The organism is Acidaminococcus massiliensis, from assembly GCF_900095825.1.
In the GTDB taxonomy this organism is placed as follows: Bacteria; Bacillota; Negativicutes; order Acidaminococcales; family Acidaminococcaceae; genus Acidaminococcus; species Acidaminococcus massiliensis.
Window position 1 is genome coordinate 1,898,114 of record NZ_LT608315.1, and the last position, 57,671, is coordinate 1,955,784.

53 protein-coding genes (2 of these 53 running past the window's edge) are annotated in these 57,671 nt (G+C 54.4%); 33 read left to right on the forward strand and 20 right to left on the reverse strand.

Translation table 11 applies throughout. The features are described 5' to 3' along the window. From BQ2657_RS09145 to BQ2657_RS09155, 3 genes are all read right to left on the reverse strand, one after another. Nucleotides 1-30 carry the 5' end (the start) of a type II toxin-antitoxin system Phd/YefM family antitoxin gene (locus BQ2657_RS09145; RefSeq protein WP_075580327.1) on the reverse strand. It extends 243 nt beyond the left edge of the window, so the window shows 30 of its 273 coding nt (coding positions 1-30); the start codon lies at nt 28-30; its stop codon lies beyond the left edge, outside the window. Between the two features lie 209 nt (nt 31-239). Then, entirely contained in the window at nt 240-515 is a 276-nt protein-coding gene (locus BQ2657_RS09150) for a type II toxin-antitoxin system YafQ family toxin (RefSeq protein WP_075580328.1), read from the reverse strand. Further along, a complete protein-coding gene (locus BQ2657_RS09155; protein ID WP_075580329.1) occupies nt 505-786 on the reverse strand; it encodes a type II toxin-antitoxin system RelB/DinJ family antitoxin in 282 nt (93 codons plus the stop codon). Before BQ2657_RS09155 ends, BQ2657_RS09150 begins: the two co-directional genes overlap by 11 nt. A gap of 582 nt (nt 787-1,368) precedes the next feature. Between BQ2657_RS09155 and BQ2657_RS09160 the strand changes: the two genes are divergently transcribed. From BQ2657_RS09160 to BQ2657_RS09180, 5 genes are all read left to right on the forward strand, one after another. Continuing rightward, nucleotides 1,369-2,538, forward strand: coding sequence for an IS110 family RNA-guided transposase (locus tag BQ2657_RS09160; RefSeq protein ID WP_075580209.1), 1,170 nt, complete (start codon nt 1,369-1,371; stop codon nt 2,536-2,538). Nucleotides 2,539-3,069: 531 nt separating this feature from the next. Next, the gene (locus BQ2657_RS12990; protein ID WP_154667108.1) at nt 3,070-3,246 is read left to right on the forward strand and encodes a hypothetical protein; all 177 of its coding nucleotides are present in this window, start codon (nt 3,070-3,072) and stop codon (nt 3,244-3,246) included. Nucleotides 3,247-3,525: 279 nt separating this feature from the next. Continuing rightward, nucleotides 3,526-4,059: a site-specific integrase gene (locus BQ2657_RS09170; protein WP_232709062.1), complete on the forward strand. Its 534-nt coding sequence runs from the start codon at nt 3,526-3,528 to the stop codon at nt 4,057-4,059. A 197-nt stretch (nt 4,060-4,256) separates the two neighbouring features. After that, complete coding sequence (locus BQ2657_RS09175) at nt 4,257-4,781, forward strand: hypothetical protein (RefSeq protein WP_075580330.1); 525 nt, start codon at nt 4,257-4,259, stop codon at nt 4,779-4,781. 319 nt (nt 4,782-5,100) lie between these two features. Beyond that, nucleotides 5,101-5,562: a low molecular weight protein-tyrosine-phosphatase gene (locus BQ2657_RS09180; RefSeq protein WP_075581059.1), complete on the forward strand. Its 462-nt coding sequence runs from the start codon at nt 5,101-5,103 to the stop codon at nt 5,560-5,562. 64 nt (nt 5,563-5,626) lie between these two features. Here BQ2657_RS09180 and BQ2657_RS09185 read toward each other — a convergent pair whose 3' ends face one another. The 3 genes from BQ2657_RS09185 to BQ2657_RS09195 all read right to left on the reverse strand — a co-directional run bounded on the left by BQ2657_RS09185 (nt 5,627) and on the right by BQ2657_RS09195 (nt 9,444). Beyond that, complete coding sequence (locus BQ2657_RS09185) at nt 5,627-6,967, reverse strand: PDZ domain-containing protein (protein WP_075580331.1); 1,341 nt, start codon at nt 6,965-6,967, stop codon at nt 5,627-5,629. A gap of 173 nt (nt 6,968-7,140) precedes the next feature. Next, nucleotides 7,141-7,821: a DUF2249 domain-containing protein gene (locus BQ2657_RS09190; RefSeq protein ID WP_075580332.1), complete on the reverse strand. Its 681-nt coding sequence runs from the start codon at nt 7,819-7,821 to the stop codon at nt 7,141-7,143. A gap of 375 nt (nt 7,822-8,196) precedes the next feature. Then, nucleotides 8,197-9,444, reverse strand: a complete 1,248-nt coding sequence (locus BQ2657_RS09195) for a chloride channel protein (RefSeq protein ID WP_075580333.1) — start codon at nt 9,442-9,444, stop codon at nt 8,197-8,199. Nucleotides 9,445-9,583: 139 nt separating this feature from the next. Between BQ2657_RS09195 and BQ2657_RS13720 the strand changes: the two genes are divergently transcribed. Then, nucleotides 9,584-10,162, forward strand: a complete 579-nt coding sequence (locus BQ2657_RS13720) for a helix-turn-helix domain-containing protein (protein WP_075579668.1) — start codon at nt 9,584-9,586, stop codon at nt 10,160-10,162. Continuing rightward, nucleotides 10,132-11,004 carry an IS3 family transposase gene (locus BQ2657_RS13725; protein ID WP_408607740.1) on the forward strand — a complete coding sequence of 291 codons (873 nt, stop codon included), beginning with the start codon at nt 10,132-10,134 and terminating at the stop codon, nt 11,002-11,004. Before BQ2657_RS13720 ends, BQ2657_RS13725 begins: the two co-directional genes overlap by 31 nt. Nucleotides 11,005-11,082: 78 nt before the next feature. Here BQ2657_RS13725 and BQ2657_RS09210 read toward each other — a convergent pair whose 3' ends face one another. Beyond that, complete coding sequence (locus BQ2657_RS09210; protein WP_075580334.1) at nt 11,083-12,276, reverse strand: anaerobic nitric oxide reductase flavorubredoxin; 1,194 nt, start codon at nt 12,274-12,276, stop codon at nt 11,083-11,085. A gap of 245 nt (nt 12,277-12,521) precedes the next feature. Here BQ2657_RS09210 and BQ2657_RS09215 point away from each other — a divergent pair, with 245 nt between their 5' ends. The 6 genes from BQ2657_RS09215 to BQ2657_RS09240 all read left to right on the forward strand — a co-directional run bounded on the left by BQ2657_RS09215 (nt 12,522) and on the right by BQ2657_RS09240 (nt 21,180). Then, on the forward strand, nt 12,522-13,385 hold the full coding sequence (locus BQ2657_RS09215; protein WP_075580335.1) for a pyridoxamine kinase: 864 nt from the start codon (nt 12,522-12,524) through the stop codon (nt 13,383-13,385). 145 nt (nt 13,386-13,530) lie between these two features. Then, entirely contained in the window at nt 13,531-15,126 is a 1,596-nt protein-coding gene (locus tag BQ2657_RS09220; protein WP_075580336.1) for a TerB N-terminal domain-containing protein, read from the forward strand. Beyond that, a complete protein-coding gene (locus BQ2657_RS09225; protein ID WP_075580337.1) occupies nt 15,123-16,442 on the forward strand; it encodes an ATP-binding protein in 1,320 nt (439 codons plus the stop codon). Before BQ2657_RS09220 ends, BQ2657_RS09225 begins: the two co-directional genes overlap by 4 nt. 12 nt (nt 16,443-16,454) lie before the next feature. Further along, on the forward strand, nt 16,455-18,692 hold the full coding sequence (locus tag BQ2657_RS09230; RefSeq protein WP_075580338.1) for a DEAD/DEAH box helicase: 2,238 nt from the start codon (nt 16,455-16,457) through the stop codon (nt 18,690-18,692). 58 nt (nt 18,693-18,750) lie between these two features. Beyond that, nucleotides 18,751-20,127, forward strand: coding sequence for an MATE family efflux transporter (locus tag BQ2657_RS09235; protein ID WP_075580339.1), 1,377 nt, complete (start codon nt 18,751-18,753; stop codon nt 20,125-20,127). Between the two features lie 126 nt (nt 20,128-20,253). Then, nucleotides 20,254-21,180: a DUF1848 domain-containing protein gene (locus BQ2657_RS09240; protein WP_075580340.1), complete on the forward strand. Its 927-nt coding sequence runs from the start codon at nt 20,254-20,256 to the stop codon at nt 21,178-21,180. Nucleotides 21,181-21,229: 49 nt separating this feature from the next. Here the strand turns inward: BQ2657_RS09240 and BQ2657_RS09245 are convergent, their stop codons facing one another. From BQ2657_RS09245 to BQ2657_RS09255, 3 genes are read right to left on the reverse strand one after another with little or no spacing between them, the layout of a single operon-like run. Beyond that, nucleotides 21,230-21,721, reverse strand: coding sequence for a hypothetical protein (locus BQ2657_RS09245; protein WP_083236242.1), 492 nt, complete (start codon nt 21,719-21,721; stop codon nt 21,230-21,232). Next, nucleotides 21,718-22,617, reverse strand: a complete 900-nt coding sequence (locus tag BQ2657_RS09250) for a DUF3100 domain-containing protein (RefSeq protein ID WP_075580341.1) — start codon at nt 22,615-22,617, stop codon at nt 21,718-21,720. The genes BQ2657_RS09245 and BQ2657_RS09250 overlap by 4 nt, the downstream gene beginning before the upstream one ends. Nucleotides 22,618-22,658: 41 nt before the next feature. Beyond that, nucleotides 22,659-23,975, reverse strand: a complete 1,317-nt coding sequence (locus BQ2657_RS09255) for an amidohydrolase (protein ID WP_075580342.1) — start codon at nt 23,973-23,975, stop codon at nt 22,659-22,661. Nucleotides 23,976-24,430: 455 nt separating this feature from the next. On the opposite strand from BQ2657_RS09255, the gene BQ2657_RS13430 reads away from it, so the two are divergent. The 17 genes from BQ2657_RS13430 (at nt 24,431) to BQ2657_RS09335 (ending at nt 46,541) form a co-directional block, all read left to right on the forward strand. Next, the gene (locus tag BQ2657_RS13430; protein WP_143224865.1) at nt 24,431-24,946 is read left to right on the forward strand and encodes a cation:proton antiporter domain-containing protein; all 516 of its coding nucleotides are present in this window, start codon (nt 24,431-24,433) and stop codon (nt 24,944-24,946) included. Then, the gene (locus BQ2657_RS13435) at nt 24,946-26,031 is read left to right on the forward strand and encodes a TrkA C-terminal domain-containing protein (RefSeq protein ID WP_143224866.1); all 1,086 of its coding nucleotides are present in this window, start codon (nt 24,946-24,948) and stop codon (nt 26,029-26,031) included. The genes BQ2657_RS13430 and BQ2657_RS13435 overlap by 1 nt, the downstream gene beginning before the upstream one ends. A gap of 109 nt (nt 26,032-26,140) precedes the next feature. Further along, nucleotides 26,141-27,070: a LysR family transcriptional regulator gene (locus tag BQ2657_RS09265; RefSeq protein ID WP_075580343.1), complete on the forward strand. Its 930-nt coding sequence runs from the start codon at nt 26,141-26,143 to the stop codon at nt 27,068-27,070. A 137-nt stretch (nt 27,071-27,207) separates the two neighbouring features. Then, entirely contained in the window at nt 27,208-28,419 is a 1,212-nt protein-coding gene (locus BQ2657_RS09270) for an MFS transporter (RefSeq protein WP_075581061.1), read from the forward strand. 100 nt (nt 28,420-28,519) lie between these two features. Continuing rightward, the gene (locus BQ2657_RS09275) at nt 28,520-29,353 is read left to right on the forward strand and encodes a PHP domain-containing protein (RefSeq protein ID WP_075580344.1); all 834 of its coding nucleotides are present in this window, start codon (nt 28,520-28,522) and stop codon (nt 29,351-29,353) included. 64 nt (nt 29,354-29,417) lie between these two features. Further along, nucleotides 29,418-30,326, forward strand: a complete 909-nt coding sequence (locus BQ2657_RS09280; RefSeq protein ID WP_075580345.1) for an Asp23/Gls24 family envelope stress response protein — start codon at nt 29,418-29,420, stop codon at nt 30,324-30,326. 196 nt (nt 30,327-30,522) lie between these two features. Beyond that, nucleotides 30,523-31,527: a lysylphosphatidylglycerol synthase transmembrane domain-containing protein gene (locus BQ2657_RS09285; protein ID WP_075580346.1), complete on the forward strand. Its 1,005-nt coding sequence runs from the start codon at nt 30,523-30,525 to the stop codon at nt 31,525-31,527. Continuing rightward, entirely contained in the window at nt 31,524-32,441 is a 918-nt protein-coding gene (locus BQ2657_RS09290) for an NAD-dependent epimerase/dehydratase family protein (RefSeq protein WP_075580347.1), read from the forward strand. The genes BQ2657_RS09285 and BQ2657_RS09290 overlap by 4 nt, the downstream gene beginning before the upstream one ends. Nucleotides 32,442-32,471: 30 nt before the next feature. Beyond that, nucleotides 32,472-33,449, forward strand: a complete 978-nt coding sequence (locus BQ2657_RS09295; protein ID WP_075580348.1) for a TAXI family TRAP transporter solute-binding subunit — start codon at nt 32,472-32,474, stop codon at nt 33,447-33,449. A 205-nt stretch (nt 33,450-33,654) separates the two neighbouring features. Continuing rightward, on the forward strand, nt 33,655-35,328 hold the full coding sequence (locus tag BQ2657_RS09300) for a ribonuclease J (RefSeq protein WP_232709064.1): 1,674 nt from the start codon (nt 33,655-33,657) through the stop codon (nt 35,326-35,328). A 34-nt stretch (nt 35,329-35,362) separates the two neighbouring features. Continuing rightward, nucleotides 35,363-37,684 (forward strand): FtsK/SpoIIIE family DNA translocase, encoded by a 2,322-nt coding sequence (locus BQ2657_RS09305; protein ID WP_075580350.1) that lies wholly within the window; start codon nt 35,363-35,365, stop codon nt 37,682-37,684. 65 nt (nt 37,685-37,749) lie between these two features. Then, complete coding sequence (locus BQ2657_RS09310) at nt 37,750-39,198, forward strand: helix-turn-helix domain-containing protein (RefSeq protein ID WP_075580351.1); 1,449 nt, start codon at nt 37,750-37,752, stop codon at nt 39,196-39,198. Between the two features lie 27 nt (nt 39,199-39,225). After that, nucleotides 39,226-40,554, forward strand: a complete 1,329-nt coding sequence (rimO, locus tag BQ2657_RS09315) for a 30S ribosomal protein S12 methylthiotransferase RimO (RefSeq protein ID WP_075580352.1) — start codon at nt 39,226-39,228, stop codon at nt 40,552-40,554. A gap of 12 nt (nt 40,555-40,566) precedes the next feature. Next, entirely contained in the window at nt 40,567-41,805 is a 1,239-nt protein-coding gene (locus tag BQ2657_RS09320) for a competence/damage-inducible protein A (RefSeq protein ID WP_232709103.1), read from the forward strand. 12 nt (nt 41,806-41,817) lie between these two features. Beyond that, on the forward strand, nt 41,818-43,440 hold the full coding sequence (locus BQ2657_RS09325) for a DEAD/DEAH box helicase (protein ID WP_075580354.1): 1,623 nt from the start codon (nt 41,818-41,820) through the stop codon (nt 43,438-43,440). Nucleotides 43,441-43,458: 18 nt separating this feature from the next. Beyond that, nucleotides 43,459-45,294 carry a GTPase HflX gene (gene hflX / locus BQ2657_RS09330; RefSeq protein ID WP_075580355.1) on the forward strand — a complete coding sequence of 612 codons (1,836 nt, stop codon included), beginning with the start codon at nt 43,459-43,461 and terminating at the stop codon, nt 45,292-45,294. Between the two features lie 5 nt (nt 45,295-45,299). After that, nucleotides 45,300-46,541 (forward strand): methionine gamma-lyase family protein, encoded by a 1,242-nt coding sequence (locus tag BQ2657_RS09335; protein WP_075580356.1) that lies wholly within the window; start codon nt 45,300-45,302, stop codon nt 46,539-46,541. Between the two features lie 146 nt (nt 46,542-46,687). On the opposite strand, the gene lexA is transcribed toward BQ2657_RS09335, so the two are convergent. Beyond that, the gene (gene lexA, locus BQ2657_RS09340; RefSeq protein ID WP_083236243.1) at nt 46,688-47,332 is read right to left on the reverse strand and encodes a transcriptional repressor LexA; all 645 of its coding nucleotides are present in this window, start codon (nt 47,330-47,332) and stop codon (nt 46,688-46,690) included. Between the two features lie 581 nt (nt 47,333-47,913). On the opposite strand from lexA, the gene BQ2657_RS09350 reads away from it, so the two are divergent. From BQ2657_RS09350 to BQ2657_RS09360, 3 genes are all read left to right on the forward strand, one after another. Beyond that, nucleotides 47,914-48,810 carry a bifunctional hydroxymethylpyrimidine kinase/phosphomethylpyrimidine kinase gene (locus BQ2657_RS09350; protein WP_075580358.1) on the forward strand — a complete coding sequence of 299 codons (897 nt, stop codon included), beginning with the start codon at nt 47,914-47,916 and terminating at the stop codon, nt 48,808-48,810. A gap of 82 nt (nt 48,811-48,892) precedes the next feature. Then, complete coding sequence (locus tag BQ2657_RS09355; RefSeq protein ID WP_075580359.1) at nt 48,893-49,459, forward strand: TIGR04002 family protein; 567 nt, start codon at nt 48,893-48,895, stop codon at nt 49,457-49,459. Beyond that, nucleotides 49,434-50,033, forward strand: coding sequence for a TIGR04100 family radical SAM protein (locus tag BQ2657_RS09360; RefSeq protein ID WP_075580360.1), 600 nt, complete (start codon nt 49,434-49,436; stop codon nt 50,031-50,033). Before BQ2657_RS09355 ends, BQ2657_RS09360 begins: the two co-directional genes overlap by 26 nt. Before the next feature lie 53 nt (nt 50,034-50,086). Here the strand turns inward: BQ2657_RS09360 and BQ2657_RS09365 are convergent, their stop codons facing one another. The 9 genes from BQ2657_RS09365 to larB all read right to left on the reverse strand — a co-directional run. Then, nucleotides 50,087-51,307 (reverse strand): dicarboxylate/amino acid:cation symporter, encoded by a 1,221-nt coding sequence (locus tag BQ2657_RS09365; protein ID WP_075580361.1) that lies wholly within the window; start codon nt 51,305-51,307, stop codon nt 50,087-50,089. Nucleotides 51,308-51,471: 164 nt separating this feature from the next. Further along, nucleotides 51,472-52,158, reverse strand: coding sequence for a cytochrome c biogenesis CcdA family protein (locus BQ2657_RS09370; protein ID WP_075580362.1), 687 nt, complete (start codon nt 52,156-52,158; stop codon nt 51,472-51,474). After that, the gene (locus BQ2657_RS09375) at nt 52,158-52,688 is read right to left on the reverse strand and encodes a TlpA family protein disulfide reductase (RefSeq protein ID WP_075580363.1); all 531 of its coding nucleotides are present in this window, start codon (nt 52,686-52,688) and stop codon (nt 52,158-52,160) included. The genes BQ2657_RS09370 and BQ2657_RS09375 overlap by 1 nt, the downstream gene beginning before the upstream one ends. Nucleotides 52,689-52,776: 88 nt before the next feature. After that, complete coding sequence (locus BQ2657_RS09380) at nt 52,777-53,148, reverse strand: NifB/NifX family molybdenum-iron cluster-binding protein (protein ID WP_075580364.1); 372 nt, start codon at nt 53,146-53,148, stop codon at nt 52,777-52,779. 48 nt (nt 53,149-53,196) lie between these two features. After that, nucleotides 53,197-53,949 (reverse strand): energy-coupling factor ABC transporter ATP-binding protein, encoded by a 753-nt coding sequence (locus BQ2657_RS09385; protein ID WP_198524549.1) that lies wholly within the window; start codon nt 53,947-53,949, stop codon nt 53,197-53,199. A gap of 29 nt (nt 53,950-53,978) precedes the next feature. Further along, the gene (locus BQ2657_RS09390; RefSeq protein WP_075580366.1) at nt 53,979-54,764 is read right to left on the reverse strand and encodes an energy-coupling factor transporter transmembrane component T family protein; all 786 of its coding nucleotides are present in this window, start codon (nt 54,762-54,764) and stop codon (nt 53,979-53,981) included. After that, complete coding sequence (locus BQ2657_RS09395) at nt 54,739-55,758, reverse strand: energy-coupling factor ABC transporter permease (RefSeq protein WP_075580367.1); 1,020 nt, start codon at nt 55,756-55,758, stop codon at nt 54,739-54,741. Before BQ2657_RS09395 ends, BQ2657_RS09390 begins: the two co-directional genes overlap by 26 nt. A gap of 3 nt (nt 55,759-55,761) precedes the next feature. Further along, complete coding sequence (gene larC, locus BQ2657_RS09400; RefSeq protein ID WP_075580368.1) at nt 55,762-57,159, reverse strand: nickel pincer cofactor biosynthesis protein LarC; 1,398 nt, start codon at nt 57,157-57,159, stop codon at nt 55,762-55,764. Continuing rightward, nucleotides 57,152-57,671, reverse strand: partial view of a nickel pincer cofactor biosynthesis protein LarB gene (gene larB / locus BQ2657_RS09405; RefSeq protein ID WP_075580369.1) — the 3' portion only. It continues 245 nt past the right edge of the window; the window shows 520 of its 765 coding nt (coding positions 246-765); its start codon lies off the right edge, out of view; it ends in the stop codon at nt 57,152-57,154. The genes larC and larB overlap by 8 nt, the downstream gene beginning before the upstream one ends.

Sequence of the window (57,671 nt, forward strand, 5' to 3'; positions counted from 1 at the left end):
TAAATCAGAAACCGGACGGATCGTAATCATAGTATCACCCTCCTTTTATCAATATAATATCATTATTTTATCGTAATTTCCATAGAAACGTGGAAAACTCTAAAGTCAGCAGTTCAATGAGTGCAGAGCCTGGCCTTCTGGTGTGCCCCTATAGGCGGCCCAGGGGGGCAAAAAAGCAGGGGGATGTTGCACGCATATTTTTCACGTGCAACATCCCCTATTTATCGATATGTAATATTTTAGAACAAATCAGAATGGGAGCCAGTACGAAAAAGAAATAATTCCAGTACATCCTCGTCCTGACGGTAGATAAGGAGCCAGTCCGGTTCAATGTGACATTCCCGGAAATCTCCGTAGTTTCCAGTAAGCGCGTGATCACGGTATCTGGTATCAAGAGGAAGCTGGTTTGCCAGTGTTTCAACCACGGCGTCCAGCTTTTCCAGTTTCAAACCCCGTTTCCTAGCCAGCTTTAAATCTTTACGGAATTTATTGGAAGCAATGATTTCAAGCCTCATTGTCCACATCCTTCACAAGGTCTGCAAAGCGGTGGTACCGTTTGTATTTTTCCGGATGAGCTTTCATTTCCTCATACTCGGCAAGGGCAGCACGGGTTTCAGCATTGAAGGCATTGCGGCGGACTTCAAAGGGAATCCCGTCACATCTGACAGCACTCTTTAAAAACATGGTGATAGCAGACGACATATTCAGCCCTAAATCATTGAATAATCCTTCCGCTTCCTTTTTCAACTCTGCATCCACACGGACATTGATATTGGCAGTAGTCATCCTGATTCACCTCTTTCTTTGTTTATCAATTCGATTATAGGTTAAAAAGATGAAAAATGCAATACAATAAATGATATTGCTTTATATTTGCAACATGATTACCGTATGGGCCGCAGGCCGGTTGGCCCGCCAGGGGCATGGAGGAAAGCAGCTCTGCCGCTTTTCCGTCTCACGCTCAGAGTCTCACGTCTTACGCAGAAGGAAATCATCTGCTGTAGGCAGATGATTCTGAACGAATTTTGCCAACGGTCAGCGGCCGAAGGATAAAATTTGCAGGCAAATTTTTGAATGGAACCCTCTGGGCGGCCGGGAAGGGCGGGCCTGCGGCCCGCCCCTCGTATAATAGAGTTGTACCAGATATTCCCTTTTATAGTGAATTACGGTACGATTAGAATGGAGCTGTGGATCGGTTGCGCGCCCCTACCGCTTGACGGTTTTTGTAGAGTCCGACCACAGAATTCATTCAATTTGTTAATGAGTTGGATACCGCTCGACGGTTCATATCTAGCGAGGATACATTATGATGAAGTCTCTGTGGCTTTGATGCACAGCTGCCAATTCAAAAAAAGGAGGTTGATTTTTATGCTTTGTGTCGGAATTGACGTTGCAAAGCGGAAACATGACTGCTGTATCATTGACTCGGATGCATTGAAAACAGTTGAATCTTTTACATTTCCCAATTCACGGGAAGGCTTTGACATGCTCCTTTCCAAGATTTCTGAACTGGGCATTCCAAAAGATAAAATAAGAGTAGGATTGGAAGCAACCGGTCACTATTCCTCGAATCTCGCCCATTTCATCTCAGAACATGACCTTCCACTGCTCACTTTCAATCCGCTTCTCACGAATAGATACAAGCAAGGATTCAGCCTGCGTAAGACCAAGACTGATAAAGTCGATGCCTGCGCTATTGCACAGATGATTGTGTCAGGGAAAGGTTCCCAAACCTACTCTTCTTCATTGTACCATAACGAGGAAATGAAATCACTCTCTCGTTACAGATCTCAAACCATGCAGAAGTGTTCCAAGCTAAAGATATCAGTTTCCCGTCTGGTTACGATTTTATTCCCAGAGCTGGAAGGGCTGACATCTTCCATCCATCTTGCTTCAATCTATGCGCTTCTAAAAGCCTATCCTGGCCATGAACAGATTGCTCATTGCAGCATGAAGCGGCTGACGCGCCTGTTAAGTGATGCCTCACAGGGGAGATTTGACAAAAGCAAGGCTTTGGAAATCCACCAGGCAGCATGCCGTTCTATCGGTAAAGTCTCGCTTTCGGCTTCTATGGAACTCGTCCATACCATTACGGATATTGAAGTGTTGAAGCAGCATATCGTTGAAATCGATGAGAAGCTTAAGGAAATGGTGGACCAGGAAGAATCTTCGATTATTGACATACCAGGGATCGGTTATACCCTTTGTGCCAGCATTCTGGGCGAAGTTGGTGATTTCAAGCGTTTTCCGGATGTCGACAAGCTCCTGGCTTACGCAGGGATGTCACCTTCCAAACATGACTCTGGAGACTACCATTCGAAGCATAACAAGATGGAAAAAAGAGGATCCCCCTATCTGCGAAAGACACTGTACCTTGCCGCCCGCCTGGTTGCACAGAACGTACCGAGATTCAAAGAATACCTTGAAAAGAAACTGTCAGAACACAAGCCTTACAAAATCGCTTTGTCCCATGTAGCCAAGAAACTGATCCGATTGATTTACCGGCTGGGTATTAGTGGCTGCCCTTATTTAGCCTGATTTTTTTAAGCCCACAAGAGGGGGCTTGGGTAAGTGCGCCCTTTTGCCAAGATCCATAGCAACTGAAATTTATTTTAAAATTGGCTTGACTTTATATAGTTGGTCTACCGCGTCAGGGTCGGGGGAACGGGGAGGGCAGGGAGTTTCGGTTTTCATCGAATCTTCGATGAGCGGGCCTGCCGCCCCTACGGCTTTGGTGCACGGCCCGTATTTTGGTGCATAAATCGGCACCGGAGGGGCCTCACGCCGGGAGGCCCGTAAAACACACCGAATGTGTGGGCGTAATGGTAATCATCCCTACGCCAACCAAGTCATACCGAACGAAGGAGATCCTCTGACTCCAACGTGGTAGGGGGCTTCCCGCAGGGGAGCCCATCCCCGGCCGCCCAGGGGGCAAAAAAGCAGGCCGCAGTCTTGAGAAGATTGCAGACCTTTTTCTGTCGAGATTTTTGGATAGGTTAGATGATATAATGAAATAGGAAATATAAAAATTGAAGGAAAAGAAGCTCGGTAAAATCGAGGTGGTAAAAAATGATGAAAGATTTAATGGCGTATTGTCCTCTTTCGGAAAAAGAAATTGATGACGGACTATGCTGTGAAATTGGTCTTGTCGTACGCCGAGATGTAAAGGAAAGTTTTGTGCCTGAGGTAAAAGATTGGGAAAAAGCAAGAAAGATATGTCCAAAGTGCTCTCCGGAATTTAAATGATTTAACAAAAGGTATTATAACCAGGATTTAAAATCGCGGATTGCCAACAAATCCTTAGCCGCATACGAGAAAGAAACCAATAGAACACAGAAACAGCTGAAGGTACAGCGAAACATAACTTATGGAATAGGTTCGGTTCTGCTGGCAGCTTTAGTGCGGAAATGATAAAAGCCATGGTGGGAGTTCTTCCTGCTATGGCTTTTTTTTGCGTTGTCAGTACTTATTTCGCCATTTCTGTCCTGCTATTTTTAGAAACGAAATTTTAGGGGGGTACGAATCATGAAAAAGGGGAATGGGAAATATTACATCCTTTCTACGAAAACCAAAGCTGGAGCCAGGCTGCTGCCTATGACCGATGAGGTGTACCAATGCTTTGTGACCATTCTGGAGCGGAGAAGACCCCCAAAGGTGGAACCCATCATCGATGGAGTGGGAAAATTCCTCTACTATGATAAGAATGGGAACCCAATGATTGCGCTGCACTGGGAGCATTACTTTAAATATAGCGTCCGAAAATACAACAACATCTATAAATATCAGCTTCCCAAGATTACGCCCCACATCTGCCGTCATACCTACTGTACCAACATGGCCCTATCCGGGGTCAGTGCCAAGACCCTCCAGTACCTGATGGGCCACAGCGATATATCCATCACCCTGAATGTGTACACCCACATCAAGTTCGATGATGCCCAGAAAGAAGTGGAACTCATCCAGACCCGGCAGCAGAAGGAAATGGAAAACGTCCGAAAAGAACTGGAGCAGGTGGGCGAGATCCAGCCCAAGGTGATCCGGTTTCCCAATAAGGCGTGAGGGGAGAAGGCCCACAGTCCACTTGGCTGCGGGCCTTTCCTTTTTTTGTATTTTTACATTTGTCATATGGTATAATAAAAAATAAATACATGAACAAGATGAGTTAGAAAAGGTTTAAGTCTGTGTTGAAGTGTGGATTCTATAAGGCAATACCGCTTTACAGTAGAAAAGCTATTCTAAGAAATGGAGTGAGCTATATGGAAAAAAGACATATAAGATTTATGATCATTATAGCTGTATTAGTAATTTCCAGCTTTTTAGCAGGATGCGACAATAATTCAGCTGAAAAGTCTAATATTAAATCTAAACCCGCAACAGCAAATTCACTTGCTTTAGAAAAAGTTGATTGGGAAAAAATAATTAATCAAACAAAGTCTGATATTTTGAGCCAGGAAAAAATGGTTCAGGATGTTTCTATTAAGGTTGATCAGTCAAAAAAAAGTATAATTATTTCTCTGGCTTGTAATAATGCAATTAATCAAAGTACAGCAGCAGAAGCAGCTGATACAGCTGTACGACGTTTATCAAGCAATGCGCAAATGCAGAATAAAGATATTGTAGGTCCTTCAAAAGATAACTGGGGTGGAGTTTGGGATGTTTATACTCTTGATATGCGTGTAGCCAAAATTATGGATGCAGAGAAACCAAGTAAATGGCTCATCTATGATGTCGTTGATCCTGGTGTACAAGGAAAACATAAATTTAAGGGCTTAAATAGATAAGATTCAATCATTTAAAACAATAGTAATAGAGGTTGAGCCCCCTGCTTCTACAGAGGGCTTTTCTGGTTGAAAAGGTTATTTAATGGGCCAGCAGAAACAAAGTCAAACTACAACTTTTTCTGTTATAATAACAGAGAAAATTTCACCCCACAAAAAAGTACGGTAGTAAGAACAGTCCGTTTTACTACCATTTCTACTACTACAACGGGGAAAGTTGTGCCGTTTTTTGCAAAATTATGTCCTTTTCTTCGTGAACAGGTGAAACCTGCAAACCCGCATTAAGTCGGCATATTTTGGCATAGAAGGGAGTTTTGTGTCCATGACCAGGATACTTTTTATCTGCCATGGCAACATCTGCCGTTCCACCATGGCGGAATTTGTTATGAAGGAGCTGGTCCGGCGTCACCATTTTGAGGAGGCATATGAAATCGCTTCGGCGGCCACCAGCCGGGAGGAAATCGGCAACGATACCCACTGGGGGACCAAGGAGCAGCTGGATCTCCACCATATTCCTTACGCACCCCGGAAGGCCCGGCAGATGACCCGGGGGGATTATGGGTACTATAATCTGCTCATTGGGTTTGACGACGAGAACCTTCGGGAGATCCGCCGGATCGCCGGGGGAGACCCGGACCGGAAGATCCACCTGCTGCTGGATTTCACCGCTCATCCCCGGGAAATCGCCGACCCCTGGTATACGGGGGATTTTGTCAGCACCTACCGGGATGTGGAGGAAGGGTGCAGGAGCCTGCTGCACAAGCAGCGGGCCTGCCAATGGTAAGCTGCCAACGGTCATCCGCTAAAGGATGACAGCAGAGCTTGGCTTTGAACAGGAAAAAACAAGCTCAGCTTTTTAACATTATCACTGTAGGACAATCGATATGATCCCCGGCCCCTGCCAGGGGGTCGTATTTTTCTGCGTAGAAAATGCCGATGTTTGTCATTTCCGGTACTTTGTCCTTGTCCGTCAGCCGGTAATCCTGATCTCCCAGGGCCCGGAGGGATGTGTAATCGGCATCGGGGTCATCTGCCTGTTCCACCACTGGCTTTACCTGCACCGTATAGGGCTTTCCTTTTTCCCGTTCCAGGGTCAGGGTGAGGGGAGTGCCGGCAGGGGAATAATCCAGCAGATACTGGGCCAGGTAATTCCGCTGGCTTACTTTGGCTCCGTTGATGGCGGTGAGGCGGTCACCGGGCCGGACGGCAGCCAGTTCCGGATGTTTGGCCGTATCCACGGTCTGGATGGTGGGGGATTTGCTGGTAAACGTCCCTTTCAGGGTGATCCCGTAATCATTGTGGGGTTCCAGCTTCCGATAAGTGGTCTGGGCCGCCTGGAAAATATGGTCCACAAAATCATTTTCCAGACTGGTGGAAATCCCCGATTGTGGCGGTACGTATCCGTATTTGGTGGTGTAGCCGGCCACATACCAGCTCTGGATGAAATCCATATCCACCCAGGTCCCTCCGTCCTGGGGAGAAAAACGGGCATACCCGGTGCTGCCGGTAAAGTTGCCACCGCTTTCGGTTTTAAACAGTTCACAGGCCAGAGGATGGTCACCCATCTGGTATTCGAAGGGGAAGGATACCTTGTCGTTCAGAAAAAGAAGAAAGGCATCCCGTACCTTTTCCGGTGCCATACCCGGATAGAATACACTGTACATGGGACCGTAGGGGGCCAGTTTCTGGTTGGGAGCCTGGAGCCCCTGGATCAGCCGGGGCAGGGTGGAAAGCTTTTCTGAAAAGGCCTTTCCGTTGTTCTTCACGGCTTCCAGTTTCCAGTCCTTGGAAGGAACGGACAGCTGTGCCGCTTCGTCCGGGGTCAGCAGGTACCACCGGTCCAGACCGGGGACGCCGGCAGGGTAGGTGCGGCCGGTGGCATCGGACTGGGGCTGGAGGGGCAGGGTTCGGGAACCGTTCACCAGGGTAATGGGGCCGAACTGGCTGTCCGCCGCCCGTTTGAGATCCTGGAGCCGCAGGTACCACCGGTTGGAGGAAGGCACGTGCTGGAGCTGCACCGCCACTTTTCCCGCATGGGTCCGGGCAACCCGGATGGATTCCCCATTTTGGGTCACCAAATTCCCGTTCCGTTCTGTAAAATCCATGGCAAGGGTACGGTGGCCAAAGCCCAGAAAACAAAGAGAAAGCATCAAAACAGCATAGACCGTCGGTCGTTTTCTAAAATGCATGGAAATCCCTCCTTCAGGGCAGAAAAATTTCAAATGGATATGCCTTGATTATATACCCTGCAGGAGGAAGAGAAAATAATAAAAGGAACCCGGAGCCCGGGTTCCTTCCATCGGCCGTTGACCGTTGACAGCTGACCGTTGACGGGGCTGTTGCCCATGCAACGGCCCCTTTCTTACATGCACCCGCCTTTTCTGTCGGAAAAATGTTCCTTCAGCAGCTGGTTGATCTCGGCTCTTTCTTTGCCCTGTTTTTCCATCTGTTTAATCAGCTTGTAGGCGTGGAACAGGGGAGAGGGGGCGATTTCGGAGCTGAAGAAGCCGATGCCCATGTTCCAGGCCAACTGTTCGAATACATCGTCCAGGGCCCGGGAATCCAGGCCATTGGCATAGGCCTTCAGCAGTTCCCGCATGGCCTGGCGCATCCGTCCGGCACCTACTGCATTGGCCAGGGACAGCAGCAGCCGGATGTTGTAATCCAGGTAGCGTTTTTCGCTTTTCCAGGTCATATCCCAGAATTCCACTGCCAGTTCTCCCAGTTTTTCGTCGATCATGGGGTAGTTGGTGATCACCGCCGGCCGTTCCGGGGCTTCTTCCGTGTTCCCTTTGTTTTCGGTCCGGTAGAAATAGGCGTGGTATTCGTTGGGGGCCTTTTTCTCGGTGGCATGTTCATAGCCCAGCATTTCCATCACTTCATAGAGGGGGATGGGTTCGAAGGTCTGGATCACTTCCAGTCCCTGGCCCACAGGGAGCAGGGATGCCTGTTTTTTCAGCCCTTCCAGGAAATTCCCCGCAATGCCCCGCACGTCGATTTTTTTAAAGCTGCCGATTTTATCGTTCCATTCCAGATTTTTCATACCGATTCTCCTTCCGTTCGTTCCTGTTATCCCAGGTGATGTTACGTTCTTCGTCTTTCTGGAAACAATATAGCATGGAACAGGAAACTGGTATGTTGTTTTTACAACAAAAAAAGACGGAGTATACCCTCACGGGAGGCCGGTAAGGGCATGCCTCTGGCGCGCCCTTACCACGTCAGTGTCAGAGGGAAGGTGAAGGCGGGAGGAGCGGTTTTCATCGTATCCCCGATGAACGGGCCGGCTGTATGGTCGGCCCCCTACAGGGACGGCGAACACAGAACCATCCGTTGTGATCGAACGACGAATCCATCGTACCTTCGTCTCAACGGTCCCTCGACAAACGCTGAACGTCCGACGCTAGACGAATCCCGCTCTTCACTCTGCCCTCTTCACTCTGCACTGTCTTCTCCCCACCCACGCCCCGGCGGCAGCGGCGGTGAGCATGGGGACTAGGGTGCGGATTGGGAAGCACAGGAGCATGATAGCGGCGGAGAGCAGGGGACGCCTGGACAGGTATCCGCAGGCCGCAGCGGTGGTGGCTGTGGCAGCGAAAAGGGCTCCGGCTCCGGTAACGGCTGCCAGCCCATACCCCAGGGACACGGCGCTGTACACAATGGGGAAGATGCTGCCCCCTTTCCAGCCGAAGGCCAGGCACAGGGCCGTTGTCAGCAGCTTGGTGACGGCGGTGAGAAAGAGCAGGGTCACCGGCAGCTGCTGCCAGGCGGCAGTCAGGGGAAGCAGACGGCCCCCGCCGCTGAACAGGTTATCCAGGTTCCAGAGCCCCAGCAGGGAGACAAAGGCCCCGGCCGTGAGACAGGACAGTATCCGGTTCCTGGCCAGGGGATGGGCCAAGGCATTGGCGCCTTTGGCAAACAGTTGATACAACTTTCCCAAGAGGATACCGCCGGCCGCAAAAAGGGGCATCCACTTCCATTCCGCCAGGCCCGCCCAACGGCGCCACATCAGCTGGGGCAGTCCATGGCCTGGCCTGGCGGCAGAATGCAGCAGAAGAAGGGCCAGTACACCGCCCAGGACCCCAGCCATATAGATGAGGACCTTCACCCGGTGCTGCTGTTTCGGATCAGGGAAAATCGGGGGAGGGGTTCCGGCAGGAGGACCTGCAGGGGAGGGGGCAAAGAATACAGCGAGGCCAGGCTGGCTGCCCAGCTGCACAAGCGCACGGACCTGGAAGACGATTTGGCGGATCCGATCCCTTACAGCGAAACACAGGGAGGTGATGATTCCTGTCAGCCCGGCTTCCGGGCCCAATGAACCTCCGGCAAAAAGAGGCAGCAGCACGGCGGTGAAAATGGCGGGCAGCCGGTGATAATCGTAGGTGCCGTCCCGTTTCACTTTGGCGATGACTTCGGCCATGGTGTCCGGGAGGATCCCAAATTTTTGCTGGAACAGACCCATGGCCAGCCCGCCGGTAAGACACAGGAACCGGATGTACCAGGAACCCGCTCCCAGGTGCTGGGGAAGGGTTTCCCAGAAAAATCCCATGCCCATTCCCAGGATTTTGAGGAAGGCCCAGACCAGGGCCCCTCCTGCAGCCCCCAGAAAGAACACAGATAGGGCCAGGAAGCCGGCCAGTTTGCCTTTTTGGAACCTTGATAGATTCACGGCGAAAGCCTCCTTATACATACTTTACTTATAATTATAAAGCAAACCCCGCGGACAGAAAAGGGGTGCTGCACGCTGTGGGCATGAGCTGACCCCCAATTGTTAGACCAAAAATCTAACAATTGAGGGTCAGTTTTTTATGGCAAAACACAGCTATGAATTTAAGAAAAAAATAGTACTGGAATATTTGAACAGTGACGAAGGGTGTATTTCTATTTCACGTAAATATGGGATGGCAAGTAGCAGCCAGCTGCTAAAGTGGGTTGCTGCTTACAAGGCATTTGGTGATGATGGACTGAAAAGATCCCGCTCTCAAAAAATATACTCTTTCAAAGAAAAACTTTCTGTGGTAGAGTCTTACTTAACAAATGAAATCTCATATCAGGAACTAGCAATTCAAGTAGGGATCAACAACCCATCAATGATTGCCAGATGGGTCAATGAATTTAGAATTGCGGGACCAGATGCTTTACGGTCACATAAAAAAGGCAGGAAGAGAACTTTGAACAAATCTCAAACCAAAAAAACAGATACCCAGGTTCAGCAGCCGATGGTCGACATCAGTGTGGAACATGTCAAGGAGTTAGAGGATGAAAATCTTAAACTCCGTATAGAGAATGTTTTTTTAAAAGAACTGAGGAGACTGCGTTTAGAGGACGAAGCAAAAATGAGAGAGTTGCGAAAATCATCTCCAGTCTCCGAAGATCATTCAAATTGAAAGACCTTCTCTCCTATACTCAAATGCCCAAAGCGACCTATATGTACTGGCAGAAACGGTTTGACCGCGTGAATCCAGACCAGGAAGTAGAGGACAAAATACAGGAAATCCGCAGCCAGCATAAAGATTATGGATATCGGCGCATGACCGGTGAGCTGAAGAATCAAGGGATTTGCGTGAACAAGAAGAAAGTTCAACGTATCATGCAGAAACTGAGCCTTCAGGTAACATCCTTTACCCGGAAAAGCCGTAAATACAGTTCCTATAAGGGTAAGGTAGGGACCATTGCTCCGAATAGAATACATCGTCGTTTTGAGACGAATATCCCACATCAGAAGATTACGACCGATACTTCAGAATTCAAATATTATGAAGTAGATACACAGGGACATCTGACCCTGCACAAGCTTTATCTGGATCCTTTCCTGGACATGTTCGATGATGAAATCATCAGCTATGGAATAGCCAAACGTCCTTCGGCTGAAAGCATACTGGAAGCTCAAGCTGAAGCAATCGAAATTACTGCTGATTGTCCATATCGAAGAACGTTTCACTCCGATCAGGGCTGGGCATACCAAATGAAGGCCTATACCAGGAAACTAAAAAAAGAACGAATTTTTCAGAGCATGTCTCGAAAGGGTAACTGTCATGATAACGCTGTAATGGAAAACTTTTTCGGCTTAATGAAACAGGAAATGTATTATGGAGTGATCTACTACAGCTACGAAGAACTAAAAGCCGCTATCGAACGATACATCAAATACTATAACGAACAAAGGATCAAGGAAAAACTGGGCTGGAAAAGTCCTGTTCAATACAGGCTTTCTTTGCTGGCAGCATAAAAAAGTAACGAGACAGTAAAAACCATCTCGTTACTAAGGTCTAACTTTTTGGGGTCACATCAGCAGCACCCTCTTTTCTCACTTCAACGCTTCTGCAAATTCTTTCCCATACTTCCGGCACAGTTCCTGGCTGGCCTGGTCCGGGGCCCACTGGCACCGGAGCCCTTCGTTGACCACCTGGAACCCGGCCCCGCTAAGGAGCTCCGTGATCTGTTTCACGGCTTCCCCGCTCCAGCCGTAGCTGCCGAAGGCGGCGGCTTTTTTATTCTTGAACTTCAGGCCCCGGATCATCTCCATGATGCCTCCGATGGAATACAGGAACCCGTAGTTGATGGTGGGGGAGCCCACCAGGATGGCTTTGGATCTGAACACTTCCGTCACGATGTCGTTTTTGTCATCCACCGCAGAGTTGTAGATCTTCACCTTTAGGGTAGGGTCCGCCTGCATCAAGCCTTCGGCGATGCATTCCGCCATCCGCCGGGTGGAATTCCACATGGTGTCGTAAATCAGGGTCACCTGGTTTTCTTGGTAATTCTGGGCCCATTCCTGATAGGCTTTGACGATCTGCAGCGGATCATCCCGCCAGATCACCCCGTGGCTGGGACAGATCATGCTCACCGGTACACCCATCTTGAGGATTTCGGCGATCTTCCGGGTGACCATGGGGCTGTACAGGTTCAGGATGTTGGCGTAATACTTCATGGCTTCCCGGTACAGTTCAGCTTTGTCCACCGCATCATTGAACAGGGTTTCGCTGGCGTAATGCTGGCCGAAGCCGTCGTTGCTGAACAGGATGTTCTCTCCGGTCATATAGGTGAACATGGTGTCCGGCCAGTGGAGCATAGGGGCTTCGATGAACACCAGCTGGCTGCCCCCCAGGTCCAGGGTGTCCCCGGTCTTCACAGTGACGAAGTTCCAGTCCTGGTGGTACAGACCCCGGAGGATGGCTTCCCCTTTTTGGGTGCAGTAGATGGGGGTATCGGGGATTTCCCGCATGAGAGCCGGCAGGGCACCGCTGTGGTCGTTTTCATTGTGGTTCATCACGATATAATCAATGGCCTTCAGGTCGATCTCCTGTTTCAGGTTGGCCACGAATTCCTCATCAAAGGGCTTCCAGACCGTGTCCATCAGCACCGTTTTCTGATCCCCCCGGATCAGATAGGAATTATAGGAGGACCCTTTTTCCGTGGAGTATTCATGGCCATGGAACTCTGTCAGTTCCCAGTCGATTTTCCCAACCCAGGTGACTTTATCCGTAATTTTCTTTCCCATGTGAAACCTCTCCTTTGGCAGCAGCCTGTTTTTTCTATGGTTCAAGTATACCGTGGATAAGCGGGAAAATCCGTTGTCAGTACAACGATTGGGAGAGCAGTGACCAGCCGAGGGAGAATATGCGTTCAAAGAGTGTTGCGTGTGCAGCACTTCCCCTAGCATCTCTGGCCCATATGGGGTACAATACAAGTAATGCTGACCATTTGCCCGTGTCCAATTTTCTGCATCTGAAAGGTGGTATTTCCATGAAAATCAAACGTGTATTGGCCATCCATGACCTTTGTTCTTTTGGGCGCTGTTCCTTGACGGCGGCCATACCTGTGCTGTCCGCCATGGGGCACCAGGTCTGCCCGTTCCCTACGGCCCTGTACAGCAACAACCTGACCTACGGGAAATTCGTTTCCCGGGATCTGACGGACCTGATGGCTGGGTATCGGGACCAGTGGAAGGAACTGGGGCTTTCTTTTGATGCGGTCTACAGCGGTTTCCTGGCGGGACCGGACCAGGTGGAACAGGTGATCGCCGCCATTGAGGAATTTGCCGGGGAAGATCGGATTGCGGTGGTGGACCCGGCCATGGGGGACGACGGAAAGCTGTACCCGGTGTTCGATGGTGCCATGGTGGAAGCCATGAAGAAACTGGTGGCCCATGCCGCCCTGATCACCCCCAACTATACGGAAGCCTGCCTGCTGACGGATACCCCCTGCAAAGCCGGGGCACCTACTGACGACGAGCTGGAAGCCCTCTGCGACAAGCTGCTGGCCCTGGGACCCAAACAGGTGGTGATCACCAGTGTGCCCTGCGATGAGGACCATCTGAAGATCGTCAGCTATGAAGCCAACCAGCTGTTCCCGGAAGCCTATGAAGTGAAGAAGCTGCCCTTTGCCACCTGCGGCACGGGAGATGTGTTCACCAGCACCCTGCTGGGATATGTGCTGAACGGCAAAGATCTGAACCGGTGCGTCCAGGAAGCGGCGGATTTTGTCAGCTACGTGATCGACACCACGATCAAAGCCGGGACGGATCCCAAGGAAGGGGTGGTCCTGGAAGGGTGTCTGTGGAAGCTGCTGTTCCCCCAGTCCAAGAACTGTACTACGTGTATGGCGTGAGGGAGCGAGGGACGAAAGGGGGCTGTTGCGCTTGCAGCAGCCCCTCTTGTTTTCCCCTTTCTTCCAGGTTATAATGAAGAATGGTGAAAAAATGTTTGCTTTTGGGTGGTTCCGGGGGCAGTTGGGGGAAAGGAGGACGAGAGGCATGGAATTTGTGAAGAAGACACCGGCCGAGAAGGAAGAGACCTTCCGGCTGCTCCAGAAATTGTATGCTTCCGAACCCATCAAGCCCCGCACTCCGGCGGCCCCTCTGCCGGCTCCGCTCCAGGAGCTCCGAGCCATGCAGCAGGATCCGACTTCCCAGTATGAAACCACTCCGGAGCTGTTCGTCCGTCAGGGGAAAGCCCTGGCAGCCTATGAAGATGATACCGTGTACGATCTGCCGGTGCTCCATTATTATCCCACCTACCGGGTGCTCACCGATAAAGAACTCCGGGGGTATTTCGGCTGGCGGACCCGGCTGCGGCACCAAGAGCTGGAACGGACTTCCCTGACTTATGCCTTCCTTTATATATACGAACTGCTGAACCAGATCGGGGTGGAAAATCCTCAGGATGGGTATGAGAAACTGAAAGCGTTCGAGGAAAACTACGGCCTGCTGGATGACCGGATCCTTCCCTATCTCCACCAGTGGCTCCGGGATTATGTGCTGTATTACCAGCTGGATCCGAAACTGCTGCCGGAAACCAAACGGACCCGGCAGGACCAAGCTTATCTGGTGCTGGAGGACTACAAAAAGGCTTCAGATCAGGATCTGTTCGATGCCTTGGATCTTTTCTCTACCTACCATATCAGCCGGTCCAAGCTGTATAAGGAGCAGCCGGAGGCGGCTGTACGCCTTTTGGGCCGGATCTACCGGATGATCCAGGCGTACTGGGAATCCCACCGGAAGAAACCGTTCCTGCGGGAACATGTGGGCGGTCCTACCTATGACTGGCTGGAACTTTTTGCCAATGCGGTGTTCCTGCAGAAAGAAGACGGACGGGAATTCAAGGTGCAAGTGGACCCCATCTGCATTTATCAGGACCGGAAGGGTGTCTGGACCCTCCGCCATTATGAATATGCCTCCCAACAGCTCCGGAAGCTGGGGAAGCTGATGAAGACCTTGGATGGCCTGCTGCGGGAAGCATTGGATTTTTCTCCGCCCCTCCAGCAGCCCCTTTCCTACAAATGGCTCACCAAACTGGTCCGCCAGGCGGTGGAAGAGGACCAAAAGGAACAAGAGGAAGCAGAAAAACGGAAAGTGGTGTTCCACTTGGACCAGCTGGATAAAATCCGCCGGGATGCGGCGGTGACCCGGGAAAGACTCATGACCGAAGAAGAACGGCGGGAGGAAATCCTGCCTTCTCTGACGGGCCAGCTGGAGGCTCCGGAGCAGGATAAGGGATCCCCAGGACTCCAAACTGTTGCTCCGGGTGCTGCGGCCTCAAGAACGGCTCCTATGGACCAATCTTCCGCCCTGGCAGGAACGGCCCCGGCTTCCGCCCCAAAAGCTCCGGATGGGGCACGGACGGATCGGCCTTGGAACCTGACAGAAGACGAATACCGCTATCTCAAAGACCTGCTCTATGGGAAAGATACCTCCTGGGCGGCGGCCCAAGGACTGATGCCTTCCCTCCTGGTGGATGGCATCAATGAAAAATGTTATGAAGCATTCGGGGATACGGTCCTGGAAGCCGGGGACCCGCCCTCTGTCATAGAAGATTATCTGGAAGATTTGAAAGGAACGATTGCACCATGACCTTGAAGATACCCAAACGGATTGCCCGGACCCTGATCAGCTCCCTGAAGGGAGGCGTAGTGCCCCGGATCGGGCTGCCCTATATCACCGTGGGACGGAAAAATGAAATCGACGCCCTGCTCCACGATGTAGAGGTGATCGCTGATGGGGGTGCGTCTTTCCGGTTCATCGTGGGCCGGTACGGCAGCGGGAAAAGCTTCCTGCTCCAGACCCTCCGGAACTATGTGATGGAAAGGGGTTTCGTGGTGGTGGATGCGGACCTTTCTCCGGAACGGCGGCTCCAGGGCACCAAGGGCCAGGGGCTGGCTACCTATCGGGAACTGGTCCGGAACATGGCCACCAAGACCCGGCCCGAAGGGGGTGCCCTGCCTCTCATCCTGGACCGGTGGATCAGTGAAATCCAGCAGCAGGTGGTGACGGAGACCGGGCTGGCCCTGAATGACGGCCGGCTGGACGGACTGGTGGAACAGAAGATCGGCCAGGTGATCCAGGCGCTCAATGAAATGGTCCACGGGTTCGATTTTGCCCGGCTGCTGACCTTGTACTACCGGTCTTACCGCCAGGGAGACGAAGCCACCAAGGCCAAAGTGATCCAGTGGTTCCGGGGAGAATTCCACACCAAGACCGAAGCCCGGCAGGAGCTGGGGGTGAACATCATCATCTCCGATGAGGACTGGTACGAATACCTGAAGATCCTCGCCCTGTTCCTGAAACAGGCAGGGTATGCCGGTCTTTTGGTTTGCATCGACGAGCTGGTGAACATCTATAAGATTCCCCATGCCATTACCCGGCAGTACAATTACGAAAAGATCCTGACCATGTACAACGACACCCTCCAGGGGAAGGCCCACTACTTGGGCATCATCATGGGGGGCACGCCCCAGTGCATGGAAGACCCTCGGCGGGGGGTCTACAGCTATGAGGCTCTCCGGTCCCGGCTGGCGGAAGGCCATTTTGGCGGGGAACACAAGGACCTTTTGGCTCCCGTGATCCGGCTCCAGCCTCTCACCAGCGACGAAATGCTGGTATTGGTGGAAAAACTGGCGGAGATCCATGGGGTGCTCTACGGATATGATCCGAAAGTGACCCAGGAAGACCTGGCGGCTTTCATCCGGATCGAATTCCAGCGGATCGGGGCGGATTCCCACATTACCCCCCGGGAAGTGATCCGGGATTTCATCGAGGTGCTGGACATCCTCTACCAGCATCCAGAACTGACGGTGGAAGGACTGCTCCATTCGGACAGCTTCCAATATGCGAAAAATGCCGTGGAAGGGGAGGAAACGGCTCCGGAATTTGCGGAATTCACCGTATAAGAAAGGATTGCCATGAATATCTTTGACCGGTATGCACCTTTTGTCCAGGATTTCATCTACAGCCAGGGCTGGTCGGAGCTGCGGCCCATCCAGGTAGCGGCGGGGGATGTGATCCTGAATACGGATGAGAATCTGCTGCTGACGGCTTCTACGGCTTCTGGGAAGACAGAAGCCGCCTTCTTTCCCATCCTGTCCCTGTTCGCCCAGGACCCGCCGAAAAGTGTTGGATGCATCTACATCGGTCCCCTGAAGGCGCTCATCAACGACCAGTTCCTCCGGCTCCAGCCGCTCTGTGAAGAAGGGAGGATCCCGGTATGGCACTGGCACGGGGACGTGTCCCAGTCCCACAAGGCCAGGCTGATGAAGCACCCTTCCGGGATCCTCCAGATCACGCCCGAATCCTTGGAAGCCCTGCTGCTCCATAAGCACATGGCCATTCCCCGGCTTTTCGGGGACCTGCGGTTCGTGGTCATCGATGAAGTCCATTCCCTGCTCCGGGGGGACCGGGGCGGTCAGACCCTGTGCCTGATCCAGCGGCTGTCCCGGCTGGCAGGGGTGAATCCCCGGCGGATCGGTCTTTCGGCCACCCTGGGGGAGCCGGAAAAAGTGGGGGAATTCCTGAGCCTGGGCACGGGACGGAAGACGTTGATCCCCCAGGTGAAGGCCCCGGGGACCAAATGGCGGCTTTCCATGGAACATTTTTACGTGAAAGACGCCCAGGCCGGGGAGGACCGGACGGATCTCCAGGCTCTGCCCACCCTGGACGTGAAGACCGACCAGGCGCCGGCCCAGGCTGACCCGGGGCTGGGGTACATCTTCGAGCACACCCGGGGGAAGAAGTGCTTGGTGTTCGTCAATTCCCGGGAAGAATGTGAAGGGGTCACCACCAGCCTGCGCCAGTACTGCGAACTGAACCACGAACCGGACCGGTTTTTGATCCACCACGGGAATCTCTCCGCTTCCTACCGGGAGACGGCGGAAGAACTGATGAAGGACGAAAGCCGGAACCTGACCACGGTCACCACTTCTACCCTGGAACTGGGCATCGACATCGGCCGGCTGGAGCGGGCCTTCCAGATCGACGCCCCTTGGACAGTATCTTCTTTCCTCCAGCGGATGGGCCGGACAGGCCGGAGGGACCTGCCTCCCGAAATGTGGTTCGTGATCCGGGAAGATGAGCCGGAGATCCGGGCCATGCTGCCTGCCACCATCCCTTGGAAGCTGCTCCAAGGGATCGCCCTGATCCAGCTGTACCTGGAGGAAAAATGGGTGGAACCGCCCCGGCTGGACCGGCTGCCTTACAGTCTCTTGTACCACCAGACCATGAGCGTCCTGGCCAGCAATGGGGAAATGTCCCCGGCAGCCCTGGCAGATCGGGTGCTCCGGCTCAGCTATTTCCACCGGATCAGCCAGGAGGATTACAAAATCCTGCTCCAGTATCTGATCGCTGAAGACCATATCGAAAAAACGGAACAGGGGGGCCTGATCGTGGGCCTGGCCGGGGAACGGGTGATCAGTTCCTTCAAATTCTACGGGGTGTTCCAGGAAAACGAGGAATTCACCGTCCGCTGCGATTCCCAGGAACTGGGCACCGTGGTGGCCCCGCCCCCTCCGGGAGAAAAGATCGCTTTGGCCGGCCATGTGTGGCGGGTGCTGGAAGTGGATCGGAAGCGCCATGTGATCTACTGCGAACTGGTGAAGGGCAAGGTGCCGGCGTATTTCGGGGAATGTCCCGGAGACATCCATACCAAAGTACTGGAACGGATGCGCCAGGTGCTCCAGGAAGATCGGAGCTATCCCTATCTGATGAAAAACGCGGTGGCCCGGCTCCAGCAGGCCCGGTTCACTGCCAAGGCTTCGGGGGCAGCGGAAAAGCCCCTGATCCAGCTGGGGGGAAAGATGTGGTGCCTCCTGCCCTGGCTGGGGAGTTACGGCTTTTTAGCCCTGGAACGGTTTTTGAACCTGAAATGTGCCCAGAAACTGGGGCTGAAGAAGCTGGACCCGTTTCGGCCATTTTTCATGCAGTTCACCATGGAAGCGGACGAAGAGACCTTTTTCCAGGTGGTGGAAGAGGAAATCGAAAAGGAAATCGACCCGTTGGAGCTGGTTTACCCCCACGAGGTGCCGCTCTTTGACAAATATGATGAATACCTGCCGGAACAGCTGGTGAAAAAGGGATTCGCCTTAGGGGTGCTGAACCTGGAAGACGTAAGGAAGCGGATCAGGGAATGGGCAGAAGCCCGGCGCTGATCTTGGCAGGACTGGGAAAGAAAGCAGGCAGGATCGCTGCAACAGAAAGGAAGGGACTATGACAAACACACAGACACAACCCAAACACCGCGGCATGGATATGCTCCATGGTTCCATTGCCGATAAGCTGTTCTTCTTTGCCATGCCCATCGGGCTCATGGGACTTTTCGAACAGCTGTTCAACAGCGCAGATGTGTTCATCCTGGGGCATTTTGTGGGAAAGAATGCCATGGCTGCCGTGGGGAACAACATGCCGGTGATCGGGCTTTTGGTGACTCTTTTGATCGGGATTTCCCTAGGGGCCAACGTGACCATTGCCCAGTATCTGGGAGCGGGGAAACAGGACAAAGTGGAAGAAACGGTCCAGACGGCCATCGTGATGGCCCTGGGCCTGGGGGTGCTGCTTACGGCGGTGGGGGAACTGATCGCCCATCCGGCCCTGATGATCCTGGATGTGCCGGCGGATGTCTATGACCTGGCTTCCACGTATCTGCGGATTTTCCTGTTGGGTATGCCCTTTTTGACCCTGTACAACTTCGAAGCGGCCATCTTCCGCAGCTGCGGGGATGGGAAGACACCGCTCTACAGCCTGGTGGCCGCCAATGTACTGAACATCTCTCTGGACCTTTTGTCCGTGGAAATCTTCGGCTGGGGACTTACCGGGGTGGTCAGTGCCACGGTGCTGTCTTTTGCGGTGAATGCGGGGATCCTGTTCGTCCTTTTGTGCAGGACGCCCCAGCCCATCCGGCTCCAGCGGCATAAAATGCGCCTGAACGGCACCGAACTGCGGAAGATCCTCCATATCGGGCTGCCGGCCGGGATCCAGGGCATGGTCTTTGCCATGAGCAATGTGGTGATCCAGTCTTCCATCAACAGCCTGGGGACGGTGGCCATGGCTGCAGCGGCGGCTTCCGTGATCATCGAATTCAACATCTACTGCTTCGTGAACGGCTTCAGCCAGGCGACCACCACCTTTGTGGGGCAGAACTACGGGGCCCGGAAGCTGAGCCGGTGTTTCGCCACCACCAAGGCGGCCTTCTGGGTGGAAGGGCTGTTCCTTTTGTGCATTACCGCTCCCATCCTGTTTTTAGGGAAGCATGTGATCGGATTCTTCAATCCGGATCCGGAAGTCATCCAGCTGGGAGTGCTGCGCCTTTGGTGGGTGGCGGATATGCTGTATCTCAACGGGGCCATGGATATCCTCTCCGGGGCGCTCCGGGGCTACGGCTATTCCCTGCCTCCGGCCATCGTGGCCCTGGTGGGGATCTGCGGGGTGCGGCTGGTGTGGATCTACACCGTGTTTGCGGCCCATCGGGACTACTTGACCCTGATCCTGGCCTATCCCATCAGCTGGATCATCGCCACCGCTGTGCTGGCGGTAGTATATCTGCAGTGCCGGAAGTATATCTTAAAGTCGGCGCTGACGGGGAGGTAGAGAAGAATTCAGGAATGGCCCCCAAGGGGGCCTTGAGACGTCAGAATTCAGATTTGTACGGTTAAGCACTAGGAACGATCTGTTTATCGCGGGTCAATCTGACGTCTTACCCAAGGAGGACCTCATATGATCATCAACACCGGCATGCGGACGGATATCCCTGCTTTTTATACACCCTGGTTCCTGAACCGGCTCCGGGAGAGGTTTGTGCTGGTCCGGAATCCTTACCGGCCGGAACAGGTGACTCGGTACCGGCTTTCTCCGGATGTGGTGGACCTGATTGGGTTCTGCACCAAGGACCCGGAGCCCCTCTTGCCTCATCTGGATGCCCTGGAACCTTACGGCCAGTACTGGTTCGTCACCATCACCCCTTACGGCCGGGACATAGAGCCGGGGGTGCCGCCTGTGGAACGGGTACTGGAATCTTTCCGGCAGCTGTCGGACCAGGTGGGTGCGGACCGGGTGGGATGGCGGTATGATCCCATTTTCCTTTCTGACAAGTACACCCTGGATTTCCACCGCCGGGCCTTTGCCAAAATGGCCGAAGCACTGGCCGGATACACCCACGCCTGCGTCATCAGCTTCATCGACCTATACCCCAAAGTGACCAGGAACTTCCCGGAAGCCCTCCCAGTGGGCCGGGAAGACCGGCTGGCCCTGGGACAATACATGATCCAGACGGCCCGGGCCAACGGCATGGTCCTGCGGCCCTGCGGAGAGGGCAGCGAACTGGCTCCCTACGGAGCCGACTGCGGAGGGTGCATGACCTTGGGGATCCTGGAAAAGGCCTTGGGCGAAGGAATCCGGGCCCCCAAACAGCGGGGAGCCCGGAAAGCATGCAGCTGTCACATCACCTGTGATATCGGCGCCTACGATACCTGCGCCCACCTGTGCCGGTACTGTTACGCCAACACCAGCCGGGAAGCAGTGCTGCAGAACCGCCAGCGCCACGATTCCCGCTCCCCGCTCCTCATCGGCCATCTCCAGCCCGGAGATCAGCTCCGCCAAGCTCATCAGGAAAGCTGGAGGGACAGGCAGGGGAGGCTGTTTTAAAGGGTGTGTTGCAGGCCATATGCAACACACCCTTTTCTTTTTGAGTTGATTAAATGACCCCAGTTCCTTTCATAACAAGCTGGGCGATGATGGCGGAACCGATGAAGGTCCCAAAAAGAGCAATTAGAGTGGTCGCTACAATGGCGATACCCTGCTGTTTAAATGTTTTCAGATCTTTGCCGCCGCCGATTCCCGCATAGGCCAGGATGGGAGTACACAGAGGCAGCAAGCTGACTTTGCTGATGGATTTATAAACAAAACCAGAAAACGGAAATAGACCAGGAGCTGTCAGCAAAATCCCGATAATCGTAATATAGAGGACCACAGGAGCTTTGACTCCAGGAGCGATTTTCTGCATCAGCTTGTGACACAGCTGACTGGCAATGATCATCCCCAGCATCAGCAAAAGGCCGGGGACTGCATCAAGGGGCGTGACCACTTTTGCCGGATTATTCATCCGTAGGGTATAGATATAGTTGCAAATAGCAGCTAAGACCCCGGTAACGCACCATCCTTTGATCAGCATTGCATATCTTGTCATTTTTCAGTCCCTCCTTCTCCATCATTTTCTGCTTGGCAGGCGGCTGCCAGTTCCTGGCCAGCTGTGACCATTTCAGCGGTAGGAGTGACTTCTGTATCGATGCCCCGGATGTGGGCACATTTTTTATAGAGCCAGTTTGTCAAGGGCAGGGTCAGGAGAATGCTCATCAGCATACCGTCTCCGTTAGTCAGGGCCTGGGAAGTATAAGCATAGGTCTGGATCTGTTCGGCCATCTGAGGGAATTCTACTTCCAGTGCTCCCAAAGAAGCGGACATCATGGAAGCGGATCCGACACCGCAGGCCGCACCCAGGGCATATGGATGGAAAAATCCTGTATGGGCACAAATGGAAGCCATCAGTCCAAAAAATACCGTACCAAGAACGGTCCCGGTTACATAACCGCCCATAACGCCAATGCCTTCCTCACTGTCCAGGCCATACAGTTCTCCAATAATGGCAATGGTGGATTCACGAGAAGTAGAAAGAGTGCAGCCTACCGCAGCACGCCCCATCTTGAAAACCAGGACGGCAATAGGCAGGCCCAAGACGGCCGTTCCCATATTGCCAAATTCCTGCAAGATGAGGGCCAAGCCGGAACCTACCAGTTTTCCCTGTTGATAAATATCGTAGATTCCAGGGGAAATCCCAGAAGCAACTTTCGCCGTGAGGAACATGACAGAAATAGTAATGTAGCTGGAAGATCGCTTCATGGTCTCCATGGAAAAAAGCTTGCATCCCCCTAATACGATTCCGATGGCCATAGCATACAGCATGGGGAACAGGCTAAAGCCGACGGAAGCTGTAATGCTGAACTTCCTTACGCCGATCAGTTCTGCTGCCAGGGCAATGACTGCACAGAAAACATGGATTTTCCAGTCTTTGAAAAAATCTTTCATGATATCGACTCCTCCTTTTGTTTACTCTTCATTTTCTGTTTTTACTGGTTTACCCACTTGTCGATATATTCCTGCTTCGTCATAGCAGGAGTGAATCCTTCTTTGATGGCGATACCCGTGGCTGCTCCCTCGGCCAATAGATCGATGACCGTCATGATGAGGACTTTGGCTGCAGTGATATATGCAAGTTCTTTATTTACGATGTGATAGTCTTTGGTGTGTGCCCTGCCGGATGCCCCGCCGACGTATGCATGGACCACCGGCATCAAGGCAGCCACATCCGCTGCATCACTGCTGCCTCCATTGAATGGGATGTGACGGGCTACATGCTCCTTCCCCAGTAGCGTGACCAGATTGGCATACATCACGTCCTGGAGGGCAGAACAGGGATTCATGGGAAGATAGCCGGGAATCTCATCGATTTTCGTTTCAGCTCCTACGGCGTAGCCTCCAGCCTTGAGAGCCCGGTTCACTTTGGCGGAAGCATCCAGGATGGATTCGATGGAAGCACCTCGTACATAGGTCTCGACCCGTACATCAGCGGGAACGATGTTTACTGTATCACCACCTTTAGTGATGATGGGGTGGACTCGGATGTGGTCTTCATCCCGAAAAGTTTCCCGTTGGGCATCAATAGCAATGAGACCGATTTTCGCAGCATTCAGCGCATTGATGCCTTTTTCTGGGGCACCGCCAGCATGGGCCGCCTTGCCGATATAGAAGACTTCCTTACTGACAAATCCGTTGGAGATTCCACCCACATTGGCCTTGATAGGAGTCTCCTGTTCTCCTTCTGTCGGCGTAGTATGCTGCATGACCATCATGTCAATGTCATCCAGGAGTCCCCGATAAATAAATTCCTGTTTCCCGCCGAACATCTTGATTTTGCCTTCCTTGCGAAGCTGATTGCGGTATCCGATTTCGATAAATTCTTCTGCAGGGACGGCCATCAGAGCTACATCACCGCTGAGAGCCCCGGAAATACGGCTGTCATGTAGGGCATAAGCTACTCCGGACAGGGCAGCAATCATGCAGTGATGTCCACACATGTGGGCGGCTCCCGTCTGTGGATCGGCATAGGGACTTTCCGGCAACCCTAACGCATCCAATTCACCCATGACGGCAACCTTCAGCTTTTTTTCCTTTCCCTTCACTTGGGCGATGACGCCTGTGATGCACTGTTTATCTTTGGTGGGGAAGCCAAGACTTTCAAAGACCTTTTTAATCTTTTCCGCTGTCTTAAATTCTTTCCAGCCCGTTTCAGGTTCTGCGAAAATACTGTCACCCAGAGCCATGATTTGATCATGATGTTCATCAATGATTTGGCATGCAAGATTTTTGAGATTCTGTTTATCCATTTTGTCAGCCTCCCTATTGCAAATCTCAGATATCTATTTTTATTTATCAAGTTTAGACCACTTTTGTACTAATATAAAGAACATTTTAAAATAAATATTCACAATTCTTCCGTATTGTACATATGAAACAAACGTTATGAAACAGAATACTGTTACAAAGCAATATAATACGAAATAGTTACAGCATAATGTTCTTAACTGAAGGCATTGCCTAGAATACCATACGGGTATACGTCGATTCCCTGGGAGCCGGGAGAGCCTTCGCGGGTGGAAGAGTATAGAAGCTTTTTCGGTCCATTTCTGAATAACTAAACTGTGATGAAGGTTTCACCGAAAACTTGTTGATACATACCCCGGAAGATGCCAGCCCTGCAGGAAAGGGAAAAATTTGGTATAATAGACAAAATATCCTGTTGGCGCCCCTGCGGGCACTGCCGCTACCCAAGGAGGTTTCTATGGAACATCTGATTCTGCTCACAGGGATCGTGCTGATCTCCTGTGCCCTGTTTGACAAAATATTCGGCCGGACCGGTGTACCCGGCCTGTTCCTTTTCATCCTGCTGGGGATGCTCTTTGGGTCGGATGGGCTCTTGAAGATTCCTTTTGACAACTACGTCCATGCGGGAAATCTCTGCAGTGCGGCCTTGGTGCTGATCATGTTCTATGGGGGCCTGGGGACCAATCTGAAAGCGGCCCGGCCGGTGCTGAAGGAATCCCTTTTCCTTTCCTGCGCGGGGACCCTCATGACGGCAGCCCTGGTGGGCCTTTTTGGGGTGAAGATCCTGGGCCTGCCGCTTTTGGAGGGGATGCTCCTGGGCAGCGTCATCTGTTCTACGGACGCGGCTTCCGTGTTCTCCATCCTCCGTTCCCAGAAGATGAACCTGAAATACGGGACTGCTTCCCTGCTGGAACTGGAAAGCGGCTCCAACGACCCCTTTTCCTATATGGCCACCGTGGTGTACTGGCCCTGATGCAGGGAGCGGACCTGGGGCCTTGGGCCATGGTCCGGATGCTGGCACTCCAGGTGCTGATAGGGCTGGCCATGGGGGTGGGAGCGGCCTGGGCAGTGAAAAAGCTCCTGCTGAGACTCCATCTGGAAGAAGAGACCCTGACAGACGCCCTGCTCCTGGGCACAGGCCTGCTTACCTATGCTCTTTCCAATGGCCTTGCCGGGAACGGTTATCTTTCCGTCTACATGGCCGGGATCCTCATCGGCAACAGCCGGATCCCTGGGAAAGGGGCCTGCATCCGTTTCTTCGACAATTTGACCGGCCTGATGCAGATGCTGCTGTTCTTCCTGCTGGGACTCCTGGCCTTTCCTTCCCGGCTCCCGGCGGTGGCCCTGCCTGCTTTGGGGACGGCGCTCTTCCTGACTTTTGTGGCAAGACCGGCTGCGGTGGCGCTGGTGCTGGTGCCTCTCCGCTGTCCTTTGAACCAGATCGGTTTCGTTTCTTTTGCGGGCATGCGGGGAGCGGCTTCCATCGCTTTTGCCATCTTGGCCATCAGCGGCGGGGCGCAACTTTCCTATGATTTATACCACATGGTATTCTTTATCGTCCTGTTTTCCATCCTGGTCCAGGGGACGCTGATCCCGCCAGCTGCCAGGAAGCTGGACATGATCGACGATACGGAAGACGTAATGGCCACCTTCAACGATTACACCCGGGAAATGCCCGTGCAGTTCGTCCGATGCATCCTCCGTAAAGATCATCCTTGGGAAGGGAAACCCTTGGCCGCCATTACCATGCCCCCAGGTTCTTTGGCGGCTGCCGTCATCCGTCAAGGGCAGGAGATCCTGCCCAAAGGGGATACGGTGCTCCAAGAGGGAGATGAGATCATCCTGTGCGGACTGGAAGGGGGCAGTGCAGAAAGCAGCGGTTTTTACCAGGTGCGTCTTTCTCCCCGAGATGAGTGGACCGGTCAGAAGTTGGCGGACCTTTCCCTCCACGATGAGCTGATCCTCCTGATCCGCCGGGGAGAGAAAGTCCTCATCCCTTCTGGGGATACGGTGCTCCGAGCAGGGGATGAACTGGTAGCGGCACAAAAAAGGCCATGACCGGCGGGACTCTCTTGCCAAGAGGGAGGGAGCAGGGTAGAATAAGAACCATCTTGTAAGAGTTCCATGATTTGAAACCAAACTTTTTATCATCTACGGAGAGACTGCCATGTCAGGAGATTTACCGACCATTTCACAACTGGAATGCTTCATTATATACGGACGGGTAGGGAACTTTGCCCGGGCGGCCCAGGAGGCCCATATCACCCAGTCGGCCTTCAGTGCCCAGATCAAACACCTGGAGACCACCCTGGGGATCACCCTGATCCAGCGGTCCAAAAGGGGCAGCCAGCTGACAGAGGAAGGGGAGGCGTTCCTGACCCGGATCACAGCCTGGATGGACGGACTGCGGAAAATCGTCTATGAGACCCGGTCAGCAGCGGAATCCCAGCCGGTGGAATTAAATGTGGGGATCCTCCGGTCCCTGGGGGATATCCATATGAACCGGCACATCGCCTATTTCCGGCACACCAAGCCCAATCTCCGGTTCAATGTGTTCGACCTGGCCACCTACCAGATCCACCAGGCCCTGACGGAAGGCCGGCTGGACGTAGTGTCCACATATTTCGTCCAAGAAAGCCTGCCCCGGCGGGAGAAGGCCGAAGCTTTTGCAGTGGTCCATTTCTGCCAGGATAACCTGGTGTACTATGCGCCGCTGCTGCCGGTAGGAGAACGCCCGCTCACCCGGGAAGAGATCCTCAACCACCCTTTGGTGCTGTATCCCACCAGTTATTTCATGAACCAGATCTACCAGCAGTATTTTGCCAGCACCCCCATGGAACCGCTGATCTCTGCCCGACTCTCCACCCCCTATGCCATGATCCACTATTGCCAGGAAAACGAGGCGGGGGCTCTGTTGCCGGAGCGGATGCTGAAGACCTTGGGACACCACAACGGCTGGCACGAGCTCCAGGTCCCTCTCCAGGCGGAAGGGTATCTGATCTACCGGAAGAAAAACCCCAAGCTTCCCCTGATCCAGGCCTATGTGGAACAGGTGATGGCCAGCTTCCAGCAGAAAAAAGAAAAAGTCATCGAATGATGCGATGGATGTAGGTGTGATCGTTTTTTGCGATCACACCCATCTTTTTTATCCGCTACAAAAAGAGCCGGCGGCCACGTATAATCAGAATCAGAGTGAAAACCGCTATCCTGCTAAAGAAAGGTCGCTGATTGTCCATGACTGCAAAACCCCGTCTCTGGACCAGAGGATTCGTCCTGGATACCCTGGTCAATTTCCTGATTTACATCATTTATTACATGCTGATGGTGATCATCGCTTCGGAAGCCATCCATTCCCTCCATGCCACCGTCAGTGAGGCCGGCCTGGCCGCTGGGATCTTCGTACTGGGGACCTTGGTGGCCCGGCTGTTTGCCGGCCGTTCGGTAGAGCTGTACGGCCGGAAGAAGATGCTCTATGCCGGAATCCTGTTTTACCTGGCAACCACCTGCATGTATTTCCTCATCGATTCTCTGGCCACCATGTACATCGTCCGGTTCCTGAGCGGGGTGGGCTACGGCATTGCTTCCACTGCCACCAGCACCATCGTATCCGCCATGATCCCGGCGGAACGGCGGGGAGAAGGCATCAATTATTATGCCCTGAGCATGAGCCTGGCTGCAGCCATCGGCCCTTTCATCGGCATGATCATGCAGCAGATGTTCCCCTTCCGGGTGATCATCCTGTTCTCCATCGGGATGGTGCTGATCTGCCTGGGAGCTGCCTTTGTCATGAAGGTGGATGAGATCCAGCTGACGGAAGAACATCGGGCCGCTCTCAAACAGCTGTCTCTGGCCAATTTCCTGGAACCTCGGGTGATGGGGATCTCTTTGGTAGGCTTTTTCGTGGCGGTATGCTATTCCAGCGTGCTGAGCTTTTTCGCCACCTATGCGGCAGAACTGCACCTGATGACGGCGGGGACTCTGTTCTTTGTGGTCTACGCCCTGTCCATTACGGTGGCCCGTCCCATTGCCGGCGTGATGTTCGACCGGAAAGGGGAAGATTTCGTCATGTATCCCACCTATGCCTGCCTGGCCATCGGCCTTTTGGTGCTTTCCTTCACTACCCAGAGCTGGGAGATGCTGCTGGCCGGGATATTCGTAGGCCTGGGCTACGGGACCTTCATGTCCAATGGCCAGGCCATCTGTGTGAAGCTGGTGGAAGAAGTCCGGATCGGAGTGGCGGTCTCCACCTATTTCGTGATGCTGGACCTGGGGCTGGGGGTAGGGCCCTATATCCTGGGTGCCTTCAAGGAATCCTTGGGCTTCCAGGGGATCTATTCCGCGGTAGGCTTGGGCGCCATCGGGTGTGCCGTCCTTTACTGGCTGCTCTACGCCCGGAGACGGAGAGTAAGGACGGAAGAAGGACCGGAAGAACTGGAAGAAGCGTGAAAAGAGGGGGATGCTGCACAGTCTGTGCGGCACCCCCTTTTTCTTTTTTCCTTTCTCTATGGTATAATCAAAAGATAAGAAACAACGAAGGAGAAGTGCCATGCTGGCTGATTTACATATCCATACCACTTTTTCGGACGGGGTCTATACTCCGGAAAAGATCATTGCCCAAGCCCTGGTTTCCGGCATCACAGCCCTTGCCATTACGGACCATGACAATATCCAGGCCTATGACCGGGCCGCCCGGGCTGTCCATTCCCGCCATCTGGGACTGGAACTGATCCGGGGGGTGGAAATCGATACGGATTACAAAGGAAAAGATGTCCATGTGCTGGGCTATCATTTCGACCCGGAGAACCGGGATCTGCTCCAGGCCATGACTTGGACCCGGATCGGCCGGATCCAGCGGGTGCAGAAGATGGTCGAAAAGATCGATGCCCTAGGCTATCCTTTGACTTTCAAGGAAGTCCTGGAAGAAGCCCAGGGAGCCAAAAGCCTGGGCCGTCCTCACATTGCCCGGGCCCTGGTGAAGAAAGGGCTGTTCCCCGGCACCCAGGCGGTGTTCGATGCCTTGATCGGCAGTGGGAAGCCGGCCTATTTCCGGCAGGTCAAGCTCTCCCCTCAAGAGGCAGTGGATCTGCTCCATCAGGCGGGAGGTATCGGAGTGCTGGCCCATCCGGCGGAAATCGCAGATCCGGATCTGGTGGAAGAGCTTCTTTCCACGGTGCCCTTTGACGGTCTGGAAGTGTGGCATCCTTCCACCCTCCAGGAGAATCCTCCCCATGACTGGCTCCAAGTGGCCCGGGACCATCATCTGATGACCAGCGGGGGCAGCGACCTCCACGGGAATCCAGGACGGTTCCCCCGGCATCTGGGAGAATTCCCGGTGCTGTACAAGGATGTGGCAGACATCATTGCAGGGAAGCGCTCCTGACTTCCTTCATCACTGACAAGAAACGGCTTTGCCGCCGTATTCCCTTGAAAAGCAGGTGTTGAACATGAAAGTAGTAGCTTTTGTGGGCCCCAGCGGCACGGGCAAAAGTTTCCGGGCCATCGGGGTGGCCCACGACCATCATTGCGACGGCATCATCGATGACGGCCTCCTGATCGAAGGGACCAAGATCCTGGCCGGGACCAGTGCCAAAACGGAACAGAACAAGGTACAAGCGGTGAAACGGGCCATCTTTATGGAAAAGGACCACTGCCAGGCGGTACGGGAAGCCCTGACCCGCAGCGACATCCGGACTCTCCTGGTGATCGGGACTTCTGACAAGATGGTCCGGACCATCTGCAAACGGCTCCAAGTGCCGGCTCCTTCGGAAACGGTCTATATCCAGGATATTTCCACCACCCGGGAGATGAAAAAAGCCCGGGAGACTCGGATCAAGGAAGGCAAACATGTGGTGCCGGTGCCCACCATCGAATTGAAGCCCCATCTTTCCGGAGTACTGGTGGACCTGCCCCATAGGCTGTTTTCCCGGAACAAGAAACATCATGCCCTGGCAGAAAAGTCCATCGTCCGTCCAGCCTTCAGCTATTATGGGAAGATCACCGTATCCGATTACGTGGTCAGTGATATCGTCCGCATCGTGGTGAAGAAGAATCGGGAAGTGGACCGGATCACTTCCATCAAGGTCCGCCGGCCTTCGGATACCAGCAAGGGGATGACCATCTATCTGGAAATCATCCTGTTCTTCGGAGCTCCCATCTATGAAGTGGTCAAGAGCCTCCAGACCAAGATCAAGCTGAAGGTGGAAGGCATGACCAGCATGCCGGTGAAGAACATCGATGTTTCCATCCGCAGCCTGACCGTACGTCCTCCGGATATCCCCAAGAATCTCCAGGAACCACCGGAATCCGTTCCCGGAACGGGAGAGGAGTCTGGCAAAGAGCGGGCAGGGGAATGATCGATTGGAACCGAAGGGCGGCTGTCCGGTGCAGAAGGATGTTTTTCTGCAATGGCAGGCTGCCCTCCTGCAATTTACCATTTGTTTTCCTTTTTCCCTCGGTACTATGCTATAATAGGAGAAGATGTTTCAAGCGGGAGCCTGGAAAATTTCCCCGAATCCATAAAATATAAAAATCACTGGCAGGTCATACTCTATGAACAAAACCTTATTTCGCATGCTGTGCGTGTTGTTTTTTGTCATCATCCTCGTATCAGCAGGCGTTCTTTATTTTACTTTTGATGTACGGGCACTGGAATATCTCACAACCTTCAAATGGTATTATGCGCTCTTGGCACTGGGCGTCTTGTCCGTGGGACTTTTTTTCGATGCCACCCGCCTGATCACCCTCACCCGGCTTTCCGGCGAGAAAATGGACTATGCCCATATTTTCTATGCGGTATTCAGCAATTATTTCCTGGCACTGCTCACCCCGGGACAGGGCGGGGGCGGCATCGCCATGCTCATGTTCATGAAGCGGGCTGGGGTGCCGGTGGCCAAATCCACCCTGATCGTCATCGTCCGGACTGTCTTTTCCATCCTGTTCCTCTTCCTGATGATGCCTGTGGTGTTCTTTTTCGATCCGGTCCTGGTGAGCTGGATGCCCACCAGTGTCATCATCCTGGTGTGCGCCTTCTTCATCGGTGCTCCCTGGCTCCTGTGGCATCTCATCATGGGCGGGCGCCTGGAAAGATGGCTGGCCCGGTTCAGCCGCCGGTTCTCTCCCCGGGTCCAGGAAGCCATTTTCCTGGGCTACCGGGATTTCCAGCAGGCCATGTTCATGCTGAAAGACAATCCCCGGCAGGTATTCCGTGCTTTCGTGGAATCTGGGATCAGCCTGCTGTTCATCTATTCGGTGGTGCCGGTGTTCATCAAGGCTTTCGGCATCAGCCTTCCTTATTACATCGTCATGGGGCGGATGTGCCTGATCAACCTGGTGCTCTATTTCACTCCCACTCCCGGAGGCAGCGGCGTGGCCGAAGGGGGATTCCTGGTACTTTTCAATTCGCTGCTTCCTCCCGGGGTTTCCGGGGTCCTGGCTGTCCTTTGGCGGTTTTTCTGTGAATACATCCCTTTCACCATCGGCGCCATTGTGACCATCAAATGCTTTGGCTTGGATATATTGACCAAAATCCGTGATCGGAGGGATATGGATTCATGAGAAAAATCTTAGTGACAGGGGGAGCCGGGTTCATCGGTTCCCATGTGGTCCCGGCTCTTTTGGACCGGGGAGACTGTGAAGTGACGGTATTGGACAATCTGTCCACCGGCAGGCGGGCCTATGTGCCGGCAGGAGTGTCTTTCCGTCTGTTGGATATCCGCTCCCGGGAACTGGAAGACTTCCTGGCCCGGGAAAAATTCCAGACGGTGATCCATCTGGCGGCCCAGACCTTAGTGCCTTATTCCATGGCACATCCGGAAGCCGATGAGGACCTGAATGTGGCCGGCCTGGTGCATCTTTTGGAAGGCTGCCGGAAAAGCGGTGTGGAACAGATCATCTTTTCTTCCAGTGCTGCCATTTACGGGGATAACCAGAACCTGCCCCTCCAAGAAACGGAAGTGCCGGCTCCCACTTCCTTCTATGGCCTTTCCAAAGCTGTGGGGGAAAGCTATATCCGGCTCTACAGCCAGGCTTTCGGCCTGCACCATGTGATTTTCCGCTTCGCCAATGTGTACGGGGAGCGGCAGGGAGAAACTGGAGAGGGAGGGGTGATTTCCATCTTTGCCCGGAAGATCGCCCAGCAGGAGCCAGTGACCATTTTCGGAGACGGGAACCAGACCCGGGACTTCGTCTATGCCGGAGATATCGCCCGGGCCATGTGCCTGGCCGTAGGGTTTCCGGGCTGCGCCACCCTGAACGTTTCTACCAACAAGGAAGTTTCCCTGAACCAGCTGATCACGGTGCTGGAAAAGGTATTGGGACACCGGATGGATGTCCGGTACGGCCCGGTCCGTCCGGGAGATATCTATGCCTCTGTGCTGAGCCACAAAGCCCTGGTGGAAACCCTGGGGATGCGGGAATATACGGATCTGGAAACGGGTTTGGCCAAGACCATGGCCTATTTCCAAAAATAAGGGGAGCAGGGAGAACAAGGAGGGAACGGCATGGAAAAAATCGTCCTTTCGGTTCTGGCCCTGCTTTTTTTCTTGACCACAGGCTGTGGGGGAAAAGCAGTCCAGGCACCTGGCAGCAGGACGCCGGCAAAAGAACTGACCTTGGCCACCGGTCAAAGCCTGGACAGCTATGGGAACTTGGGGAATGATCTGGCCGCCCTGGTGAGCCAGGACGGCAGGACGCCTCTTCTGAAGGGACTGGAAAGTTCCGGCTCCTTGGCCAATATCGAACTCCTGCGCCAGGAAAAGGCAGATCTGGCTCTGGTCCAGAGCGATGTAGCTTGGTATGCCCGGACCGGGACGGATCTTTATCAGGACCGTCCCCTGGAGGATCTCCAGCAGGTGGGGGTGCTCTATCCGGAAACGGTCCAGATCATCACCTATGACCTGACCGGGATCCGCAAACTCCAGGATCTGAAGGGGAAGACAGTTTCTGTGGGAGCAGCCGGATCCGGGTCTTCCCTGAATGCGCGGCAGATCCTGGAAGCTGCCGGCCTGACGGAAGATGATGTGCGGGTCCAGTACCTTACGGTGACCGATACGGTCCGGGCCCTGAAGGAAGGCACTGTAGATGCAGCTTTCCTGACTTCTTCCCTGCCTCATCCGGCCTTGAAGGAGCTGGCCCGGCAGCGGCGTCTGGTCCTTATCCCAGTAACGGGCCAGGCTTTGGAAGACCTTTTGGGGGCTTATCCCCTGTACCAGCCGGTGACCATCCCGGTGGGGACCTATCCCAACCAGACACAGGCCTGCAGCAGCGTAGCCGTCCAGTGCCTCCTGGTGACCCGGCCGCGGCTTTCCAAGGAGGCCCTGGCAGGGATCCTCCAGCGGTTCTGGGCTCATTGGCCGGAACTCCAGGGGAAATATCCCTATCTTTCCCGGGAAGCGAAAAAAACGTTTTTCCAGGCGCCCCTGCTGCCGTTAGCACCCAGTGCCGAACAATTCAGAGATCGAGTTCAAGTCGGTTCTTGAGGCAGAAAACAAAACTCCATTTGCAAAACAGGCATCAAACCTGTATAATGTTGAACAAGAGACTAGTCCTATAGGATCCGAAAGAAAACCAATCGTTCGGATTCGTAGGGGATACGGGAATTGAAAACATAGTTTCGAAATGGGAGTATGGAACGCCAAGATACTCCAGTCTTTTAATATGCAAAATTACAAAGGAGGTGTCCCTTTGAATAACAGTAAAGGGCAGCAAAAAAAAGTATCCATCATCCCCCTGGGCGGTCTGGGAGAAATTGGCAAGAACATGACCGCATTCGTTTACGGCAATGACATGATCCTGGTGGATGCCGGCTTGGCATTCCCTGATGATGACATGCTGGGGATCGATCTGGTGATTCCAGATACCACATTCCTCATGGAGAACAAAGAAAAATTCAAGGCCATCTTCCTGACCCATGGCCACGAAGACCATATCGGTGCCTTGCCGTATGTCATGAAGGACTTTGATGTGCCCGTCTATGGGACCCCGCTGACCTTGGGGATCCTTTCCGGGCGGCTGAAGGAAAACGGCGTATCCGACAGCAAATGCAAGATGGTGAAGCCAGGCGCCACGGTCCGGGCCGGCGCATTCCGGGTGGAATTCATCCGGGTCAACCACAGCATTCCCGATGCGGTTGCTCTGGCCATCCATACCCCGGTGGGGGTCATCGTCCACACCGGCGACTACAAATTCGACCAGACCCCGGTGGACGGGCAGGTGACGGACTACGCCAAACTGGCAGAAGTGGGCCGCAAAGGGGTCCTCTTGCTGATGAGCGATTCCACCAATATCGAGCGGACCGGGTACACCCCCAGTGAAAAAAGCGTGGGCAAGACCCTGGACGAACAGTTCCGGCTGGCCAAGAACCGGGTCATCGTAGCGACCTTCTCTTCCAACGTGCACCGGATCCAGCAGGTGATCGATGCCGCGGTGATGACCCGCCGGAAAGTAGCTGTCATCGGCCGCAGCATGGTGAACGTGGTGAACATTTCCATTGAGATGGGGTATCTGAAGGTGCCCCAGGGTGTATTGATCGACATCGACGAAGCCCGGAACTATGCCCCCCGGCAGATCGCCATCATTACCACCGGCAGCCAGGGCGAACCCATGAGTGCCCTGACCCGGATGAGCAACAGCGACCACCGGAAGGTCTCCATCATGCCCGGAGACACGGTGATCATCTCTGCCACTCCCATCCCTGGCAACGAGAAGGGTGTGGCTCGGACCATCGACAACCTGTACAAGCAAGGAGCCGAAGTGATCTACGGACGGGAACAGGGGATCCATGTTTCCGGCCACGCCAGCCAAGAAGAAATCAAACTGATGCACCGGCTGGTCCATCCCAAGTTCTTCATGCCGGTCCATGGGGAATACCGCCATCTGGTGAAGCATAAGAAGCTGGCCATGCAGCTGGGCTTGCCCAAGGAAAACATCGTGATCGCAGAAAACGGCTCTGTCGTTGATCTGACCCGGGATTCCATCGGGATCTCCGGCAAAGTCACTGCCGGCCGTGTGCTGATCGACGGCCTGGGTGTGGGCGATGTGGGCAATGTGGTGCTCCGTGACCGCCGCCAGCTGTCCCAGGATGGGATTCTCATCGTGGTGGTGACCATCGACCACAGCACCTACCGGATCGCTGCGGGCCCGGATATCGTATCCAGAGGATTCGTCTATGTCCGGGAATCGGAAGAGCTGATGGAAGGGGCCCGGGACCGGGTGCTGAGTACTCTGGACAAATGCCACGAAAACAACATCACCGAATGGTCCGCCTTGAAGAGTGCCGTCCGGGACAGCCTGGGCCGGTACCTGTTCGAAAAGACCAGACGGCGTCCCATGATCCTTCCTCTGATCATGGAAATCTGAGCCAACAAATAAAAATCTTCAGGAAGGGAACAGCGTGGAAAAAAAAGAACGGACTCGCAGAAACAATAAGAAAATCGAATTTACCTTCAACCGGGAAGTCCTGGGGATCCTGCTGGGGGCTTTCGCCGTATTCATGCTCTGCGCCTTGGCGGGGCTCGCTACGGGGAGCGCCGGGGATTTCCTCAAGAAGGTCCTGACCTATGCACTGGGCGTAGGGGCTTTCCTCTTTCCCCTGTACGTGCTGGTCCTGGGCATCGGTTATGTGGTGAATCACGAACATCTGCGGTTTTCCAAAAAGTTCTTCACCCTCCTGCTGTTCCTTGTTTCTATCCTGAGCCTGTGGCACATGTACAAGGTGCCGGAAGGCCATGAACTGCTTCCTGAGTACCTTATGACCGGTGGCGGCCTCCTGGGAGGCGCCATCGTGTTTGTTTTAACAAAAGCTGTGGGACGGATCGGCTCCCTGATCGTCCTGGTCACATCGGCTCTTGCATCCATGGTCCTTTCTGGGAAATTCTCCCTCCGGAGCCCGCTCCTGACGGCCCAGGATGGGGTGAAGGAAGGAGCAGATGCCGTAGCCCAGAAATGGGAAGACTACCAGGAACGGCGGAAGAAGCATCACGATTCTTTCTATGACCAGGAAAAGGACGACGGCAACTACAGCCGGAAGCCGGAACCGGAAAAGAAACCCACCCTGGCAGAACGGCTGAAAGAAAAAGTGACGGCTGCCGGCTCCGCGCCTCTCCTGAAATTCCAGAAGGAACAGGTGGGGACGGGAGAACCGCCCCGGAAATTCACCATCACTACGGCGGAAGATGCCCGGACCCAGGAGGAACCCCAGTGGGAAGCTCCAGCTCCGGAAGCACAGACCGCCCGTCTGGAGAATGCGGAAACCGGGGAAGTCATCCCTTACGAATTCCCCCCTCTGGATCTTTTGAACCGGGACAAGCCGGTGAACAAGAAGAATTTCCAGGCGGAAATCGAAGCCCAGGGAGGGACCATCGAGCAGACCCTCCATGATTTCGGGGTCAATGCCACCTTGGTGAATGTGACCAAAGGCCCTTCGGTGACCCGGTATGAACTGGAGCCGGCTCCCGGGGTGAAAGTGAACAAGATCCAGAACCTGTCGGAAGACATTGCCTTGAAGCTGGCGGTTTCCAGTGTCCGGATCGAACCCATCCCGGGCAAGGCTGCCATCGGGATCGAAGTGCCTGCCAAGACTTCCGAACCGGTCTCTTTCCGGTCCATCGTGGACTGCCCGGAAGTGAAGAATGCCAAAGGCAAGCTCTGCATCGGCCTGGGGAAGGACATCTCCGGCCGGGTAGTGGTGGCAGATCTGTCCAAGATGCCCCACCTGCTCATCGCCGGTTCCACCGGTTCCGGGAAGAGCGTGTGCATCAACACCATCATCTGCAGTCTGCTTTACAAGGCGGCTCCTGATGAAGTGAAACTGATCCTGGTGGATCCCAAAGTGGTGGAACTGACCAATTACAACGGCATTCCCCATCTCCTGACCCCGGTGGTCACCGGTCCCAAGCAGGCGGCTTCGGCCCTCCATTGGGCCGTGGTGGAAATGGAACGGCGCTACAGCCTCTTTGCCAAGACCCAGGTCCGGAAGATCGATGATTACAACGCCCTGGTGCAGCCCGGTGAGAAGCTGCCCTTCATCGTGGTGATCATCGACGAGTTGTCCGATTTGATGATGGTGGCGGCGGTGGACGTGGAAGATGCCATCCTGCGCCTGGCCCAGAAAGCCCGTGCAGCAGGGATCCATCTGATCCTGGCCACCCAGCGGCCTTCTGTGGACGTGCTCACTGGGACCATCAAGGCCAATATCCCTTCCCGGATCGCCTTCGCTGTTTCCAGCCAGATCGACAGCCGGACCATATTGGATGCCAGCGGGGCGGAAAAGCTCCTGGGCAGGGGGGACATGCTGTTCTTCCCTACGGGAGCCAATAAGCCCATCCGTGTCCAAGGGGCCTATATCGCCGATGACGAACTGAATCGGGTGGTGGATTTCATCAAAGCAGAAGCCATCCCCACTTCCTATTCCCAGGAAGTGACCACCCAGCAGCTCAACGGAGCGGAGGGGGAGAAGAAAGAAGAAGGCAGCGAGGAGGATGAACTGTTCCAGGATGCAGTGGAACTGGTCATGGCCACCCAGCAGGCTTCTTCGTCCATGCTCCAGCGGAAGTTCCGGATCGGCTACACAAGGGCCGCACGGCTGGTGGATGCCATGGAGGAAAAGGGCATCATAGGGCCGGCGGACGGCAGCAAACCCAGGCCGCTCCTGATGAGCCCCACCACCATCAAGGAAAAGTTCTTTACCAAAGGACTGAAGCAGGAAGGGGAATAGGCCCTAATACGGGGATTTCCCCTGCTGAAAATGTTGATCATACCGCCTAAGAAAGAGGACGAACCATGAAAAATAAAATTGGAACCTATTTACGGCAGCACCGGGAGGAAAAACATTTGACCCTGCAGCAGGCTGCTGAACAGACCGGGATCCGGGAGCCCTACCTGGCTGCCCTGGAAGAAGGAGATTTCCACAAGATCCCGGGAGATGTGTTCATCCGGGGATTCCTCCGGAATTACGGGAACTATCTGGGCTTGGACGGAAACGGCCTGGTGGAAGCCTACCGGACGGGGAGTGAACCGGAAAAGATCCTGAAGGCTGTAGAAGAGCTGGCTCCTGTTCCCCCTGCCCCCAGTGGGGACACCCTCATCCCTCGGAAACCCGCTACTCAACCGGAAAAAAAGGCCACACCGGAAGCAAAGGCTGCCCCTGCACCGGAAACCGGGAAACAGGCAGAGCCTTTCGACAAAGTGACGGCCCTGAAACAGATGGAACCAGTAGGATATGGGGCTTCCCGCCGGAACGGCCGGGAGGGAGCTCCCAAAACTGAAAAAGAGGCCCCTGCCGGGAAAACAGATTTGGATGCAACCCGGATCATGCCTCCTTTGAAGGCAGCTCCCCCGGCGCAGAAAAGAGACCGCGCTGGCCAGCCCCAGCCAGAAAAGCCCGGACAGGACAAAATCCGCAAAAACGGAGAGACGGCATCAGCCGGGAAGCCCCTGACCGGAAAGGCAGCCCCCTCAAAAACAGAAAAGAAGGGACGGACTGCCGCTCCGAGAGGAAAAGAATCCCAAAATCCCAAAGCCCCGTCTCCTGCCCATGAGACGCCCAAAGAGGTCCTGGAAACCGTGGAACATGCCCTGGACCGGGAGAACATGGAAGAGGCACTGGATGCAGGGAAAGCCAAAATGGGCGGCTGGCTGGACCGGATCCGGGATTTCATCGATGAAAATCTCTATGAAACTGTCCCGGAAGATGAAGCCGGCGAAGAATTCGGTGCTACTTCCGCTGGGGACAGCAAGGCTCCGGCTTTCAGCTTCAAAGTGTTCACCACGGTATTTGTGGTCTGCCTGGCCATCTTTACCATCGTCATGGCCTATTTTGTCTTCGGCGGGAAGACCACGCCGGAACTGAAAGCCACCAACACCATCACCGATGGGGTGAAGTCCGATCATTCTTCGGAAAAGAGCGAAGAGAATAAGAAAGCCACAGAAGCGGTGGCCCCGAAGAAGGAAGAAGAACCCAAAGGGGATGAAAAGACCCTGGGGAAGGGCAGCGGGCTTACCGTTGTGGTCACTTACAAAAAACCAGTCTGGACCCAGACCACCATCGACGGCAAACAGGTAGAGGCCGCCACGGTGGCCAAAGGTTCCACCCGTACGTACAAGGGGAACCAGAGTGTTTCCATTAATTTTGGCAGTATCCGGGACGTGGTCATTACAGTCAACGGGAAAGATGTGCCCTATGGTTCGAAAGAATGGGGCGTGGTGACCCGGACCTTCAAAGCCAAGTAAGAGCAAGCGCATAGGAAGGAGAATATTTTGGAAATCGGAGTAGTCAGCCTGGGGTGTCCCAAGAACCTGGTGGATTCAGAAGTCATGATGGGCCTGATCCGGGACCGGCAGTGGACCATCACCAACGATCCCACCCATGCGGATGTGATCATCGTCAACACCTGCGGCTTCATTGAAAGTGCCAAAACAGAATCCATCAATACGATCCTGCAGATGGCCGAATACAAAAAAACAGATGCCAACCGGAAACTGATCGTCACCGGCTGCCTGGGACAGCGGTATGCGGACGAACTTTTTGCAGATCTGCCGGAAGTGGATGCCATCATCGGCACGGAGTGCTATGACCAGATCGGCAGCGTCATTGACCGGGTGGAAGCGGGAGAACGGTTCACCCTGCTCCAGCCGCCCCAAAAATACACCCAGAAGGCCAAACGGGTGCTGACCACCCCGCAGTACACGGCCTATCTGAAGATTGCCGAGGGATGCAACAACCGGTGTTCCTACTGTGCCATCCCCAAGATCCGGGGCCCGTACCGGAGCCGCCCCTATGAAGAGATCCTCCAAGAAGCCCGGGAATTGGTGGGGCAGGGGGTCCGGGAACTGATCCTGGTAGCCCAGGATACCACCCAGTACGGCATCGACCTGTACCACAAGTTGCGGCTGTCGGAACTGCTCCGGGATCTGAACACCCTGCCGGACTTGAAATGGATCCGGGTGCTGTACTGCTATCCTGATTCCTTTACGGACGAGCTGATCGAGACCATGGCCCAGTGCGAAAAGGTCTGCAACTATGTGGATCTGCCTCTCCAGCACGCCAGCAACAGCCTGCTCCACACCATGCACCGGCGGGATACCCGGGAACAGGTGGAAGCTCTCCTGGCCAAGCTCCGGAAACGGATGCCAGATATCTGCCTGCGGACCACTTTCATCGTAGGCTTCCCTGGGGAAACGGAAGAACAGTTCCAGGAACTGCTGGATTTCGTGAAAAAAGAACGGTTCCAGTGTGCCGGGGTATTCACCTACAGCCAGGAAGATGGCACAGAAGCCGGAGCCATGCCCAACCAGATCCCTGAGGAAGTGAAGCAGGACCGGTACCATGCCCTTATGAGCCTCCAGGCGGAAATCTCGGAAGAGATCCAGCAGGAGCGGGAAGGCCGGACCTTGGAAGTATTGATCGAAGGCAAGGACGAAGAAGATCCCAACCTGGCGGTGGGCCGCAGCTATGCAGAAGCTCCGGACATCGACGGAAAGATCTATGTGGAAGAAGCAGGGGGCCTGAAGGCCGGGGACTTCGTGAAAGTCCGGATTAGCCAGGGCTTTACCTATGAAGCTGTGGGGCAGATCGTAAAGGAGTGATCTCTCTTGAACGTGGAAGTCATCAATACCGGGACGGAACTGCTGCTGGGAGATATTGTCAACACCAATTTCCAGTACCTGTCCCGGATGCTGAATGATGCCGGTTTCAATGTGCTGTACCAGACTACCATCGGGGACAACGGGGACCGGCTGCTGGAAGTGCTGGACATTGCCCTGAAACGGGCGGACATCATCATCACCACCGGAGGACTAGGGCCTACCCGGGGGGACATCACCAAGGAAATGGTGGCCCAGTATCTCCATCTGCCCCTGGTCCCCAGTGCCTTTTGGCTGGATAAGCTGACCCGGTATTTTGCAGCTCGGAAGGTGACCATGACCGAGAACAACAAGAAACAGGCCATGATCCCGGAAGGGTCCGTGGTGTTCAACAATGAAGTGGGTACGGCACCGGGAATCGGGGTCTGGACGCCGGATCACAAACTGATCATCATGCTGCCGGGTCCACCGGCGGAAACCACCCATGTGTTCAGCCAGCAGGTGATGCCTTATCTGCGGAAAAGCTACGCGGCCCAAGGAATCATCCATTCCCGGGTACTCCATCTGCGGGGGCTGACAGAATCCATGGTGGCAGAAAAACTGGATGCCATCATCATGGCCCAGACCAATCCTACTATTGCCCTCTATGCCCGGAAGGGAGAAATCATCATCCGGATCACCGCCAAGAGCGATACCTTGGAAAAAGCCGAGGCCATGAACCTGGCCATCGAAGAAAAGATCCGAGCCATCCTGGGGCAGTACATCTACGGTGTGGATTATGAGACCCTGCCGGAAGCCCTGGGAAAGCGGCTGAAAGCAAAGCACCTGACCATCGCCTTTGCAGAATCCTGTACCGGCGGCCTGGCTTCTAGCCTGGTGACGGATATCCCCGGCAGTTCGGAATATCTCATGGGTTCGGTGGTTTCCTATACCAATGATGTGAAGCACCGGCTCCTGGGGGTGAAACAGGAGACTCTGGATACCTATACGGCGGTCAGCGAACAGACGGCCCGGGAAATGGCCCAAGGGATCCGGGAAAAGATCGGTACGGACCTGGGCATCAGCATCACCGGCATCGCCGGCCCTGGGGGAGGCACCCCCACCCAGCCTGTAGGACTGGTCTATATCGGCGCCGCGGACAAGAACGGGACGAAAGTCCTGGAATGCCGGTTCAAAGCGGCCAGGACCACCATCAAGCTCCGGGCTGCCATGAACGCCCTTTCCCTGGCCATGGACCGGGTAAAGGAACTATAAGAAGGAGAAATTATGACAGAAACCATACAAACGGAAAATACCCAGGAGATCACTTCTTTTGAAGACCTCCATCTGGATCGCAAGATCCTGGCAGCCCTGAAAGACATGGGATTCGAAGAACCGTCCCCCATCCAGAAAGGGGCCATCCCCCTGGCGCTGGAAGGGGAGGATCTGATCGGCCAGGCCCAGACTGGTACCGGGAAAACCGCTGCCTTCGGGATCCCCATCATCCAGAAGATCAATGAGAAGGACCGACACATCCAGGCCTTGGTCATGAGCCCCACCCGGGAACTGTGCATCCAGGTAGCGGATGAAATCAGCAAAATCGGACGGACCAAGCGGGTCCGGGTGCTCCCGGTCTACGGAGGACAGCCCATCGAACGGCAGATCCGCAGCCTGAAACGGGGCATCCAGGTTGTCATCGGGACTCCCGGCCGTCTTTTGGACCATATCCGCCGGGGCACCATCGATCTAGAATACGTGAATTTCCTGGTGCTGGACGAGGCCGATGAAATGCTGGATATGGGTTTTGTCGATGATATGGAGAACATCATCAAGAATGTTCCCCCGGAACGGCAGACCATGCTGTTTTCTGCTACCATGCCCCGGCCCATCCTGAGCATCAGCAAGAAGTACATGCGGGCACCCAAGATGGTGGCCATCCACAAGGAAGTGGTCACAGCTCCCACCATCGACCAGTACTATTATGAAACCCGGGATAAGGTGGACGGGCTGTGCCGGATCCTGGACACCACCGACGACTGCAAGATGATCATCTTCTGCCGTACGAAAAAAGGGGTGGACGAGCTGGTCATCGCCCTGGCTACCCGGGGCTACGAGGCGGAAGGCCTCCACGGGGATTTGAGCCAGAACCAGCGGGACCGGGTCATGAAGAAGTTCCGCAGCGGCCAGGTAGACATCCTGGTGGCCACGGATGTGGCGGCCAGAGGGCTGGATATTGACAACATCACCCATGTGGTGAATTTCGACGTGCCCAGCGACAGTGAAAGCTATGTGCACCGGATCGGGCGGACCGGCCGTGCGGGGAATTCCGGTGTGGCTCTGACCTTCATCACTCCTCGGGAATTCCGGCAGCTGAAGCTGATCGAACGGAGCATCAAGACCAAGATCCTCCGGGGTACCCTGCCTACCGATGCCAGCGTCTTGGAACGGCAGCGGGAACAGATCGTTTCCAAGATGCAGACCATCCTGGAGCAGGATCGGTACCAGGATTACCTGCCCATTGTGGAGACCCTGGAAAAAGATTATGATATCCAAGATATCGCAGCCGCTGCCCTGAAATTCATGCAGGAAGGGGCCAAGGCCTTGGAAGAACCGGAAGAAGAAGGGGAATCCCTGCCGGATTCTTTGGCCAATACCGGTGCCAAACCAGGCATGGTGCGGCTCTTTATCAATATCGGGCGGTCCAGCCGGGTCACCGTGCGGGATATTGTCCAGAGCATTGCCATCGAAGCGGAGATCCCAGCCCGGAGCATCGGACGGATCAGCATCTATGACAAGTTCAGCTTTGTGGAAGTTCCCATGGAATATGCGGAAAAAGTCCTGGGCGTCATGCACCGGAATACCATCCGGGGCTGCCGGGTGAACATGGAACCTGCCAAAGCCCGTGTATAATCATAAAGGAGTTCTCTTATGACTCAAACGATCTACGGAAGGACGGAGGGCCTGAAGAAACAGGTCCTCACCCAATTGGAAGCGATCTATGAGCTGAGAGCGGATGAGGGCCAACTGATCAGTATGGAGTTGGCCCTCCTTTTGCGGGACCTGACCGAGGCCATCAACCGGGAGATTTCTCTGTATATCGACCGGAAGGGCCAGGTGACGGCAGTCGCCGTAGGCAGCGACTGCCATGTGGAACTGCCCAGCACGGATTCCCGGAGGAGCCAGAACCGGCTCTGCGGGGTTTCCTGCATCCACACCCATCCCTCTGGCGCGCCTCGGCTCAGTGGGGTGGATCTGTCCGCCCTGCGGGACCTGCGTTTTGACGCCATGGCTGCCATGGCCTGGGAAACGCCTCAGAGCGAGCCTCTCCTGAGTTTTGGGATGATTACGGACCTGGATGGAGATCAGCAGCCCGTGCTCCAGGAATTCGGTCCCTTCAAGGTGAAGGATGTGGCGGCCATGCCCTTTGGCAATGTTGTCCATACTGTAGAGAAGATCTTGGCCAAACGGTCCCGGGGCCACAATCTGGCGGAAGGTCCGGAACGGGCCATGTTGATCTCCCTGGCCTGGGGGGATACAGCCTCCCGCTGGAGTGCCCAGGATTCTGTAGAGGAACTGGCCCAGCTGGCGGAAACCGCCGGTGCGGAAGTGGTGGGGAAATTCGTCCAGTCCCGGCCCAAACCGGACCCGGTGTTCTTCATCGGAAAGGGCAAGGTCCAGGAACTGTCCCTTTTCGCCCAACAGGAAGACATCGATCTGTGCATCTTCGATGACGAATTGTCTCCGGCCCAGCAGCGGAACTTGGAACGGGCCTTAGGGGTCCGGATCATCGACAGGACCGGGCTGATCCTGGACATTTTCGCCAAGCGGGCCCGGACCAGTGAAGGGAAACTCCAGGTGGAACTGGCTCAGCTCCAGTATATGCTGCCTCGGATCATGGGGCAGGGGACCAGCCTCTCCCGTCTGGGCGGGGGCATCGGGACCCGAGGCCCTGGGGAAACCAAATTGGAAGTGGACCGGCGGCGGATCCGGGACCGGATCTCCTTCCTGGAAGAGCAGATCCGCCGGATGAAAGGCAGCCGGCAGCAGCAGCAGCGAGCCCGGAACAAGAACGAAGTGAAGCAAGTCTGCCTGGTGGGCTATACCAATGCGGGGAAAAGCACCCTGCTCAACACCCTGACCCATTCGGACATCTATGCCCAGGATCAGCTATTCGCTACTCTGGATCCCACTACCCGCCAGCTGGGGCTTCCCGACGGCAGCATCTGTACCCTGACCGACACGGTAGGATTCATCCAGCGGCTGCCCCATCAGCTGGTGGCGGCTTTCAAATCCACCTTGGAAGTGGTGAAGGATGCGGACCTTTTGGTCCATGTGATCGACAGCTCCCACGAACTGTATCAGGAACAGGCGGATGCCGTGTATCAGGTACTCCGGGAGCTGGAAGTCACGGACAAGCCCATCCTGACCGTCTACAACAAAGTAGACCGGCTCCGGCAGCATGAAGGGCTGCGCCGCCGGCTGGAACAGACGGAAGACAGCCTCTGTGTCTCGGCCAAGACCGGAGAAGGGATCCCTGAACTCTTGGAAACCTTGGCCCAGCTCCTGGGCCAAGATATGACAGAAGTGGCACTCTCCATTCCCTACGGAGAAAGCCGTTTGGCAGCCCGGCTCCACCAGGACGCCAAAGTCCTGGAAGAAAATTATGGAGAAACCGGGATCCAGATGAAAGTCAAACTGAAAAAAAAACGCTGGCGGACCAGCTGGAAAAGTATATCCAAAAAGAATGAACAAGGAGGAACTTGAACCCAATGACCATCCAATGGGACGAAATCGAACAGAAAGCACTGGACACCGTTGCCCAGCATACCAAAAGCCATGAAGCAGCCGCCCTGGCCAATACCAAAAAGGTATTGGATGCCTTCGCCAAATACCAGGTGGCGGATTATTACCTGAAACCTACCACGGGCTACGGCTATTCCGATACCGGCCGGGATCAGCTGGATCTGATCTATGCCGAGATTTTCAAGACGGAAGCCGCCCTGGTCCGCTCTCAGTTCGTTTCCGGCACCCATGCCCTGGCTGTGGCCCTCCTGGGGAACCTGCATCCGGGAGACGAAATGATCGGCGCTACGGGAGAACCCTATGATACCATGCAGACCATCATCGGCTATCCCGTAAAGACGCCTGGTTCTCTGGTGGATCTGGGGGTCACCTATAAGGAAATCCCCATGGAAGGGGACCGCCCGGATATCCCTTCCCTCCTGGCTGCCCTGACCCCTCAGACCCGTCTGGTCCATGTGCAGCGGTCCTGCGGCTACAGCAGCAAGCGGAAGACCCTGACCGTAGCGGAGATCGGAGAGATCTTCCAGGCCGTGAAGGCTGTCCGTCCGGATATCATCTGTTTTGTAGACAACTGTTACGGAGAATTCATTGAAGACAAAGAACCTACGGAAGTAGGCGCCGACTTGATGGCCGGCTCTCTGATCAAGAACCTGGGAGGCGGCTTCGCTCCCACCGGCGGCTATATCGTGGGAAAAAAGGATCTGGTGGAACAGGCTTCCTACCGGCTGACGGCTCCCGGTCTGGGCGGCGAGATGGGCTGCACCTTGGGAGATACGGCCCGGGAATTCTACCAGGGGCTCTTCATGGCGCCCCATGTGGCCCTCCAGGCGGTGAAGACTTCTATGTTCGCAGCTTCCGTATTCCAATCCCTGGGCTTTGAAGTCTCTCCTCTCCCGGATGATGTCCGGAGCGACATCATCCAGACCATTACCCTGAACACTCCGGAAAATCTTTGTGCCTTCTGCGAAGCCATCCAGGCCCATTCTCCCATAGATTCCCATGTGACCCCGGTGCCCTCTCCGCTCCCTGGTTACCAGGATGACATCATCATGGCTGCAGGGACCTTCGTCCAGGGCGCTTCCATCGAACTGAGTGCAGATGGTCCCATGCGGGCCCCCTACAAGGTATTCATGCAGGGAGGTCTGACTTTCGAACACGGCTGGATTGCCGTCATGGCAGCTGCCCGGCAGATTATGGCAAAAAAATAAGACCTGCAAAAAAACGGCTTCTGAATTTTGTTTCAGAGGCCGTTTTTATTGTTTCTGCAAGTAAAGGAGTAATAAAAATGGAAAAAGACGCTCAAATCGAAAATTTGAGCGTCTGAGAGAGAATCGACTGTTTTTGCTTCTTCCACTTATAAAGTCCGGAATACGGCAATCACTTTTCCCTTGATTTCGATATTGTCCGTGCCAACAATGGGGGGATAGGCATCATTTTCCGGTTGGAGACGGATCTGTTTCAGTTCCCGGAAATATCTCTTGATGGTGGTTTCCTCACCATTGATGAACGCCACCACAATATCCCCGTTGGTGGCGTAATTCTGTTTCCGCACGAACACATAATCATGATCCAAGATCCCAGCATTCTTCATGCTGTCGCCTTCCACCACCATCATGAACACATCTTCCTTGCAGCCGATCAGATCCAGAGGGATGGGGTAGGTGTCTTCAATATTTTCCACTGCCAAAATGGGATCCCCTGCATGGACAGCACCCACAAGAGGGACGGAAACCATACTTTTCTTCCGCCAGCTGATTTCATCAGTCAGCCCGTAAGTACGGGGCTTCTCCGGGTCCCAGCTGACAAATCCGGCTTCTGCCAATTTCTTCAAATTGTTGTGGACAGAAGCGCTGGAAGAAAGGCCCACTGCCTTGCCGATTTCACGGACAGAAGGGGGATAACCATTGGAAAAGATATATTGTTTGATGTATTCCAGAATCTGGCTCTGGCGGGCATTGATGGAGCGGGTATTCATTTTTTTCAGTTCAGATTCAGTCATAGGACAAAACTCCTTTATCAGGATGGATAAGCGGTACACGGATCCACGATAGATAAATTTAGTATAACAAGAAAACAGCTGTGTGTCAAACAGGCGTTTGATGAACGAGAAGATCATCAAGGAAAAAGATAACAGATCTGAATCAAGTAAAATCCAGAAGCAGGATCAGCCATAGAACCGTATAAACGACAGGAAAACACAAGCAGTCCAAAAAGAATTTGATTCCAGAAAAAATCTTCCATGATCCTGTCGGTCCAAGAAACGCAGGTTCCTGAAGGAAAAGGCCGCCGACCGGCATGAGGAGTGCATCGGAAAGGAAATAGGCAAGCATTCCAGCATACATGGACAGGCATTTCCACTCAAAATTTTTACGTCCGATAATATATATTATGTAAAATAATGTTGATAACTCGACCTAGGAAACTGTCCGTATCCATAGGATTGCTGGAAAATGACCCGCATACCGACACAGTTTGCTTCAGGAAATTTAAAAACCGTTCCTTTTTTTCAGGAACCTTCTGTGTTATAACAAGAATTGTCCAATCAATAAGGAAAATCGATCTACAAAGGAGTTCTTCATCATGCACCAGCGCGTTGCCGCCATCAATGATCTGTCCGGCTTGGGACGCTGTTCACTGACTGTCGATATCGCCGTCCTGGCTGCCATGGGCATTGAAGCCTGTCCGCTGCCTACGGCTGTGCTGACTTCGCAGACTGGGTATCCTGGTTATCACTGTGTTCCTTTTACCAAACAGATGTGCAATTATACGGAACACTGGCAGGAACTACAGGTATCATTCCAAGGCATCCTGTCCGGGTATCTGGCCACTCCTGATGCAGCCACACAAGTACAGGACTTCTTGGAAAAGTTCCATAAACCCGGCGTCCTCTACCTTTGCGATCCTGTCCTAGGCGACAATGGCAAGGCCTACCGTGGATTTACCGATGCTTCCATCCAAGCCGTCCGCCATCTGGCTTTCCAAGCGGATCTCTTGACACCCAATCTGACGGAATTCTGCATCCTCACAGATACGGAGATGGATTCTCTCAAAAAGCTGGGACAAGAAAATCCGGAAGAGCTGTACCGCCTTCTGCAATACCGGTCTTATCTCTTCAAAGATCAGGCACTTGTCATTACAGGGATCCCGATAAAAGAACGGGATCAACAGCTCTTGGTCAATCTGATCATTGACCACGCGAAAACTCCGGTGGCCATTCCTTCTCCCCATCTGGGCGGCAGCTACTCCGGTACAGGCGATCTTTTTGCGGCCGTCTTGATGGGCAGTCAGCTCCAGAAAAGAAACCTGGAACAGGGTGTACGCTTGGCGGGAGAACTCATCGTAAGGGGGATTGCCGATGCCCAAAAAGAACACACTCCCTGCAATGACGGGATCAATTATGAGCCCTATCTGAACCTCCTCTCTCTTTCCTCTTTACAGACTATGGGGCAAAGAGGAACCTGTCAGGCACAAAAATGAGGAGGATATGCTGCTTTACTGCGATTATGGTTGATACAATGAACTATGTACATTAAATTATATTGAAAGGAATTGATTGCTCATGAAACAAAGGAATCCACAGGAACGGCTCCGGCTGCTGGTCCTGACCGGCCTCTTCGCCGGGCTCATCTGTCTGTTCACGGCCTATATCTGCCATATCCCCATGGGCGCCAATGGCGGCTATCTGCATTTCGGCGATACCCTGATCTACGTGGCAGCTTCCCTCCTGCCCCAACCCTATGCCCTCCTGGCGGCAGCTATCGGCGGGGGACTGGCTGATCTCCTGACTTCGCCCATGTGGGCTCCGGCTACCATTATCATCAAGGCCCTGATTACCCTGCCCTTTACTTGGAAAGCCCAGAAGCTGCTCTGCACCCGGAACCGGATCGCTCCGTTCCTGTCCTGGATCATTTCCACCATTGGCTACTACCTGGCAGAGGGACTGATTTTCGGGACCTATGCGGCCCTGGTCACTTCCATTATGGGCAGTGCCATCCAATCCGGCGGAAGCCTGCTGTTCTATTACCTGGTTGCCGGCGTGTTGGATAAACAAGATGTGAAAAATCGAATCTTTGTAAAGACGGAAAGGACGACGAAATTCCATGGCTCAGATTCTTTATACTTATAAAGACGGCGTATACGCCAATTTAACCAATTTGTGCAACTGCCGGTGCACTTTCTGTGTCCGGTTCCAGCATGAGGGAATCGGTGATGCCCCTACCCTCTGGCATAAGGTGAATCCCAATTGGGAGCAGGTCAAGGCAGCGGTGGACGCCTTTGATTTCACCGGATTCAAGGAACTGGTGTTCTGCGGGTACGGGGAACCCACCTGTGCTCTGGACCTGATGCTGAAGACTGCCCGGTATGTGCGGAAGATCCATCCGGAATTGAAGCTGCGGGTGAATACCAATGGGCTGGGGTCTTTGGAAAACGGCCGAGATATCGTACCGGACCTGGCCCAGGTATTGGATGCGGTATCCATCAGCCTCAATGCTCCAAATGAAGCGGATTATAACAAAGTGACCCGCCCTACCCTGCCAGGCGCCTACCAGGCTATGTTGGATTTCGCCCGGGAATGCAAAAAGAAGATTCCCGACACCCGGATGACCGTGGTGGACGTGCTTCCCCCAGAACAAATCGAAGCCAGCCGAAAAGTGGCAGAAAGCTGCGGCATCAAATTGAGAGTGAGAAAATTTGCATAAAAAAGGGACTGTGAAAGAATGAAGAATCATTTTTTCACAGTCCCTTATCACATCTATTTCTCTTTCTCCAGCAAATGGGTCACGATGATGGCGCAGGATGCGTCTCCCGTGATGTTCAGGGTGGTGCGCCCCATATCGAAGATCCGGTCCACACCGGCTACCAGAGCGATGCCGTCCACCGGCAGATTGACGGACGCCAGCACCATGGCCAGCATGATCATCCCGGCACCGGGAACCCCTGCTGTCCCTACGGAAGCCAGAGTAGCCGTCACCACGATGGTGAGCATCTGGGATATAGTCAGGTCGATGCCGTAGCAGGAAGCGATGAATACGGCGCAGACGCCTTGATAAATGGCGGTCCCGTCCATGTTGATGGTGGCACCGAGAGGCAGGGCGAAGCTGGTGACTTCTTTAGAGGCACCCAGTTTGTTGGCACATTCTATATTGATGGGCAGGGTACCTACAGAAGAAGCACTGGAAAAAGCGAACAGCATGGCCGGCATCATACCCTTGAAGAATTTCAGCGGACTCATGCCGCCGATGGCCCGGACTGCCAGGGAATAGACCAAGATGGCATGGAGGGCATAGGCGATGTAGGCACAAAGGATGACTTTGGCCAGGGAGCCGATGACAGCAGTCCCATTCTGGGCAATTACCGGGCACAGCAGGCAGAATACACCGATGGGAGACAGGGCTAGGATTATTTCCATGACTTTCATGAATACATCATTCCAGGTATTGATGAACTCTGCTGCCTGTTCTCCCTGTTTCCCCAGGGCAATGATGGCAATCCCGATCAGCAGCGCCATGACGATGACTTGGAGCATATTGGCGCTGGTCAGAGGTGCCAGGAAGTTGGACGGGAACAGATCCACCAGCATCTTCATGGGCCCTGTGGATCCTCCTTTGACCTTAAAGGAAAGTTCAGCCACGGACAGGGCTGGGAACAGGGGTTTGAAGCTGTTGGCGATGAACAGTCCGATGGTGGTGGCAATGGCTGTAGTAATGAAGTAATAGACCAATGTAATGCCGCCGATGGATCCCAATTTCCGGATGTCACTGAGGGAAACCACCCCTGCCATGATGGAAAACAGGACAATGGGCCCAACGATGAATTTTACGAGATTCAAGAAAATGGTGCCGAATGGTTTGATGTACGCCACGGTAAATTCCACATTCCCCTGCAGTGCCAGACCCGCGATGATTCCCAAGACCAGCGCGATGAAGATCTGTCCGGCCAGAGGGATCTTCTTTTTCTTTTGTTCTCCGTCCATTGCAATCAGCCTCCTTTGTTCCTTCTGGAAGAAAGAACTGTATTGAATTTATCAACAGTCCTTCCTGTATCCATTATAGCATATAGACAGAAATATACTAGTCTGAAAATCCAGAATATTTAAAAAAGAACTGCTGCCCATGGAACAGCCCCTGCCGCGCCTCCCTACCCTGCCAGGAAGGCCATGACCCGGAGAGTCATGCCGCTGAGCATCAGGACACCGAAGAGAATCAGGAAAAGGCCGGCAGCTTTCTGGATCCGGGGCAGCCAAACATATCCTCTCCGCAGGGCAGAGCCGATTTTCTGCCAAAAAAGAGCTGTCAAGAGGAAAGGGATGCAGAAGCCCAGGGCATAGGCCAGCAGCAAAAAGATTCCCTGCTGGGCAGTCTGCTGGCTGCCGGCGGCCATGAGGATAGCAGTCAGGATAGGACCGGTACAGGGAGTCCAGCCCAGGGTGAAAGACGCACCCAAAAAGAAAGAACCCAGTACCCCCTCTTTTTTCTGCTGGAGGAAGGGCCTCCTGTCCCGAAGGAGGAACAAGGGCGTCCACAATCCGCTCAGAAAGAGTCCCAGGAGGATCAAGATCACCCCTGCCGCCTTTTCCAGTACTTTCCAATAACGGAGTACCAGCTGGCCTAAAACCGTTGCCGTGGCTCCCATGGCCAGGAAAACCAAAGTAAAACCGGCGAGAAAAGCCAGGGTATTGCCCAGGAGACGCCTCCTTCCCCGGCCTTCTTCCTGACTGGAACCGGCCAGGAGCAGCAGGAATGTGGGCAGCATGGGCAGGACACAGGGCGAAGCAAAAGAAAGGAGCCCCGCCCCAAAAGCGGCTCCCAAGGTCAAGGAACCCATTACAATTTCCCTTTCAAAAATCCTTCCAGCTGCTGGGCGGTGGCCATCCCTTCGTGGCGCTGGAGGATATTCCCTTTTTCATCCAGGATGACCGTAGTGGGAACTACCCGGACTTTATACAGGTCAGCTGCTTTCCCCTCCTGGTCCAGAAGCACTGGCAGGGTATACCCATTGTCCTTCAAAAAAGCTTGGACTTTGCTGCCCTCTTCCTGGAGGTCCACGGCATAGAAAGTCACTTTATCCTTATATTTGCCGGCAAAAGCGTTCATCTCCGGCATTTCATTCCGGCAGGGAGGACACCAGGTAGCCCAGAAGTTGATTACGTAGATCTTGCCATCACCCGGCTGGACGGAATGCGAAGCCCCCTTGGCATCTTTCAAGGTAAACCCCGGCGCCTGGACCTTTTGGGCAGAAGCCTGAGAAGCAGTTGCTGGAGCACTGCCCTGGGAAGTCCCGGAAGCACTGCCGCAGCCGGCAGCCAGAAGAACAGCGGATAGAAGGAGTGCAGAAAAGATCAGCTTGGGTTTCATAAAATCCCTCCTGTGGAATAAATTTTAATCAGGAATTTTTCTTTATAATATCATAAGGGGCCCGCTGCACGCAACAGGTCCCTTTTTCTCAATGATGGCAGCCGCCTTCGTGGTGTTCACCATGGTGGCTGCACTGGATGTCTTCCTGGTAGTGGAGGTTGTCCGCTAGGAAATCAGTGACAGCCTGGTCAGCCTGGCCACTGCAGCCTCCGTAAAAAGCAATGCCCGCGGCTTTTAGGCCTTCCTGGGCTCCGCCGCCGATACCGCCACAGATGACGATTTCCGCTCCCAGCTGCTGGAGCACTCCCACCAAGGCTCCATGGCCCTGTCCCTGGGTACTGCGGATTTCAGTTTTCTGCACTTTCCCATCAGCCAGGTCATAGACTTTGAAATATTCGGTCCGGCCGAAATGCTGGAAGATTTCCCCATTCTTTGGGTCATAAGTCACTGCAAGTTTCATGTTGTTTCCTCCATATTCTAATAAATTTCCGTCAATTGCGCCATCATTTTAGATTTCCTTCTGCAGCCGCAGAGGGAGTTCCAATCCACAGGATTCCAGCAGAGCCTGGTTGGACAACACCTCATGGGCCGGGCCATCCTCCTGGATCCAGCCATCGGACAGCAGGATCACCCGGTCGCAGGTATCCCAGATGAAGTCCAGGTCGTGGGAGGCAATGAGCTGGGCACAGGGCAGCCGACGTAGGATTTCCGTCAGTTTCCGCCGGTTCCGAGGGTCCAGGGCAGCAGAAGGTTCATCCATCAGCAGCAGGTCCGGATCCTGGACCAGGAGCCCAGCAATGGCAGTGAGCTTTTTCTGTCCCCCAGAAAGCCGATAGATCTGCCGTTGGGCCAATTCTTCCATCCCGACCTTTTCCAGGGCCGCTGCTGTCCGGCCCTCCACTTCTTCCGCCGGAAGACCGGCATTCCGCAGAGCAAAAGAAACATCGCTTTCCACCGTGGGCATGAACAGCTGGCTTTCGGAATCTTGGAAAACATAGCCTGTTTTCCGGCGGATGGTTGGAAGATTCTGTGGAGTAAGAGGCAGACCGCCCACAATGAGGGTCCCTTCTTGGAGAGGCAGGAGCCCTACCACCAGCTTCAGCAGGGTGGACTTCCCTACCCCGTTGCTGCCGATGAGACCCACCTTTTCCCCGGATTCCAGAGAAAAAGAAAGATCATGGAGTACGGGAACCGGGTCCTGGCCGGGCCGGAATGCAGGATATTGGAATTGGATATGGGAAAGAGTCAGAATGGCAGACACAGGAACCTCCCTGATGCGTCCAAATGGCATCAAATATGAAAGAAGTACAGCCCGAAACGGCAGAATAGGCACCAAGCTAGGGTACTGCTGAGCAGCAGCAAGTCCCCTTTCAGGGATCCAGCGTTTTTCTGTTCTGGGAAACGGCCCTGGAAGCCCCGGAGCTTCATGCTTTCATAAACCAGCTGGGCCCGTTCCAGGCTCCGGAGGAACAGCAGCCCCAGGAGACTGCCGCTGATCTTCCATGGGATTCCCCGGCTTTCCGGAGCCCGGAGCCGATAGGCAGACGCCATCCGGGTTCCTTCCTGGAGCAGCAGCACCAGATACCGCCAGGTCAGCAGCAGGGAAATGACCAACACCTGAGGCAAGGGCAGCTTCTGGAGGGCACAGGCCAGCTTTTCCAGAGAGGTGGTGGCCAGGAGCAGGTATGCGCCCAACACGCAGCCCGTGGCCTTCAGCAAGAGGAGGAGCAGCACCCCGATTCCTCCCGGAATCTGTACAGGCCCTAGAGAAACAGGCATTCCTTGAAACCAGAACAGATTCACCAGGCCGATGCTGCCCACCATTCCCAGTACCGGACCCAGCTGGCGCAGCGGATGCTTCCAGGATAAACGGCCCAGCCGGTACCAGACCGGAAGCACCCAAAGCAGCAAAAGAGCATTGGTAAGCTTTTCCGGGCCCAAAGAAGCCAGGGCTGCCAAAAAGATGAATAAAGAACCCAGCTTGGCCAGGGGAGAAAGCCGGGTGAGTACTGTATCCTCCCCTGCCAGATCATCCAACAGATGGATGGTTTCAATGGCGTTCTTGAGAGACTTCATGATGCCCTGTCTTCCGCAAATTCCGGCCCAGGAACCAGATGATGCCGAAAATCAGCAGGCTCCCCATGATCCCGGACAGGGCCGTCCCCAAAGGCCCTTCCAGCCCCGGTATCTGATATTCTGAGAACCAAGCCGTCAGTTCCTGGATCCGGGCTGCTGCACCGTAAATCCCCTGCTCCGAGCCTTCCAATTCCGTACGGCCGGTGAGCCGGGCAATGGACCATTCCAGTCCGTCTGGATTTTCGGAAGCCAGCAGAGATAGCCCTCCGCCGACTGCAAGAGACAGGCCCCCCAAGGCGCCCAGCAGTTTCTTCCGGCTCCAAGTCCCTTTCCGTACGGCCGACCCAGACAGAACGGGCTGACGCAGGAGCTCCGGGCGGTTTTCATATACAAAGCCCAGTACTGCAGCGGTGATCAGGCCTTCCCCCAGGCCGATGGCCAGATGGATGGGCTGCATCAGCAGCAGGAATGCAGTAAAAGGCAGTTCCGTGATCCCCGAGAGAAAGGTCTCGCCTGCAACGGAAAAGGCCCCCAGCTGAAGGGTCAGCACACTGCCGCTCACACTGGCTGCTGCAATGGTCTTTTGGGTCAGTCCTTGCCGGGTCAAAAGGGGCCACAGGATCCCGCCGCCTATAAAGCAGCCGTAAAAAGCCATATTCCATACATTGGCTCCCAGGGCCAGCAGGCCCCCGTCCCCAAAGACCAGGCACTGGAGGGTCAAGATGCCGATCATGGTCAGGAAGCCGGCATAAGGCCCCACCACGGCAGAAAGGAGCATGCCGCCGCAGAGATGACCGGAGGAACCGGTGCCGGGAATGGCAAAATTGATCATTTGGGCAGCAAAGACAAAAGCCCCCAAGACCCCCATTTCCGGAACGATGCCTTCCTGGTTTTCTTGCTTAACCTTGCGGGCTGCATACCAGGCTGCCGCGCCGGAAAGGGCATACATAGTCCCTGCTATACCGGGAGACAGCAGAGCGTCCGCCATATGCATAAGTCATTCCTCCTTTTTCGGGGCAGGAGCCAGTTCTCCCAGCACCTGCTGCCAGATGGCCTGATAACTGCGGCCGGTGCTGCGGCACAGGGCTGCGATGCCGGCATATTCGGGGTAGAGCCGGGTTTCTGTTTCTCCCGTCATTTTTCCTTCGGCATCCAAAGCCGGCACCTGGACCGCTTTTACCGCCACCGGTCCCAGAGAAGTTTCTGCTACCTGTTCCTTCCGCTTCAGGATGCTCCGTGCCATCCGGCTCCGGCGGATGCCGATGGTGGTGGTTTCCGCAAAGAGCAGGGCTTCCAGAGCCTGCCGTTCCGGCTCCTTGCACAGCACTGTCACCAGCCATCCCGGCCGGTTCTTCTTCATATACACCGGAGCATACTGCACATCTCTTGCCCCGGCGGCCAAGAGATGTTCCAGCACATGGCCCAGGGCTTCCCCCGTACAGTCGTCCAGGTCGGTCTCCAATTTCCAGATGGTATCTTCCTCCCAAGGGGCCGGAACTGCTTCTTCCGGTACTTCCAGGACCATAGCCCGAAGCAGGCTGGGCATGGCCTGTTCCCGTTTCCCGGCACCCAAGCCCACCTTGGCCACCGTAAAGGTATCCGGCAGCTGGCTCCGGGTGCGGAGGGCAGCTGCAATGGCGGCTCCGGTGGGAGTCACATATTCTCCGGCAAAGGGCATGATGTGGAGAGGCAGATGGTGGGCAGCGGCGATGTTGGCCACTGCTGGAACCGGGATGGGCAGGATGCCATGGGCACAGCGGACGCTTCCGGTCCCTTCATTCAGCACCGGGATCACCACCTCCCGGATCCCCAGGTTGTCCAGGCACACCGCCACCGCCGCAATGTCCACAATGGAATCCACCGCTCCCACTTCGTGGAAATGGACTTCTTCCAGGGTGGTGCCATGGGCTTTGGCTTCCGCTTCTCCCAGGATGGTGAAGATCTTCACCGCCAGGGCATGGGCCCCTTCCGTCAGGTCCCCCTGGGCCAGGATGTCCAGTACTTCCTTGAGGCCCCGATGTGCATGATGGTGATGATGGGTATGGGTTTCGGCGCCAGCCTCCTGGTGTTCATGTTCATGGTCATGGTGATGGACATGGTGCCCGTGCTGGTGGCCCTCCCCTTCCGGGATTTCTGCCTGGTTTTTGGCAAACCCGTAGAGATAATCCATATCATGGTCATGGTTCTCGTGTTCTGCATCCAGTTTCACCAGGAAATCACAGCAGTCCAGCCCAGCCTTCTTCACCCGGCTGATTTCCACCGTATACCCGGTCAGAGGCAGGGAAGCAAGGGCCTTCCGGAGCACCTGTTGGTCTGCCCCCAGATCCAGCAGGGCCCCTACGGTCATGTCCCCGCTGATGCCGCTTTTACATTCCAGATAAAGCAGTTTATCCATGATTTCCCGTTTCCTTTCTGCAGGCCAGCCGGTTGATCTGGGTGGCCAGATAGCCGGCTCCGTAGCCGTTGTCGATGTTTACCACCGCAATGCCGTTGGCACAGCTGTTGAGCATGGTGAGGAGAGCCGAAATACCCTGGAGGCTGGCCCCGTACCCGATGGAAGTGGGCACGGCGATCACCGGGTTGCTTACCAGGCCTCCCAATACGCTGGGCAGAGCCCCTTCCATGCCGGCCACCGCAATGACGCAGTTGGCTTCCTGGATGGGGTCCAGATTGGCCAAAAGCCGGTGGAGGCCGCTGACCCCCACATCGTAGACCCGGTCCACTTTACTTCCGAAAAATTCCGCCGTCTGGGCCGCCTCTTCCGCCACGGGGATATCTGCCGTCCCCGCCGTGCATACGGCCACGGAACCTTGGAGCCCCACCGGTTTCCGGATCACCTTCACCAGTTTGGCTAGCGGATCATACACTGCATCCGGGCACAGAGACCGGATTAGATCGAATTGCTCC

Bases quoted from the DNA above. Each gene is read 5' to 3' on its own strand.
- hflX (WP_075580355.1), top strand. From the start codon at position 43,459: ATGACTCAAACGATCTACGGAAGGACGGAGGGCCTGAAGAAACAGGTC.
- BQ2657_RS09380 (WP_075580364.1), bottom strand. From the start codon at position 53,148: ATGAAACTTGCAGTGACTTATGACCCAAAGAATGGGGAAATCTTCCAG.
- BQ2657_RS09150 (WP_075580328.1), bottom strand. From the start codon at position 515: ATGAGGCTTGAAATCATTGCTTCCAATAAATTCCGTAAAGATTTAAAG.
- BQ2657_RS09365 (WP_075580361.1), bottom strand. From the start codon at position 51,307: ATGGACGGAGAACAAAAGAAAAAGAAGATCCCTCTGGCCGGACAGATC.
- BQ2657_RS09245 (WP_083236242.1), bottom strand. From the start codon at position 21,721: ATGACAAGATATGCAATGCTGATCAAAGGATGGTGCGTTACCGGGGTC.
- BQ2657_RS09270 (WP_075581061.1), top strand. From the start codon at position 27,208: ATGACTGCAAAACCCCGTCTCTGGACCAGAGGATTCGTCCTGGATACC.
- BQ2657_RS09235 (WP_075580339.1), top strand. From the start codon at position 18,751: ATGACAAACACACAGACACAACCCAAACACCGCGGCATGGATATGCTC.
- BQ2657_RS09255 (WP_075580342.1), bottom strand. From the start codon at position 23,975: ATGGATAAACAGAATCTCAAAAATCTTGCATGCCAAATCATTGATGAA.
- BQ2657_RS09290 (WP_075580347.1), top strand. From the start codon at position 31,524: ATGAGAAAAATCTTAGTGACAGGGGGAGCCGGGTTCATCGGTTCCCAT.
- BQ2657_RS09175 (WP_075580330.1), top strand. From the start codon at position 4,257: ATGGAAAAAAGACATATAAGATTTATGATCATTATAGCTGTATTAGTA.
- BQ2657_RS09240 (WP_075580340.1), top strand. From the start codon at position 20,254: ATGATCATCAACACCGGCATGCGGACGGATATCCCTGCTTTTTATACA.
- BQ2657_RS09160 (WP_075580209.1), top strand. From the start codon at position 1,369: ATGCTTTGTGTCGGAATTGACGTTGCAAAGCGGAAACATGACTGCTGT.
- BQ2657_RS09295 (WP_075580348.1), top strand. From the start codon at position 32,472: ATGGAAAAAATCGTCCTTTCGGTTCTGGCCCTGCTTTTTTTCTTGACC.
- BQ2657_RS09220 (WP_075580336.1), top strand. From the start codon at position 13,531: ATGGAATTTGTGAAGAAGACACCGGCCGAGAAGGAAGAGACCTTCCGG.
- BQ2657_RS09185 (WP_075580331.1), bottom strand. From the start codon at position 6,967: ATGCATTTTAGAAAACGACCGACGGTCTATGCTGTTTTGATGCTTTCT.
- BQ2657_RS09230 (WP_075580338.1), top strand. From the start codon at position 16,455: ATGAATATCTTTGACCGGTATGCACCTTTTGTCCAGGATTTCATCTAC.
- BQ2657_RS09335 (WP_075580356.1), top strand. From the start codon at position 45,300: ATGACCATCCAATGGGACGAAATCGAACAGAAAGCACTGGACACCGTT.
- BQ2657_RS09285 (WP_075580346.1), top strand. From the start codon at position 30,523: ATGAACAAAACCTTATTTCGCATGCTGTGCGTGTTGTTTTTTGTCATC.
- BQ2657_RS09250 (WP_075580341.1), bottom strand. From the start codon at position 22,617: ATGAAAGATTTTTTCAAAGACTGGAAAATCCATGTTTTCTGTGCAGTC.
- BQ2657_RS09280 (WP_075580345.1), top strand. From the start codon at position 29,418: ATGAAAGTAGTAGCTTTTGTGGGCCCCAGCGGCACGGGCAAAAGTTTC.
- BQ2657_RS13720 (WP_075579668.1), top strand. From the start codon at position 9,584: ATGGCAAAACACAGCTATGAATTTAAGAAAAAAATAGTACTGGAATAT.
- BQ2657_RS09265 (WP_075580343.1), top strand. From the start codon at position 26,141: ATGTCAGGAGATTTACCGACCATTTCACAACTGGAATGCTTCATTATA.
- BQ2657_RS09370 (WP_075580362.1), bottom strand. From the start codon at position 52,158: ATGGGTTCCTTGACCTTGGGAGCCGCTTTTGGGGCGGGGCTCCTTTCT.
- BQ2657_RS09215 (WP_075580335.1), top strand. From the start codon at position 12,522: ATGAAAATCAAACGTGTATTGGCCATCCATGACCTTTGTTCTTTTGGG.
- BQ2657_RS09360 (WP_075580360.1), top strand. From the start codon at position 49,434: ATGGCTCAGATTCTTTATACTTATAAAGACGGCGTATACGCCAATTTA.
- BQ2657_RS09155 (WP_075580329.1), bottom strand. From the start codon at position 786: ATGACTACTGCCAATATCAATGTCCGTGTGGATGCAGAGTTGAAAAAG.
- larC (WP_075580368.1), bottom strand. From the start codon at position 57,159: ATGGATAAACTGCTTTATCTGGAATGTAAAAGCGGCATCAGCGGGGAC.
- BQ2657_RS13435 (WP_143224866.1), top strand. From the start codon at position 24,946: ATGCAGGGAGCGGACCTGGGGCCTTGGGCCATGGTCCGGATGCTGGCA.
- BQ2657_RS09375 (WP_075580363.1), bottom strand. From the start codon at position 52,688: ATGAAACCCAAGCTGATCTTTTCTGCACTCCTTCTATCCGCTGTTCTT.
- BQ2657_RS09225 (WP_075580337.1), top strand. From the start codon at position 15,123: ATGACCTTGAAGATACCCAAACGGATTGCCCGGACCCTGATCAGCTCC.
- BQ2657_RS13430 (WP_143224865.1), top strand. From the start codon at position 24,431: ATGGAACATCTGATTCTGCTCACAGGGATCGTGCTGATCTCCTGTGCC.
- BQ2657_RS09325 (WP_075580354.1), top strand. From the start codon at position 41,818: ATGACAGAAACCATACAAACGGAAAATACCCAGGAGATCACTTCTTTT.
- BQ2657_RS09390 (WP_075580366.1), bottom strand. From the start codon at position 54,764: ATGAAGTCTCTCAAGAACGCCATTGAAACCATCCATCTGTTGGATGAT.
- BQ2657_RS09190 (WP_075580332.1), bottom strand. From the start codon at position 7,821: ATGAAAAATCTGGAATGGAACGATAAAATCGGCAGCTTTAAAAAAATC.
- BQ2657_RS09180 (WP_075581059.1), top strand. From the start codon at position 5,101: ATGACCAGGATACTTTTTATCTGCCATGGCAACATCTGCCGTTCCACC.
- BQ2657_RS09310 (WP_075580351.1), top strand. From the start codon at position 37,750: ATGAAAAATAAAATTGGAACCTATTTACGGCAGCACCGGGAGGAAAAA.
- BQ2657_RS09210 (WP_075580334.1), bottom strand. From the start codon at position 12,276: ATGGGAAAGAAAATTACGGATAAAGTCACCTGGGTTGGGAAAATCGAC.
- BQ2657_RS09350 (WP_075580358.1), top strand. From the start codon at position 47,914: ATGCACCAGCGCGTTGCCGCCATCAATGATCTGTCCGGCTTGGGACGC.
- BQ2657_RS09355 (WP_075580359.1), top strand. From the start codon at position 48,893: ATGAAACAAAGGAATCCACAGGAACGGCTCCGGCTGCTGGTCCTGACC.
- BQ2657_RS09275 (WP_075580344.1), top strand. From the start codon at position 28,520: ATGCTGGCTGATTTACATATCCATACCACTTTTTCGGACGGGGTCTAT.
- BQ2657_RS09395 (WP_075580367.1), bottom strand. From the start codon at position 55,758: ATGCATATGGCGGACGCTCTGCTGTCTCCCGGTATAGCAGGGACTATG.
- BQ2657_RS12990 (WP_154667108.1), top strand. From the start codon at position 3,070: ATGATGAAAGATTTAATGGCGTATTGTCCTCTTTCGGAAAAAGAAATT.
- lexA (WP_083236243.1), bottom strand. From the start codon at position 47,332: ATGACTGAATCTGAACTGAAAAAAATGAATACCCGCTCCATCAATGCC.
- BQ2657_RS09170 (WP_232709062.1), top strand. From the start codon at position 3,526: ATGAAAAAGGGGAATGGGAAATATTACATCCTTTCTACGAAAACCAAA.